The 55,872-nt window shown below is 72.1% G+C and carries 52 protein-coding genes and 1 riboswitch (1 of these 53 only partly in view); of the genes, 18 read left to right on the forward strand and 34 right to left on the reverse strand.

Annotated elements, in window-relative coordinates; genetic code table 11:
* On the forward strand, positions 1 to 692 hold a 692-nt coding region (locus FNX44_RS00315), incomplete at its 5' end, for a molybdopterin oxidoreductase family protein (RefSeq protein ID WP_228449494.1).
* 22 nt (positions 693 to 714) lie between these two features.
* Here the strand turns inward: FNX44_RS00315 and FNX44_RS00320 are convergent.
* The gene (locus FNX44_RS00320; RefSeq protein ID WP_143645754.1) at positions 715 to 1,317 is read right to left on the reverse strand and encodes a hypothetical protein; all 603 of its coding nucleotides are present in this window, start codon (positions 1,315 to 1,317) and stop codon (positions 715 to 717) included.
* A gap of 269 nt (positions 1,318 to 1,586) precedes the next feature.
* On the opposite strand from FNX44_RS00320, the gene FNX44_RS00325 reads away from it, so the two are divergent.
* On the forward strand, positions 1,587 to 2,558 hold the full coding sequence (locus FNX44_RS00325; RefSeq protein ID WP_143645756.1) for an acyl-ACP desaturase: 972 nt from the start codon (positions 1,587 to 1,589) through the stop codon (positions 2,556 to 2,558).
* A gap of 54 nt (positions 2,559 to 2,612) precedes the next feature.
* Here FNX44_RS00325 and FNX44_RS00330 read toward each other — a convergent pair whose 3' ends face one another.
* Entirely contained in the window at positions 2,613 to 3,815 is a 1,203-nt protein-coding gene (locus tag FNX44_RS00330) for a DUF5954 family protein (protein ID WP_143645759.1), read from the reverse strand.
* Between the two features lie 120 nt (positions 3,816 to 3,935).
* Here FNX44_RS00330 and FNX44_RS00335 point away from each other — a divergent pair, with 120 nt between their 5' ends.
* Positions 3,936 to 5,087: a winged helix DNA-binding domain-containing protein gene (locus tag FNX44_RS00335; protein WP_323368980.1), complete on the forward strand. Its 1,152-nt coding sequence runs from the start codon at positions 3,936 to 3,938 to the stop codon at positions 5,085 to 5,087.
* A 6-nt stretch (positions 5,088 to 5,093) separates the two neighbouring features.
* Here the strand turns inward: FNX44_RS00335 and FNX44_RS00340 are convergent, their stop codons facing one another.
* Entirely contained in the window at positions 5,094 to 6,362 is a 1,269-nt protein-coding gene (locus tag FNX44_RS00340) for a nucleotidyl transferase AbiEii/AbiGii toxin family protein (RefSeq protein WP_143645762.1), read from the reverse strand.
* Entirely contained in the window at positions 6,359 to 7,030 is a 672-nt protein-coding gene (locus FNX44_RS00345) for a hypothetical protein (protein WP_143645764.1), read from the reverse strand. Before FNX44_RS00345 ends, FNX44_RS00340 begins: the two co-directional genes overlap by 4 nt.
* A gap of 94 nt (positions 7,031 to 7,124) precedes the next feature.
* On the opposite strand from FNX44_RS00345, the gene FNX44_RS00350 reads away from it, so the two are divergent.
* The gene (locus FNX44_RS00350) at positions 7,125 to 7,541 is read left to right on the forward strand and encodes a VOC family protein (protein WP_228449495.1); all 417 of its coding nucleotides are present in this window, start codon (positions 7,125 to 7,127) and stop codon (positions 7,539 to 7,541) included.
* A gap of 23 nt (positions 7,542 to 7,564) precedes the next feature.
* Here the strand turns inward: FNX44_RS00350 and FNX44_RS00355 are convergent, their stop codons facing one another.
* Positions 7,565 to 8,317, reverse strand: coding sequence for a helix-turn-helix transcriptional regulator (locus FNX44_RS00355; protein WP_143645766.1), 753 nt, complete (start codon positions 8,315 to 8,317; stop codon positions 7,565 to 7,567).
* On the reverse strand, positions 8,310 to 9,299 hold the full coding sequence (locus FNX44_RS00360) for an AraC family transcriptional regulator (RefSeq protein ID WP_143645767.1): 990 nt from the start codon (positions 9,297 to 9,299) through the stop codon (positions 8,310 to 8,312). Before FNX44_RS00360 ends, FNX44_RS00355 begins: the two co-directional genes overlap by 8 nt.
* A gap of 82 nt (positions 9,300 to 9,381) precedes the next feature.
* Here FNX44_RS00360 and FNX44_RS00365 point away from each other — a divergent pair, with 82 nt between their 5' ends.
* Complete coding sequence (locus tag FNX44_RS00365; RefSeq protein ID WP_143645769.1) at positions 9,382 to 10,254, forward strand: Rossmann-fold NAD(P)-binding domain-containing protein; 873 nt, start codon at positions 9,382 to 9,384, stop codon at positions 10,252 to 10,254.
* 16 nt (positions 10,255 to 10,270) lie between these two features.
* Here FNX44_RS00365 and FNX44_RS00370 read toward each other — a convergent pair whose 3' ends face one another.
* Entirely contained in the window at positions 10,271 to 10,879 is a 609-nt protein-coding gene (locus FNX44_RS00370; RefSeq protein WP_143645851.1) for a SanA/YdcF family protein, read from the reverse strand.
* Between the two features lie 173 nt (positions 10,880 to 11,052).
* Between FNX44_RS00370 and FNX44_RS00375 the strand changes: the two genes are divergently transcribed.
* A complete protein-coding gene (locus FNX44_RS00375; protein ID WP_143645771.1) occupies positions 11,053 to 11,478 on the forward strand; it encodes a gamma-glutamylcyclotransferase family protein in 426 nt (141 codons plus the stop codon).
* A 52-nt stretch (positions 11,479 to 11,530) separates the two neighbouring features.
* On the opposite strand, the gene FNX44_RS00380 is transcribed toward FNX44_RS00375, so the two are convergent.
* Positions 11,531 to 11,965: a nitroreductase/quinone reductase family protein gene (locus FNX44_RS00380; protein WP_143645772.1), complete on the reverse strand. Its 435-nt coding sequence runs from the start codon at positions 11,963 to 11,965 to the stop codon at positions 11,531 to 11,533.
* A 273-nt stretch (positions 11,966 to 12,238) separates the two neighbouring features.
* Between FNX44_RS00380 and FNX44_RS00385 the strand changes: the two genes are divergently transcribed.
* The 3 genes from FNX44_RS00385 to nirD are packed head-to-tail and all read left to right on the forward strand — an operon-like array spanning position 12,239 to position 16,577.
* Positions 12,239 to 13,558, forward strand: a complete 1,320-nt coding sequence (locus tag FNX44_RS00385) for an NAD(P)/FAD-dependent oxidoreductase (protein ID WP_143645774.1) — start codon at positions 12,239 to 12,241, stop codon at positions 13,556 to 13,558.
* Positions 13,558 to 16,185 (forward strand): nitrite reductase large subunit NirB, encoded by a 2,628-nt coding sequence (nirB, locus tag FNX44_RS00390; RefSeq protein ID WP_143645776.1) that lies wholly within the window; start codon positions 13,558 to 13,560, stop codon positions 16,183 to 16,185. Before FNX44_RS00385 ends, nirB begins: the two co-directional genes overlap by 1 nt.
* Positions 16,182 to 16,577, forward strand: a complete 396-nt coding sequence (gene nirD, locus FNX44_RS00395; RefSeq protein ID WP_143645778.1) for a nitrite reductase small subunit NirD — start codon at positions 16,182 to 16,184, stop codon at positions 16,575 to 16,577. Before nirB ends, nirD begins: the two co-directional genes overlap by 4 nt.
* 154 nt (positions 16,578 to 16,731) lie before the next feature.
* Here the strand turns inward: nirD and FNX44_RS27845 are convergent, their stop codons facing one another.
* Entirely contained in the window at positions 16,732 to 16,878 is a 147-nt protein-coding gene (locus tag FNX44_RS27845) for a hypothetical protein (RefSeq protein WP_173019078.1), read from the reverse strand.
* 576 nt (positions 16,879 to 17,454) lie between these two features.
* A riboswitch (cyclic di-AMP (ydaO/yuaA leader) is annotated at positions 17,455 to 17,631 on the forward strand.
* Between the two features lie 5 nt (positions 17,632 to 17,636).
* Here FNX44_RS27845 and FNX44_RS00400 point away from each other — a divergent pair.
* Entirely contained in the window at positions 17,637 to 19,010 is a 1,374-nt protein-coding gene (locus FNX44_RS00400) for a transglycosylase family protein (protein WP_143645780.1), read from the forward strand.
* Positions 19,011 to 19,182: 172 nt separating this feature from the next.
* On the forward strand, positions 19,183 to 20,343 hold the full coding sequence (locus FNX44_RS00405) for an alkaline phosphatase PhoX (protein ID WP_143645781.1): 1,161 nt from the start codon (positions 19,183 to 19,185) through the stop codon (positions 20,341 to 20,343).
* Between the two features lie 178 nt (positions 20,344 to 20,521).
* Here FNX44_RS00405 and ppdK read toward each other — a convergent pair whose 3' ends face one another.
* The 6 genes from ppdK to FNX44_RS00435 form a co-directional block, all read right to left on the reverse strand.
* Positions 20,522 to 23,269 carry a pyruvate, phosphate dikinase gene (ppdK, locus tag FNX44_RS00410; RefSeq protein ID WP_143645783.1) on the reverse strand — a complete coding sequence of 916 codons (2,748 nt, stop codon included), beginning with the start codon at positions 23,267 to 23,269 and terminating at the stop codon, positions 20,522 to 20,524.
* A gap of 557 nt (positions 23,270 to 23,826) precedes the next feature.
* Complete coding sequence (dusB, locus tag FNX44_RS00415; RefSeq protein ID WP_143645785.1) at positions 23,827 to 24,960, reverse strand: tRNA dihydrouridine synthase DusB; 1,134 nt, start codon at positions 24,958 to 24,960, stop codon at positions 23,827 to 23,829.
* A gap of 107 nt (positions 24,961 to 25,067) precedes the next feature.
* On the reverse strand, positions 25,068 to 25,484 hold the full coding sequence (locus FNX44_RS00420; protein ID WP_143645787.1) for a Fur family transcriptional regulator: 417 nt from the start codon (positions 25,482 to 25,484) through the stop codon (positions 25,068 to 25,070).
* A gap of 88 nt (positions 25,485 to 25,572) precedes the next feature.
* Positions 25,573 to 26,463 (reverse strand): metal ABC transporter permease, encoded by an 891-nt coding sequence (locus FNX44_RS00425; protein WP_143645789.1) that lies wholly within the window; start codon positions 26,461 to 26,463, stop codon positions 25,573 to 25,575.
* Positions 26,460 to 27,233: a metal ABC transporter ATP-binding protein gene (locus FNX44_RS00430; RefSeq protein WP_323368981.1), complete on the reverse strand. Its 774-nt coding sequence runs from the start codon at positions 27,231 to 27,233 to the stop codon at positions 26,460 to 26,462. The genes FNX44_RS00425 and FNX44_RS00430 overlap by 4 nt, the downstream gene beginning before the upstream one ends.
* A 50-nt stretch (positions 27,234 to 27,283) precedes the next feature.
* Positions 27,284 to 28,414 carry a metal ABC transporter substrate-binding protein gene (locus tag FNX44_RS00435; RefSeq protein ID WP_407699107.1) on the reverse strand — a complete coding sequence of 377 codons (1,131 nt, stop codon included), beginning with the start codon at positions 28,412 to 28,414 and terminating at the stop codon, positions 27,284 to 27,286.
* A gap of 161 nt (positions 28,415 to 28,575) precedes the next feature.
* Here FNX44_RS00435 and FNX44_RS00440 point away from each other — a divergent pair, with 161 nt between their 5' ends.
* Positions 28,576 to 29,958: a glycine--tRNA ligase gene (locus FNX44_RS00440; RefSeq protein ID WP_143645793.1), complete on the forward strand. Its 1,383-nt coding sequence runs from the start codon at positions 28,576 to 28,578 to the stop codon at positions 29,956 to 29,958.
* 110 nt (positions 29,959 to 30,068) lie between these two features.
* Here FNX44_RS00440 and FNX44_RS00445 read toward each other — a convergent pair whose 3' ends face one another.
* The 3 genes from FNX44_RS00445 to FNX44_RS00455 all read right to left on the reverse strand — a co-directional run bounded on the left by FNX44_RS00445 (position 30,069) and on the right by FNX44_RS00455 (position 32,101).
* Complete coding sequence (locus FNX44_RS00445; RefSeq protein WP_143645795.1) at positions 30,069 to 30,905, reverse strand: isoprenyl transferase; 837 nt, start codon at positions 30,903 to 30,905, stop codon at positions 30,069 to 30,071.
* Positions 30,906 to 30,991: 86 nt separating this feature from the next.
* Positions 30,992 to 31,741: a DNA repair protein RecO gene (recO, locus tag FNX44_RS00450; RefSeq protein WP_143645797.1), complete on the reverse strand. Its 750-nt coding sequence runs from the start codon at positions 31,739 to 31,741 to the stop codon at positions 30,992 to 30,994.
* Positions 31,742 to 31,837: 96 nt separating this feature from the next.
* The gene (locus FNX44_RS00455) at positions 31,838 to 32,101 is read right to left on the reverse strand and encodes a protealysin inhibitor emfourin (protein ID WP_143645798.1); all 264 of its coding nucleotides are present in this window, start codon (positions 32,099 to 32,101) and stop codon (positions 31,838 to 31,840) included.
* A gap of 288 nt (positions 32,102 to 32,389) precedes the next feature.
* Here FNX44_RS00455 and leuA point away from each other — a divergent pair, with 288 nt between their 5' ends.
* Both leuA and FNX44_RS00465 read left to right on the forward strand, forming a co-directional pair.
* Positions 32,390 to 34,162 (forward strand): 2-isopropylmalate synthase, encoded by a 1,773-nt coding sequence (gene leuA / locus FNX44_RS00460; protein ID WP_143645800.1) that lies wholly within the window; start codon positions 32,390 to 32,392, stop codon positions 34,160 to 34,162.
* Between the two features lie 191 nt (positions 34,163 to 34,353).
* Entirely contained in the window at positions 34,354 to 35,007 is a 654-nt protein-coding gene (locus tag FNX44_RS00465) for a TerB family tellurite resistance protein (protein ID WP_323368982.1), read from the forward strand.
* A gap of 70 nt (positions 35,008 to 35,077) precedes the next feature.
* Here FNX44_RS00465 and era read toward each other — a convergent pair whose 3' ends face one another.
* From era to FNX44_RS00505, 8 genes are all read right to left on the reverse strand, one after another.
* Positions 35,078 to 36,016, reverse strand: coding sequence for a GTPase Era (era, locus tag FNX44_RS00470; protein ID WP_143645802.1), 939 nt, complete (start codon positions 36,014 to 36,016; stop codon positions 35,078 to 35,080).
* Positions 36,013 to 36,453, reverse strand: coding sequence for a hypothetical protein (locus FNX44_RS00475; protein ID WP_143645804.1), 441 nt, complete (start codon positions 36,451 to 36,453; stop codon positions 36,013 to 36,015). Before FNX44_RS00475 ends, era begins: the two co-directional genes overlap by 4 nt.
* A 55-nt stretch (positions 36,454 to 36,508) precedes the next feature.
* Positions 36,509 to 36,874 (reverse strand): cytidine deaminase-like protein, encoded by a 366-nt coding sequence (locus tag FNX44_RS00480; protein ID WP_143645806.1) that lies wholly within the window; start codon positions 36,872 to 36,874, stop codon positions 36,509 to 36,511.
* On the reverse strand, positions 36,855 to 37,763 hold the full coding sequence (locus FNX44_RS00485) for a hypothetical protein (protein WP_143645808.1): 909 nt from the start codon (positions 37,761 to 37,763) through the stop codon (positions 36,855 to 36,857). Before FNX44_RS00485 ends, FNX44_RS00480 begins: the two co-directional genes overlap by 20 nt.
* 160 nt (positions 37,764 to 37,923) lie before the next feature.
* Positions 37,924 to 39,240 (reverse strand): hemolysin family protein, encoded by a 1,317-nt coding sequence (locus FNX44_RS00490; RefSeq protein ID WP_143645810.1) that lies wholly within the window; start codon positions 39,238 to 39,240, stop codon positions 37,924 to 37,926.
* Positions 39,237 to 39,734: an rRNA maturation RNase YbeY gene (gene ybeY / locus FNX44_RS00495; RefSeq protein ID WP_143645812.1), complete on the reverse strand. Its 498-nt coding sequence runs from the start codon at positions 39,732 to 39,734 to the stop codon at positions 39,237 to 39,239. Before ybeY ends, FNX44_RS00490 begins: the two co-directional genes overlap by 4 nt.
* Positions 39,735 to 39,746: 12 nt before the next feature.
* Positions 39,747 to 40,805, reverse strand: coding sequence for a PhoH family protein (locus tag FNX44_RS00500; RefSeq protein ID WP_143645814.1), 1,059 nt, complete (start codon positions 40,803 to 40,805; stop codon positions 39,747 to 39,749).
* Positions 40,806 to 40,919: 114 nt separating this feature from the next.
* Positions 40,920 to 42,011, reverse strand: coding sequence for a carbohydrate kinase family protein (locus tag FNX44_RS00505; RefSeq protein ID WP_143645816.1), 1,092 nt, complete (start codon positions 42,009 to 42,011; stop codon positions 40,920 to 40,922).
* 36 nt (positions 42,012 to 42,047) lie between these two features.
* On the opposite strand from FNX44_RS00505, the gene FNX44_RS00510 reads away from it, so the two are divergent.
* Positions 42,048 to 43,400: a 6-phospho-beta-glucosidase gene (locus FNX44_RS00510; RefSeq protein WP_143645818.1), complete on the forward strand. Its 1,353-nt coding sequence runs from the start codon at positions 42,048 to 42,050 to the stop codon at positions 43,398 to 43,400.
* 45 nt (positions 43,401 to 43,445) lie between these two features.
* On the opposite strand, the gene FNX44_RS00515 is transcribed toward FNX44_RS00510, so the two are convergent.
* From FNX44_RS00515 to hrcA, 6 genes are all read right to left on the reverse strand, one after another.
* Entirely contained in the window at positions 43,446 to 44,348 is a 903-nt protein-coding gene (locus tag FNX44_RS00515) for a ribonuclease Z (protein WP_143645820.1), read from the reverse strand.
* Between the two features lie 52 nt (positions 44,349 to 44,400).
* The gene (locus FNX44_RS00520; protein ID WP_143645823.1) at positions 44,401 to 44,754 is read right to left on the reverse strand and encodes an HIT domain-containing protein; all 354 of its coding nucleotides are present in this window, start codon (positions 44,752 to 44,754) and stop codon (positions 44,401 to 44,403) included.
* Between the two features lie 91 nt (positions 44,755 to 44,845).
* Positions 44,846 to 45,583, reverse strand: a complete 738-nt coding sequence (locus tag FNX44_RS00525) for a 16S rRNA (uracil(1498)-N(3))-methyltransferase (RefSeq protein ID WP_143645825.1) — start codon at positions 45,581 to 45,583, stop codon at positions 44,846 to 44,848.
* The gene (locus FNX44_RS00530) at positions 45,580 to 46,740 is read right to left on the reverse strand and encodes a nitronate monooxygenase (protein ID WP_143645827.1); all 1,161 of its coding nucleotides are present in this window, start codon (positions 46,738 to 46,740) and stop codon (positions 45,580 to 45,582) included. Before FNX44_RS00530 ends, FNX44_RS00525 begins: the two co-directional genes overlap by 4 nt.
* A 107-nt stretch (positions 46,741 to 46,847) precedes the next feature.
* Positions 46,848 to 47,978 (reverse strand): molecular chaperone DnaJ, encoded by a 1,131-nt coding sequence (gene dnaJ, locus FNX44_RS00535; protein ID WP_143645829.1) that lies wholly within the window; start codon positions 47,976 to 47,978, stop codon positions 46,848 to 46,850.
* Complete coding sequence (hrcA, locus tag FNX44_RS00540) at positions 47,979 to 48,995, reverse strand: heat-inducible transcriptional repressor HrcA (RefSeq protein ID WP_143645831.1); 1,017 nt, start codon at positions 48,993 to 48,995, stop codon at positions 47,979 to 47,981.
* Between the two features lie 222 nt (positions 48,996 to 49,217).
* On the opposite strand from hrcA, the gene FNX44_RS00545 reads away from it, so the two are divergent.
* The 3 genes from FNX44_RS00545 (at position 49,218) to hemW (ending at position 52,197) form a co-directional block, all read left to right on the forward strand.
* A complete protein-coding gene (locus FNX44_RS00545; RefSeq protein ID WP_143645833.1) occupies positions 49,218 to 49,949 on the forward strand; it encodes an MBL fold metallo-hydrolase in 732 nt (243 codons plus the stop codon).
* Positions 49,950 to 49,999: 50 nt separating this feature from the next.
* A complete protein-coding gene (locus FNX44_RS00550) occupies positions 50,000 to 50,875 on the forward strand; it encodes a DUF3097 domain-containing protein (protein WP_143645835.1) in 876 nt (291 codons plus the stop codon).
* An 89-nt stretch (positions 50,876 to 50,964) separates the two neighbouring features.
* Positions 50,965 to 52,197 carry a radical SAM family heme chaperone HemW gene (gene hemW, locus FNX44_RS00555; RefSeq protein ID WP_143645837.1) on the forward strand — a complete coding sequence of 411 codons (1,233 nt, stop codon included), beginning with the start codon at positions 50,965 to 50,967 and terminating at the stop codon, positions 52,195 to 52,197.
* 61 nt (positions 52,198 to 52,258) lie between these two features.
* Here hemW and FNX44_RS00560 read toward each other — a convergent pair whose 3' ends face one another.
* Together FNX44_RS00560 and lepA are read right to left on the reverse strand one after the other, a co-directional pair.
* Positions 52,259 to 54,151 (reverse strand): AMP-dependent synthetase/ligase, encoded by a 1,893-nt coding sequence (locus FNX44_RS00560; RefSeq protein WP_143645839.1) that lies wholly within the window; start codon positions 54,149 to 54,151, stop codon positions 52,259 to 52,261.
* Between the two features lie 285 nt (positions 54,152 to 54,436).
* On the reverse strand, positions 54,437 to 55,872 hold the 3' portion of the coding sequence (lepA, locus tag FNX44_RS00565) for a translation elongation factor 4 (protein ID WP_143645841.1). 445 nt of this gene lie beyond the right edge of the window; the window shows 1,436 of its 1,881 coding nt (coding positions 446-1,881); its start codon lies beyond the right edge, outside the window; its stop codon occupies positions 54,437 to 54,439.

A 55,872-nucleotide genomic window follows, 5' to 3' on the forward strand; every position in this document is an offset into this window, starting at 1 on the left:
CGCCGCCCGGCGTCCGCAGCGACCTTCAGGTGCTGAACTCGCTTGCGTCGCGCCTCGGTTGGGAGAAGGGCTTCCCGGTGGACGCCGAGGAGGCGTTCGCCGAGCTGCGCCGCGCCTCGGCCGGCGGCAAGGCCGACTACTCGGGCATCACCTACCGGCGGATCGCCGAGGAGGACGGCGTCTTCTGGCCGTGCCCCGACTCCGCCGACGGGCCGCGCCACCCCGGCACGCCACGCCTCTTCCTCGACCGCTTCGCCACCCCGGACGGGCGCGCGCGGTTCGCGGACGTCACCCACCGGGCGTCGGCGGAGGAGCCCGACGAGGAGTACCCGCTGCTGCTGACCACCGGACGGGTGCTCGCCCAGTACCAGTCGGGCGCGCAGACCCGCCGGGTGCCGACGCTCAACTCGGCTGCCCCGGAGGCCTTCGTCCAACTGCATCCGCTGCTCGCCGAGCGCGTCGGCGTCGCCGACGGCGAGCCGGTGGCGGTGACGTCCCGGCGCGGCCGGGCCGTCGCCCCGGCGAAGGTGAGCCGCGACATCCGCCCCGACACGGTGTTCATGCCGTTCCACTGGGCCGGGGAGGGCCGTGCGAACACGCTCACCAACCCCGCTCTCGACCCGACCTCCCGCATGCCGGAGTTCAAGGTCTGCGCCGTCCGCGTGGAACGCGCGGAACGCGCGGCCGGCTGAACCGCCGCCACGGGCGCAGCCCTCAGCGGATGGCGCCAGTCCACTTCGGCGGCTCCGCGAAGACGTTCACGTCGCCGTCGAACCGCGACGCCTGGACGACGACCTCGCGGCCGTCGCTCCTGTCGATGGAGAACTCCTCGGTGAAGTCGGCGCTGCGACCAGGCGCCAACCGGCCGGCCATCTCCTTGGAGCCTTCGGTCACGTAGAGGAAACGAGTGTCGCCGCCGGTTGTGGCGCCCACGGCGGAGAAGTGGAAGCCGTCGAGGTCAACTGGCGTGTCGCCGTCGTTGGCAACCCGAAGGTGGACCCGGAAGGCGAGTCGGTCGGCCTCGGGGCGGGTGTCGAACTCGCCGAAGGACGTGATCTCGGTGAGTCGCGTGACAGTGAGCTTGAGCCCGTCGACGTAGCGGAACGTGTCACCGACCCGGAGTTCGGTGTCCGGCGCCTCCTCGGCCTCCTTCTGACCTTCCTCCGACGCCGGCGACTCTGTCGACTCGTCCGTCACCTCCTCCTCGGAGGTGGAACGCTCGGCGGTGCCCTGCTCGGGCGAGGTACAGGCGCTGCCACCGAGGACCAGCGCGAGTGAGGCCACGGCCGCCACCACGGCGGCGCGAATGCGGGACATGGCTTCAGCCCCTGTCGAAGAGAACGCCCAGTCTGCGGGCGGCGGTTTTCCGGTGGGAGCGAGATCTGATTCCGATCCGGCCACGGAGTGGCGTAGATCACATCGGCGGGCAACAGCCGCGCGAGAAAGGGCCGGTGATGGGGGATGGCGACACTGCGTGAGCTCGCGACTCCACCGATGGGCTTGGCGGGGGCGCTCGGCGGCGCTTAACCTACGGTTTCGTAACCTACGACCCCGTAGGTATGTCGTCGTGTTTTTCTGGAGCCCCCGTGACGCTGACCTCTCCCTACCTCGCCGGCTCGAAGGAGTGGACGGACGCCCAGCTGCTGTACGCGCTGGAGGAGGTCGTGGAGAAGGAACTCAACCGGCATCTGAAGGTCGCCAAGGACTGGATGCCGCACGAGTACGTGCCCTGGTCGGATGGGCGCAACTTCCCCGGACAGTTCGAGGACGGCGAGCCCTGGGACCCGCGCGAGTCGAAGGTCACCGACATCGGCCGCATCGCGCTTGTGGTCAACCTGCTCACCGAGGACAACCTGCCCAGCTACCACCACGAGATCGCCTCGCTCTTCGGGCGTGACGGCGCCTGGGGCACCTGGGTGCACCGCTGGACGGCCGAGGAGGGCCGCCACGGCATCGTCATGCGCGACTACCTGCTCGCGTCCCGGGCAGTCGACCCGGACGAGCTGGAGCGCTTCCGGATGGCGCACATGTCGGAGGGCTTCGAGTCAGACAACCGGCACTCGATGCTGCACTCCGTCGCCTACGTGGCGTTCCAGGAGCTGGCCACGCGTATCTCGCACCGCAACACCGGACACCAGTCCGGTGACCCGGTCTGCGACCGGATGCTCGCGCGGATCGCCACCGACGAGAACCTGCACATGGTCTTCTACCGCAACCTCCTGCGCGCCGCCTTCGAGCTGGCACCGGACCTGACGATGCAGGCCGTGCGCGACGTGGTGGTCGACTTCCGGATGCCCGGCCACGGCATGCCCGGCTTCGAGCGGTCCGCCGCGCGCATGGCCATCGGCGGTATCTACAACCTGCGCATCCACCACGACGACGTGCTCCAGCCGGTGCTGCGCTTCCTGAAGATCATGGAGATCGACGGGCTCGGCCCCGAGGGCGCCCGGGCTCAGGAGGAGCTGGGTCTCTACCTGGCCGGGCTGGAGAGCGAGGCCGTGAAGCTCGACGAGAAGCTCGCCGCCCGCCAGGCGCGGATCAACGCACGCAAGGGCTGAGCCCGCACGGGGTGGTGCCGCCGGTTCGGGGCGGCACCACCCCGGCGGGGCGGCTCAGGGGCGGGGGCGCCGGGCCTTCCGGCGTGCGACGTCCTGCTGGTAGAGCTCGATCAGCCGGCGGGCCTGCTCCTCGACCCGAGCCCGCTCGGGGTCGGGGGCGGCGCCGCCGCCCTCGGGGTACTCGTCGGCGTTCTCGGCGTTCTCGGCGTTCTCGGCGTTCTCGGCGTTCTCGGTGTCCTCGTCGTCCTCGTCGTCGAGCTCTCCGGCCTCGCGCAGCTGCTGCTCCTGGAGCTTGACCGGCGGTTGCGGGTCGTGGTCGGAGGGCCGGGAGGGCTCGGGGCCGTCCGGGCCGACGCGGACGAGCCGTTCGACCCGGACGATCCGGTAGCGGCGCCCGCACACCTGAAGCTCGTCGGCGCGGGCGTCCTCCATCTCGTCCGCCGCCGTGACGTACGGCGCGCTCTCCTCCGGGCTCAGGCGCAGTTCCCAGGGCACCATCACCCGCAGCCGGGTGGCGAGGCCGCTTCTGGCCTCCCGCGGGGTCGGGCTGTCGTGGGCCGTGTCCGGGCGCCAGCGCCCGCCCTCGCACGTGGCGACCAGGAAGGCCGGCGGCAGCAGCACGCCGCCCGGATACTCCCGGGAGGCCCGTACCGAGTCCCGGCGCACGTCCTCGGGGACCGTGCCCGCCCTCGCCACCAGGGCGAGCAGTTCCAGTCGCAGGATGCTCTCGGACATGCCGGTCGGCAGCGCCGGGTCGATGACAAATCCGTCCAGCGGGTCGGAGGCGGTACCGCCCGGCTCCGGGCCGCGCGGATCGGCGTCGGTGGGCCGGGGCGGCTCCGGACCGTCGGGTCCGTGCCGGACGAACCGCTCGGCGCGCGCCACCCGGTAGCGCACGCCGCGCACGGTCTGCTCGTCGACGGCCTCCCAGTCCATGCGCTCGGCCGCCCGCTGGAACTCCGCGCGGGCCGCCTCGTCACCGGACTCCTCGGCCTCCTTCGCCCGGACGCGGAAGTGGTGGCCCATGCTGTCGCGCGCGTCCTGCGGTGCGAGCCCGGAGAACGACGAGACGACGTCCCAGCCGCCCGCCTCCCGCTCCCGGACGACGCCGAAGGCGGGCACGCCGGCCGACAGCAGATCCGGGTAGCCGTCCCTGGCCTGCCAGGCCGCGACGTCCGTGACGGCCGCCACGGGTCCGTCCGGGCCCGACACCCGGATCGTTCGGTAGGAGGGCACGTTGTCAGTGGGGTCGGTCATGCTGGGCAGCATGACCGTCGACCACGCCCGCTCGGGGGCGAACCGGTGGAGATTCACGCCCACAGGTGGTTCACGCGCCACCGGCGACGCCGGCGGGCCGCGTTGAGCGCCCGCCCGCGCGTGAGCGACGCGCAGCGACGCGCGCTGCTGGGCGTCAGGCACCGGCTGGCAGGTCCCGGCGCCCGTACGGTCGCCGAGGCCGCCGGGGCGGTCGTCGGCCTGCACGCCACGGACCCGGCCACGGTGTTCCTGTCGGCCGCCGCGCGGCTCGCCGAGCCGACGGTGGCCGAGGTGGAGCGGTCGCTGTACGAGGAGCACACGGTCACCAGACTGCTGTGCATGCGGCGCACGATGTTCGTCGTGCCGACCCCGCTCGTGCCCGTCGTCGACGTCTCCACGGCGCGGGCGGTCGCCGCGCGGGAGCGGCGCGGCTTTGTCGCCGAGGTCCACAAGGCGGGCTGGTCGGACGCGCGGCTGGCGGCCGCCGAGCGGCTGTTGCTGGCCGCGCTCGCGGAGCGGGGCGAGGCGACGGCGGTGCGGCTGACGGCCGACGTGCCCGAGCTGCGGGAGCAGTTGGTCCTGGCGCCCGGCAAGTCCTACGAGTCGCGGATCAGCGTCGGCTCACGGCTGCTGCGGGTGCTGGCCGCCGAGGGCGCCGTCCGCCGGGCCCGGCCGAGCGGGGCCTGGACGAGCGCCCGTTTCCGCTGGACGCTCGCCGAGCCGCACGCCACGGACCTGGCACCGGCGGAGGCCAGGAGCCGGCTGGCCCGGGAGTACCTGGCCGCGTTCGGTCCGGTGACGGTCGAGGACGTGAAGTGGTGGACGGGCTGGACGCTGACCGACACCCGGCGGGCGCTGGCGGCGGTGGAGACCGTGGAGGTCGACCTGGACGACGGGTCGGTGGGGCTGCTGCTGCCCGAGGACCACGCGCGGGCGCCCTCCCCGGAGCCGTGGGTGGCGCTGCTGCCGTCCCTCGACCCGAGCTCGATGGGCTGGCGGCGGCGGGGCTTCTACCTCGATCCGGAGCTGGTCCCGGCGCTGTTCGACCGCAACGGGAACATCGGCCCCACGGTGTGGGCGGACGGACGGGTGATCGGCGGCTGGGCGCAGCGGGCGGACGGTCGGGTGGCCCACCGGCTGCTCGTCGACCCGGGCGCCGAGGCCCGCGCGCGGGTGGCCGCGACCGTCGGGGAACTCACCGCCTGGCTCGGCCCCGCCCGCGTCACGCCCACCTTCCGCACCCCGCTGGAGCGGGAGTTGGCGGCGGACTGAGAGTTGTCAGCCGCTCGGCGGGACAGGCGGCAGGTCGGCCTGTGCCGTCGCCTTGTCGACGTCCAGTGCGCGGAAATCGGCCACCACGCGGACGGCGTCTGTCAGGAAACTGTCACCGCCCAGCAGTTCGCTCGTGACGGCCACCGCGTCCGCGACACCGAGCTGTGCCGCCGTCAGCGCGCGTTGGACGGCCGCCATGCCCTCGCGCGCGAGGACACCGCGGTACCGGGGGAGGTCGTGGTGGGAGAACCACGTCACCCGCATGCGGTGGCGGTCGGCGGAGAAGGTGGGGGCGAGCGCGGTGCGCAGCCGCTCGGCGTGGGCGTCGGCGGTGTCCGGGAGGTTCGGGGCGTCCTTGCGGAACTCGTCCCACTCGGTGGCATGGGCGAGGTCCGACAGCAACTCGGGGAGCGGTGGGCGCCGCCACTCGTCCCCCATGCCGTGCAGTACCTCGCACAGCAGCTCGTACCGCAGCGGCACCGCTTCGGCCAGCAGCACCGCGTCGTAGAGGTCCTTGCCCTCGGGATAGCTGTGGGTCAGCAGCCACTGGACCTTCCAGGCGAGGGACAGTTCGGGCCCGGCGGAGGTGAGTGTCAGCGGCGGGCCGCCGCCGGGGCGGGGCACCCGGGTCCGCTCGGGCTCGAGGGGGAGCCGTTCGCCGAAGACGAAGTCGAGCTGTACGGTGCCGCCCGGCTCGTCGGGGTCCGCCTGCCGCCAGGGCAGGACCAGGCGGCGGCCCGGTACGCGGTCGTAGGTCCAGATCTCGTCGCTGACGGCGCCGGCCGCCTCCAGCCGTGCCGGACCGTCCGCCGACAGTTCTTCGGCGGCCCGGGCGAGGCCGGTGAGCATCCGGTCGGTGCGCGGGTCGTCCAGGTTCCAGGAGCGGGGCACCACGACGAAGTCGAGGTCGCCGGGTTCGCGTGCCTCGTCGCCGAACCACGCGGTCATCAGGACGCTCCCCCGCAGCACGAGGTGTTCTGCCCAGGGCGAGTCGGCGACGGCCGCGAGTGCCGCGTCCAGCGCGTACCGCCGGGCGACGCGCCAGCGTTCGCCCCTTTCGGCGTCCCCGAAGCGTGGCTCGCCCAGTCGCATGGCGTTCGCGTAGTGCAGGCTCGCCGGGTCGAACACCATCGGCTGGTCGACCCCGTCGAAGTCGATCGGCCGCAGTGTGGCGGGCAGTGAGCACGCCACGCGTTCCGCCTCGTCGGGCGCCTTGCGTGGCGCCGGGGTGTCGGGCCACGGCCCGTACCGCACCTGGGACCAGTTTGTGCTCATCGCGCCGCCTCCGCTTCCCTGATCCAGCCGGCGTCCAACGCCTGCGCACTGTCGTACACCACGAACTCCCGCTCGGACGAGATGATTTCCCAGCCCGCGGCGGTCAGTTCGGCGGTGAGGTCGGAAAGGCGGCAGCTTGCTGTCGTGTCACCGACGCCGCGGCAGCGCTGCGTGACAAAGCGTTCGGCCGGGCCGTCGTCGCGCCTGCGGCGAGCGTTCCGGGACACGTGAGCCCCGTGTCTCTCGGCCAGCCGGGCCAACGCGGCCAGCTCGGCGTCGGCCGGCAGGAGCAGTTTGACGTGGTGCTCGAAGTACTGGTCGCCGGGCAGGGAGCGGGCGGCGCTGTCGTCCCGGGGCACCCCGTCCGACCACGGCGTCGCCTCCACCTTCGTCCGTACGACCCGGAATCCGGCCGCCGACAGACCGGCCGCGGTGGCCTCGGCGCTGTCGGCGGCCTCGGCGAGGGTGCCCTGGGCGCGCTGCGTGATCATCGGCTGCCATGGCGTGCGTCCTCGATCGAGGACGATGAACGCGCACTTCAGGCCGTGGGCGCGGGCGAAGTCCTCCAGCCCGGACAGTTCGTCCCCGGTGCCGTCCACGGTCAGGTGGATCTCGAAGTCTCCGGCGAACAGCCGGCCTTGCACGGCGAGTCGTACGGATGTGCGCATCAGGCCATCCTCTCGTACCGCCCGTGCCGTCCCGGTCGGGGCACGTCCGATTCGTTCAAGACCGGCGGGCGGCGGTGGCCGTAGCGTGCCTGGCATGGAACAGCACAGCAAGGACCGTCCCGCTCCCCGCTTCGACATGATCGGCATGGTGACAGCCGACATGGCCGCCACGCTCGCGTTCTACCGACGGCTCGGGTTGGACATCCCGGCCGAGGCCGACGGGGAGCAGCATGTCGAGGTGGCCGGTCCCGGCGGGGTCCGGCTCGGTTGGGACACCGTGGAGGTCATCCGCACGATGTATCCGGACTACCGGATGCCGACCGGCGAGGGCCGTGTCTCGCTGGCGTTCCGCTGTGCGGACGCGGCCGATGTGGACCGGGTGTACCGGGAGCTGACGGAGGCCGGTCACCACGGCGAGAAGGCACCGTGGGACGCGTTCTGGGGGCAGCGGTACGCGGTGGTGCTCGATCCGGAGGGGAACGGGATCGACCTCTTCGCCCCGCTGGGCTGACCTCCGGCCCGGGCCCTGGAGGCTCATGCCGCAGTGCCGGCGGGGTGGCTTCGCAGCCGGCCGGGTGGCAGTCCGGTGAGGGCTCGCACCTCCCTGGTGAGGTGGGCCTGGTCGGCGTAGCCGGTGGCGGCGGCTACCTCGGCGAGCGGTCGGCCCGACGTGATGAGCGGCAGCGCCGCGCGGAGCCGTAGGACCCGGGCGAGCGTCTTGGGCCCGTAGCCGAACGCCGCGAGCGCGCGGCGGTGCAACTGGCGTGGGCTCAGGGCGACTTCGTCGGCGAGTTCGGCCACGGGACGGCCGCGGCGGAGTCCGGCCGCCACGGCTTGGCACAGCGGGTCGGGAGGCTCACCTGCCAGTTCGAGGGCGATCCGCTCAAGCATCGCGCCCCGGTCCGTCGCGCGGTCCACGCGTGCGGTGAGGCGACGGGCCCGGGTGAGCGGCAGGACTTCCGCCAACGGCACCCGGCGATCGCGGAGTTCGTGCGCGGGCACGCCGAGCAGGGCGGGCGCGACGCCCGGCGGGAGCCGCAGTCCGGCCCATCCGGCGTCCGGCGTCGACCTGCTGGTGTGCGCCCGGGTGTCGGGGCCGGCCACCAGCAGGCCGTCGGCGGCCTCGTGCCAGATGAGATCCATGCAGCCGTCGGGCAGGACACGGGTGTCCTCCTCCGGGCCGCCGCCTGCCGGGCGGGTCCAGATCTGCGCGCCGGGCAGCCGCGACGCGGGCCGCTCCCGGTAGCCGGCCGGGGCGCCTTCGCCGGACGCGCTCCGGTCAGACATCCCGGGTCGCCGCCGGGGCGGGTTCGGGGGACGACTGGTCGGTCGGGGTGGTCAGGGCGGCCCGGTACTCGCGGGGGCTGACGCCGCGCAGGCGTTTGAACGCGGAGCTGAGCGCGAACGCGTTGGCGTAGCCGACCCGGCGCGCCACCGACGCCACGGTGTGACCGGGGGTGCGCAGCAGGTCCGCCGCGATGTCCATCCGCCAGTCGGCGAGGTAGGCCATCGGCGTCTCCCCGACCAGTTCGGCGAACCGGCGGGCCAGGGCGGCTCGGGAGACACCGACGGCGGAGGCGAGCGAGGCCACCGTCCAGGGCCGGGCCGGGTCTGCGTGCAGGAGTCGCAGCGCGGGGCCGACGACGGGGTCGCCCTGGGCCCGGTACCAGGCGGGGGCCGCCGCCTCCGGCCGGTCGAACCAGGCACGCAGCGTCGCGATCAGCACCAGGTCGAGCAGCCGGTCGAGCACGGCCTGCTGGCCGGGGGCGTCCCGGCCGATCTCCTCGGCGAGCAGCGGAAGCAGCGTGCGGCAGTTGGGGTCGTCACGGACGACCACCACCGGCGGCAGGGCGGCCAGCAGTCGTGCGCTGACGTCGCCCTCCGGCCGGTAGGTGCCGTTGACCACGACCACCGAGCCGTCGCCGTCCGCGCCCCAGGTCCGTACGCCCAGGGCCAGTTCGTCGCAGACGCTGACGCCGTCGGCGGTGGTGCAGACGTCGCCCGGTTCGGCCACCAGGCTCGGCGGGGTGGCCGGGTCGTCGGCCACCAGGTAGCCGGTCGGGCCGCGGACGACGGCCACGTCTCCGGGTTCGACGCGGACGGGGTCGACCTCCGGGTGCACGATCCAGGCGGGCGCGTCCAACACGGTGTAGAGCGACAGCGGGGCCTCGTCGCGTACGAGCAGACCCCAGGGCGGTTCGACCACCAGCCGGTGGAAGCAGCCGCCCCGCGCCCGGGCGCCGTCGAGCAGTTCGGCGAGCACGTCCATGCCACCAAGCGTAGACGGACACGTATGTCTCCGCGCCTGTCGGCCATGTTCCGTCTCACCGGCGGCGGCTTGACTGGACCGCATGACACACACGGAGACACCCACCAACACCGCCGCGCCCACGCTTGTCCTGGGTTCCAGCGGCAAGATCGGCAGCCGGGTGGCGCGGGCGCTCGACGAGCGCGGCGTGCCCGTCCGGCTCGGCGGGCGGCGCGGCGAGCCGCCCTTCGACTGGCAGGACCGCGCCACCTGGCCGGCAGCGCTCGACGGCGTCCGCTCGGTCTTCCTGCTCTACGCCCCGGACCTGGGCACCACCGACTCGGTGGCGGACATCGCCGCCTTCACCGAGCGGGCAGCGGCGGCGGGCGTGGAGCGGATCGTGCAGTTGTCCGCGCGCCTCCCCGACGAGGGCCGCACCGCGACCGAGGGGCTGATGGCCGACGCCGAGGCGGCCGTCCGGAAGGCGGGCCCGGACTGGACCATCCTGCGTGCCGGCTGGTTCTTCCAGAACTTCGACGAGGGCTTCCTCTCCGCGTACGTGCGCGCGGGCACGCTCGCCCTTCCCACGGCCGAGGGCCGGGAGTTCTTCGTGGACGCCGGCGACATCGCCGAGGTCGCCGCCGTCGCCCTCACCGAGGGCGGGCACGCGGGCCGGACCTACGAGTTGACCGGTGCGCGCGGGTTGACCTTCGGGGAGGCGGTGGCGGAGATCGCCTCGGCCGCGGACCGCAGGATGGACTACCTCCCTTTGGCGGAGGAGGAGTTCGGCGCCGCGCTGACCGCCGAGGGCTTCCCCGCCGAGACCGTCGCCCTGGTCGGCGACCTGCTCCGGCGGATCCGGCTGGGCGGCCTCGACCACGGGACGGACGACGTGCGGACGGTACTCGGCCGCGCCCCGCGCGACTTCGCGGACTTCGTCAAGGACGCCTCCGCTAACGGGAGTTGGCGGGCCTGAACGGACGACCGCGTGGTCAGTCCGCGGACAGTGCGCGGGCGATGCCCGGCTCCTGCGGTCCGAGGAACCGCGGGTCGGGGGTGAAGGTGGCCTCCAGGCCCGCCTTCACCCCCGCCGCCAGTTCGCGCAGGTGTCCTGCGTACCAGACGGCGTTGCGCGCTTCGGCGACGGCGACGCCGTGCGCCCGGACGCCCGCCGCGTCGCAGAGCGCGACCGCGCGCGGCACGTGGAATGCCTGGCTGACCAGCAGCGCCTCGTCCACGCCGAAGACCCGCTTGGCGCGGGAGCAGGACGCCCAGGTGTCAAAGCCGGCGTAGTCGAGGACGACCCTGTCGGCGGGCACACCGCGCCGGAGCAGATGGTCGCGCATGGCGGTCGGCTCGTCGTAGTCGGCGCGGCTGTTGTCGCCGGTGAGCAGCAGGGCGCGCACCTTGCCGCCGTGGTAGAGGTCCGCCGCGGTGTCCAGTCGGCTCGCCAGATAGCGGGAGGGCTCGCCGTCCCGCAGGCCGGCGCCGAACACCATCGCGACCGGGGCGTGCGGCGCCGCGGCCGCCGGGCCGACCCGGCCGTCCGTGCTGAGCCTGATCCAGGTCGTCGGCAGCAGCGCCAGGACGCACAGCAGCATCAGCACCTGGGCGAACCGCCGTCTGCCCACGGTACGTCGCGCCGCGCCCGGGCCCCCGTCCGGCTTCTCGGGTCCTGCTGCCTCGGTCGTCGTCACGGTGCTGCCTCGGTCGTCGTCACGATGATCATGACGCGAGAGGGAGCGGACCGGTTTCGTCCGGTTACCGTGACGGCATGAGCGAGTCCGCTGAGAGGTTGCCGTTCTTCGTCTACGGCACACTGCGCCCGGGCGGGCGGCACCACGCCTGGGCGCTGCGCGGCCGGACGGTCCGCGAGGACCCGGCCCGGATGGCCGGTCTGCTGCTCTACCGGGGCCCCGGCTACCCGTACGCGGTCGCCGGGGAGGGCGAGGTGCGCGGCGAGCTGGTCATGCCCCGCTCGACCGAGTACGACGAGGTGCTGCGGGTGCTGGACGAGTTGGAGGAGTACCGGCCCGGCGATCCGGCGAACGTCTACGAGCGCATCGCGGCGGAGGCGTTTTTGCTGGTCGGCGGGGTGGAGCGGGCCTGGGTGTATCTGGCGGCGGCGCCGCTCACCGCGCGGCTGCGGGCAGAGGGCGTGCTGATACCCGGCGGCGACTGGGCGAAGGCCGACCGCTGAGGCCCGCTACTCGACTGTCCGTCCGGCGACCGTCCGCCGGACCGGCCTCCGGCTACCGGCGGCGGAGTTCGACCAGGGGGATCCGTCGGCCGGCGCGGCGCTGGTGGTCCTCGAGGAACGGCCACCAGGACAGCGCCTCGGCGTACAGCCGCGGGTGCTCCTCGGCGGCGGCCTCCGACGCCAGTGCCGGGAAGTGCTCGCCGCCCAGCTCCACCTCGACCTCGGGATGGGCGAGGACGTTGTGGTACCAGTCCGGGTGCCGGGGCGCACCCATGAAGGAGGCGACGACGAAGAGTCGCCCGCCGTCCAGTTCCAGGTGGCCCAGCGGGTTGGTGCGGCGGGTGCCGGTGCGCGCGCCCGTGTGTGTGAGCAGCAGCAGGCCGTCCGCGTTGAAGGGCAGATCGTCGCCGAGCGGACCGCTGCCGCGTCGGGCACGGAAGCGCTCGACCACCTTGCTGTTGAATGCGATTGCCGCCTGCCGGTTCATGGGCGGGAGCCTAGACGCCGGTCGCCGGACGGGGAACGCGCACACCGGACGCTTGACGGGTCAGGCGGGGGCGCGGGGGCGCTGGCCACGGCGTTCGGGGCGCCCGGCGGGATGGACGCGCCTCGCCCGCCCGGCGTGTCGCGCCGCGCCCGGTGCGGTGAGCGGAGTGGCTTCGCCGCTCACAGTGGGGCACGGGCGGTGCTGAGGTCACCGTTGCTCCCGGGAAACAACGGTGATGCCGCCGGGTAACAGCCGGCCCGCACGCTGAACGGCATGACCTTGAAGCGACGTGTGGTGGTGATCGGCGGCGGGATGGCCGGTGCCCGGCTGGTCCGACGCCTGGGCGCGGTGCCCCACCTGTCCGTCACGTTGCTCGGCGAGGAGCCGCATCCGGCGTACAACCGGGTTCTGCTCGCCGAGGTGCTGGCCGGCCGGTACCGGCCGGAGGTGGTCGCGCTGCCCGGCCCGGGCGACGGCGTCGAGGCCCGCCGAGGCGTGCGTGCGGTGCGGATCGACCGCGCCGAGCACGGCGGGCTTGTGGTGTGCGACGACGGCTCCGAGGTGCCGTACGACACCCTGGTGCTGGCGACCGGTTCCAATCCGGTGCTGCCGCCGGTGCGCGGGCTGTTCGAGGAGCGGCGCTCGGAGGGGCGCGAGCTTCCGGAGGGCGTGTACGCGTTCCGCACGATGGACGACTGCCTGGCGCTGGCCGCCGCCGCCGAGGACGTGGCGACTCCGCGTGCGGTGGTGATCGGCGGCGGTCTGCTGGGCGTCTCGGCGGCCCGGGCGCTCGCGGCGAGGGGTGTGCGGACGGTGCTGGCGCACCAGGGCGAGCACCTCATGGAACGCCAGCTCGACCAGGCCGCCGGCAAGCTGCTGCGCCGGCATCTGGCGGGCCTGGGTGTCGAGGTGCACACCAAGTGCCGGGTGCGGGGCCTGACCACCGAGACCGGGGCCGACGGGCGCCGCGCGGTGCGGGCCGTCACCATGGCCGACGGCTACCGCCTCGACTGCGACCTGGTCGTGCTGGCCTGCGGGGTGCGTCCCCGGGTGGGGCTGGCGCGCGCGGCCGGGCTGACGGTCGCCGGCGGTGTGGTCGTCGACGACCGGCTGCGCACCAGCGACCCGAACATCCACGCCGTCGGCGACTGCGCCGAGCACGCCGGTGTGCTCTACGGGCTGGCCGGTCCCGCACAGGACCAGGCGGACGTACTCGCCGGCGTGCTCTCCGCCGAGAGCGCCGAGAGCGCCGAAGGCTCCGAGAGCGCCGAGAGCGCTGTGCCGCGCTACACGGGCACCAGGGCGCTGACGCGGTTGACCCTCGCCGGCCCCGGCCCCTTCGACCTCGCCGCGTTCGGCGAGACCGAGCCCGGCCCCGCCGACGAGGTCGTGCAGCTCGCGGACCACACCGTGGGCGCCTACCGGAAGGTCGTCGTCCGGGGCGACCGGCTTGTCGGCGGAATCCTGGTGGGCGATCTCAGTGCCGTCGGCGCGGTCGCCCGCAGCTGGGCGGACGACGAGTCGCTGCCCGTTCCCGAGGCGGCGGCCGACGCCCCGCTGCTCCACCTGCTCACCCACGATGGAGGCTCCTGATGTCCACCACGGCACCCCACCCGTCCACCGAACCGTCCGCGGACGTGCCGACGATCGTGCTGGTCGGGCACGGCATGGTGGGCCACCGCTTCCTTCAGGCGCTGGCCGACCGCGGACTGACCGAACGGACGCGGATCGTCGTGCTCTGCGAGGAGCCGCGCCCCGCCTACGACCGGGTGCAGCTGACCTCCTACTTCTCCGGGAGGACGCCCGACGAGCTGTCGATGGTCGAGGACGGCTTCCTGGAGAGGCACGGCATCGAGCTGCACCTGGGCGATCCGGCGGAGTCGATCGACCGGCAGGCCCGTACGGTGACCGCCCGGTCGGGTCGGGTCGTCCGCTACGACACGCTGGTGCTGGCGACGGGCTCGTACCCGTTTGTCCCGCCGGTGCCCGGCAGTGACAGCACGGGCTGCTTCGTCTACCGGACCATCGAGGACCTGCTGGCCATCGAGGAGTACGCGAAGGGCGCCACGAGCGGTGTGGTGGTCGGCGGCGGGCTGCTCGGCCTGGAGGCGGCGGGCGCGCTGAACGGTCTGGGCGTGCGGACGCACGTCGTGGAGTTCAACGACCGGCTGATGGCGATCCAGGTCGACTCGGGCGGTGGCGCCGCATTGCGCCGCACGATCGAGGACATGGGCCTGCTGGTGCACACCGGTGTCGCCGGTCAGGAGATCACCACCGGTGAGGCGGGCGCGGTCGACGGCATGGTGCTGTCGGACGGCGGGCGGCTGGACACCGACATGGTGGTGTTCTCCGCCGGAGTCCGTCCGCGCGACCAGCTGGCCCGGGACTGCGGTCTCGACGTGGGCGAGCGCGGCGGCGTGGTGGTCGACGAGCTGTGCCGGACGACGGACCCGGCGATCTACGCGATCGGCGAGTGCGCGAAGGCCGTGGACGGCATGGTCTACGGCCTGGTCGCGCCGGGCTACGAGATGGCCGAGGTCGCCGCCGACGCGATCGGCGGCGCGGGCGCGCTGTCCTTCACCGGCTCCGACACCTCGACGAAGCTGAAGCTGCTCGGCGTGGACGTGGCGTCCTTCGGCGACGCGCACGGCCGGGCCGAGGACAGCCTGGACGTCGTGTACTCCGACTCCCGGGCGGGCGTCTACAAGAAGCTGGTGGTCGGCGAGGACGGCACCCTGCTGGGCGGCGTGCTGGTCGGCGACGCGGAGGCGTACGGGACGCTGCGTCCGCTGGTGGGCACGGTGCCGCCGGTCGCGCCGGAGTCGCTGGTGCTGCCCGCCGGCAGCGGCGGCGCCCCGGCGCTGGGCCCCTCGGCGCTGCCGGACGAGGCGGTGGTGTGCAGCTGCCACAACGTCACCAAGGGCACGATCCGGTCGGCGGTCACCGAGCACAGCTGCACCACCGTGCCGGAGGTCAAGAAGTGCACCAAGGCCGGTACGGGCTGCGGCAGTTGTGTGAAGGTGCTCGGCCGGCTGGTCGAGGACGAGCTGGAGTCGCAGGGCGTCACGGTCGACAAGGGACTGTGCGGCTGCTTCGGGCAGACCCGGCAGGAGCTGTACGAGATCGTGCACACCCTGCGCATCACCTCCTACCAGCGGCTGCTGGACGAGTACGGCCGTCCTGAGGCGCGGGGCGGGGAGGGCTGCGAGGTCTGCAAACCGACCGTGGCCTCGGTGATCGCCTCGCTGGCGCCCGCGATCGGCGCCGACGGATACGTGCTCGCGGACGGGCAGGCGGCGCTCCAGGACACCAACGACCACTTCCTGGCCAACCTCCAGCGCAACGGCTCGTACTCGGTGGTGCCGCGCATCCCCGGCGGCGAGATCACCCCGGAGAAGCTGATCGTGATCGGCGAGGTGGCCAGGGACTTCGGTCTCTACACGAAGATCACCGGCGGGCAGCGGATCGACCTGTTCGGGGCCCGGGTGGACCAGCTGCCGATGATCTGGGCCCGGCTGGTGGAGGCGGGCTTCGAGTCGGGGCACGCCTACGGCAAGTCGCTGCGGACGGTGAAGTCCTGCGTCGGGCAGACCTGGTGCCGCTACGGCGTGCAGGACTCGGTGCGGATGGCGATCGACCTCGAGCTGCGCTACCGGGGGCTGCGGGCGCCGCACAAGCTGAAGTCGGCGGTGTCCGGCTGCCAGCGGGAGTGCGCGGAGGCGCAGAGCAAGGACTTCGGCGTGATCGCCACGGCCGGCGGCTGGAACCTCTACGTCGGCGGCAACGGCGGCGCCACTCCCCGCCACGCGGACCTGCTCGCGCAGGATCTCAGCGACGCCGAACTGATCAGGCTCATCGACCGGTTCCTGATGTTCTACATCCGCACCGCCGACCGGCTGGAGCGCACGGCGGCGTGGTTGGACCGCATCGAGGGCGGCCTCGACCACGTCCGGGACGTGGTCGTGCACGACTCGCTCGGCCTGTGCGCGGAGCTGGAGGCGCTGATGGCCGAGCACGTGGCGCACTACCGCGACGAGTGGGCCGCGACGCTGGAGGACCCGGAGAAGCTGGGCCGCTTCGTGTCCTTCGTCAACGCGCCCGGAGTGCCCGACCCGACCGTCGCCTTCGTTCCGGAGCGCGAGCAGATCAAGCCGGACCTCACGCTGCTCTCCGGCCCCGACATCCCCGTCCGCACGCTTGAAGGGACCACCGCGCGATGACCGCTCTCACCGCAGCCACCCTGCCGACGTCGTCCGAGACGACGGACACCGTGATCGAGGTCCGCTTCGAGGACGCCTGGACGCCGGTCTGCGAGCTGGCCGCACTGCTGCCGGGCCGCGGCGTTGCGGCCCTGCTGCCGGACGGCACCCAGATCGCCGTCTTCCTCGACCGCGAGGGCCGTCCGTACGCGATCGGCAACCGGGACCCGTTCACCGGCGCCTACGTGCTCTCCCGGGGGCTTCTGGGTTCGACGGGCGGGGTGCCGTTCGTGGCGTCGCCGCTGCTCAAGCAGCGGTTCGAGCTGACCACCGGCCGCTGTCTGGACGACGCGGACGGCGAGGAGAACCGGGTTCCGGTCTTCCCCGCCCGGACCGGCCCCGCGGCCGACTGAGGCCCGCGCCGACCGAAGCCCTGGCCGACCGAAGCCCTGGCGGACCGAGGCCCGTCCGAGCGCACGTCCCACGACTCACACCCGGCATGCCGCGTCCCATTGCCCTGTCCGGCGCGGCCTGCCGGGTGTGTTCCACGTCGCCCCGCCGGAACGCTCAGCCGGCGGGGCGGTCGCAGTCGTCCGCCGACACCGGTACGTCGCTCCGCGGTGGTTCGCCCTCCACGGCCCGCGCGGGGCCGACCAGCGCCAGTCCGGTGATCGCCGCCGCGGCGGCGATCACACCGGCCACAAACCTCCTCATTCGTCCCCCCAAAGGTGTTCGCACGGTTCGGGCTGGTCCGGCCCGAACGGGATCCGATACGGACGTTAGCGACGCCGGGGGCGCCTCGTCCGAGGAACGGATGATCCGGCACAAGTGGAATCCCACGCTCGACCTCGGGGCCGACGCCGGGCCCGACGTGACAAAAGGGGCATAAGTGCATCAAACCCAAGGCGGAAACCGGGCAACCCGCTGACACCCCGTCAGCGGGGACGTGACGGGAATCGGGTGATGTAAAGACCCGCGGAAGCCCTTCGGTGACCGGAGTCACAGAATTTTCGAGGACGTGCAATTGCACCGCCGACCGGCATTCCCCACATTCCGTCAATTCGGCTGCTCAGCGCATTTCTTCACAGGGCGGACATGATCGCCCATCTCACCCAGGGAGAGGGCGCCGGTGCGGACAGTCGCCAAATCGCGCCGGTCCTGCCCGATTTGTCTCCTCCCGGGCGACCCGCTGCTTGTCTGCGCCAAATCGTTGTGTTTACCGTTCCTCCGCTGTCGCATCACGTGCGCCGGCCCCAGAGTCGGGACGCCGAGTCCTGCCGCCCGACGACGGGAAACAGATCACCGCACGGCAGGAGCGGGGGAACCAGGTAAGTGCCGAGTCGTGGCGCACACGACCGGCTTGGGGTGAAGCCACCGCCCGGGGCGCACAGCGCGAACCGGAGAGGTGGCCGGGCATCTCCAGCCCGAATCCGACAGCTCACCTCGTAGGCGTAGGAGAGGACAACACCCCTATGTCTCGTGGCCGCCATCGCCGCTCGAAATACTCCCAGATCGCCCGTAGTGTCTCCCGGGTCTCCCTCGCCCTCACCGCCGGCGGTGCCGGCATAGCCCTCCCGCTCGTCGGCGCCGGCACCGCCAACGCCGCCCCGGTCTCCGTCTGGGACAAGGTCGCCCAGTGCGAGAGCAACGGCAACTGGTCCATCAACACCGGCAACGGCTTCTACGGCGGACTCCAGTTCCAGCAGTCCAGCTGGGCCGCCGCCGGGGGCACGCAGTACGCCCCGCGCGCCGACCTGGCCACCAAGGACCAGCAGATCGCCGCCGCCGAGAAGCTGCTCGCCATGCAGGGCCCCGGCGCCTGGCCTGTGTGCGGCGCGCGTGCCGGACTGAGCCAGAACAGCGGCTCGCCCGACATCAACCCGGCCGGCACGACCGCCGAGTCCAAGCCCGCCGCCCAGCAGGCCCCGAAGGCGCCCGCGCCCAAGGCCGAGGCTCCGAAGGCCGCCGCGCCGAAGGCCGAGGCCCCCAAGGCCGCGCCGAAGCCCGCCGCGCCCAAGCAGGCCGCGCCGAAGCAGGCCCCCAAGGCCGGTGCCGCCTCGCACACCGTCGTCTCCGGCGACACCCTGCACGGCATCGCCGTCGCGGAGGACGTCGAGGGCGGCTGGCAGGCGCTGTACGCCAAGAACAAGAGCACGGTCGGCGGCAACCCCGACCTGATCTTCCCGGGCCAGCGGCTCACGCTGGACGGTACGGCCGCCGCCGCGCAGGACGCCCCGAAGCAGGCGCCCAAGCAGCAGGCCCCGAAGCCGGCGCCCAAGCAGCAGGCCCCCAAGCAGGAAGCGCCCAAGCAGGAGAGCAAGCCGGCCCCCAAGGCCGAGGCACCCAAGCAGGAGAGCAAGCCGGCTCCGAAGGCGCAGGCCCCCAAGGCCGAGCAGCCGAAGCCGGCCGCCAAGGCCCCGCAGCAGGTCAGCGCCCCGGCCTCCGGCTACGCCGCCCCGGTCGCCGCCGCCCCGTCGACCGCGTACCGCGCCTCCGGCGCCATGTGGTCCAGCGGCTACCACACCGGTGTGGACTTCTCCGTGCCGACCGGTACGCGTATCAACAGCGTCTCCAACGGCACCGTCGTCTCCGCCGGTTGGGCCGGCGCGTACGGCAACCAGGTCGTCATCCGGCACAACGACGGCCGGTACAGCCAGTACGCCCACCTGTCCTCCCTCTCGGTGAGCGCCGGCCAGTCGGTGACCGCCGGGCAGCAGATCGGCCTGGCCGGCTCCACCGGCAACAGCACCGGCCCGCACCTCCACTTCGAGGTCCGCACCGGCGCCGGCTACGGCACCGACATCGACCCGCTGGCCTACCTCCGGTCCAACGGCGTCACCATCTGATCGGTCGGCCCCTCCGCCAACCGATGCCGTGAACCGGCCGTGCCCGCTTATGGGCACGGCCGGTTCACGTGCTGTTGCGGACAGGTCCACCACGGGCTCCTATCCTCCGAGCGTTTGGCTCCGCGGCCCGCCGGGTCGTGGAGCGTCCACGACGACATCCGGTGAGGTAACCGTGGAACGTCGCACCTTCCTGCGTGGCGCCGCCATAGGCGGCTCGGCGATCGCCTTCGGCGGCACGTTGACGCACGGCGCGGCCTACGCCGCCCCCGCGCAGAACGGCCCCAGCCCCTACGGTCCGCTCGGCTCCCCCGACAGCAACGGCATCCGGCTCCCCAGCGGCTTCACCAGCCGCGTCGTCGCCCGCTCCAACCAGCAGGTGCCGGGCACGTCCCACACCTGGCACCGCGCACCCGACGGCGGCGCCTGCTTCGCGAACGGGTCCGGCTGGATCTACGTCTCCAACTCCGAGATCAACCCCGGCGGCGGGGCGAGCGCCCTGCGCTTCAACTCCTCGGGCAACGTCACCGGCGCCTACCCCATCCTCAGCGGCACCCGGCAGAACTGCGCCGGCGGCGCCACCCCCTGGAACACCTGGCTCTCCTGCGAGGAGGTCGACCGCGGGTACGTGTACGAGACCGACCCGTTCGGCGTCAACTCCGCCGTGCGGCGCGACGCGATGGGCCGCTTCAAGCACGAGGCCGCCGCGGCCGACCCGGTGCGCCAGGTCGTCTACATGACCGAGGACGTCGGCAACGGCTGCTTCTACCGGTTCATCCCCGGCACCTGGGGCAATCTCGCGTCCGGCACGCTCCAGGTCCTGGTCGCCGGCTCCGGCACCTCCGGCTCCTACACCTGGGCCACCGTGCCCAACCCGTCCGGCTCCGGCACGGCCACCCGGGACCAGGTCTCCGGCGCCAAGCGCTTCAACGGCGGCGAGGGCTGCCACTGGGCCGGCGACCACGTCTGGTTCACCACCAAGGGCGACAACCGCGTCTGGCGGCTGAACCTGACGAGCAGCACCTACGAGCTGACCTACGACGACAACCTCGTCGTCGGCGGCAACGCGCCGCTGACCGGCGTCGACAACATCACCGGCAGTTCCTCCGGCGACCTGTACGTGGCGGAGGACGGCGGCAACATGGAGATCTGCCTCATCACGCCGGACGAGATCGTCGCGCCGTTCCTGCGCATCGACGGCCAGTCGTCGTCGGAGATCTGCGGCCCGGCGTTCTCGCCGAACGGCAGCCGGCTGTACTTCTCCAGCCAGCGCGGCACCAGCGGCAGTTCGAGCGGCGGCATCACCTACGAGGTGACGGGCCCCTTCCGCTCCTGACGCGCCGCCCCCGACGGGCTGCCCCCGACGGGCTGCCTCTGACGGGCTGCCCCTCCCCCGTCGGAAGAAGGAAGAAGGGGGCGGTGGGTCACTCCGCACAGGACCCACCGCCCCCTTCCCGATCCCGGGCCGCCGCCGACGATGAGGGTCGTTGTCGCGGCGGCCCGGGAGACCCGGGTCAGCGGCTGTCGCTGCCGGAGCTCTCCGCGGCGGCCCGGCCCGCCTCGAGACGGGCGACCGGGATGCGGAAGGGCGAGCAGGACACGTAGTCCAGTCCGACCTCGTGGAAGAAGTGCACCGACTCCGGGTCGCCGCCGTGCTCGCCGCAGACGCCGAGCTTGAGGTCCGGGCGGGTGGCCCGGCCGTCGCGTACGGCGTCCTTCACCAGCTTGCCGACGCCGTCCTTGTCGATCGTCTCGAACGGCGAGACACCGAAGATGCCCTTCTCCAGGTACGCGGTGAAGAAGCTCGCCTCGACGTCGTCGCGACTGAAGCCCCAGACCGTCTGGGTCAGGTCGTTGGTGCCGAAGGAGAAGAAGTCGGCGGACTCGGCGATCTGGCCGGCGGTCAGGGCCGCCCTGGGCAGCTCGATCATCGTGCCGAGGGTCAGCCCGAGGTCGACGCCGTAGGTCTCCTCGACCTCCCGGATGACCTTCTCCGCGTCCTCCCGGACGATCTCCAGCTCCTGGACCGTGCCGACCAGCGGGATCATGATCTCCGCGCGCGGGTCGCCGTTCGCGGCCAGCCGCTCGGCCGCCGCCTCGGCGATCGCCCGCACCTGCATGGTGAACAGTCCGGGGATCACCAGGCCGAGCCGGACGCCGCGCAGACCCAGCATCGGGTTCTGCTCGTGCAGCCGGTGGACGGCCTGGAGAAGCCGCAGGTCGTTCTCGTTGTGGTCCTTGCGGGCCTCGGCGAGCGCGACCCGCACGGACAACTCGGTGATGTCCGGCAGGAACTCGTGCAGCGGCGGGTCCAGCAGCCGGACGGTGACCGGCAGCCCGTCCATCGCCTCGAAGAGCTCCTTGAAGTCGCCCTTCTGGAGCGGCAGCAGGGCCGCGAGCGACTGCTCGCGCTCGTCCTCGGCGTCCGCCAGGATCAGCCGCTCGACCAGCTCGCGCCGCTCACCGAGGAACATGTGCTCGGTACGGCACAGGCCGATGCCCTGCGCGCCGAACCGGCGGGCCCGCGCCGCGTCCTCGGCGTTGTCCGCGTTGGCCCGCACCCGCAGCCGGCGCACCCGGTCGGCGTACGCCATCACCCGGTGCACGGCCTTGACCAGCTCGTCGGCGTCCTCGGCGCCGGCGTGCATCCGGCCCTCGAAGTACTCCACGACCGGCGAGGGCACCACCGGGACCTCGCCCCGGTAGACCTTGCCTGTGGAGCCGTCGATGGAGATGACGTCGCCCTCGTCGATGACGATGCTGCCCTTGCCGTCCGGGCTGGGCGCGGTCAGCTGGCGCCGCTTGGTGTCGACCTCCAGCTCCTCGGCGCCGCAGACGCAGGTCTTGCCCATGCCGCGGGCGACGACGGCCGCGTGGGAGGTCTTGCCGCCGCGCGAGGTGAGGATGCCCTCGGCGGCGATCATGCCGTCCAGGTCGTCGGGATTGGTCTCCCGGCGGATCAGGATGACCTTCTCACCCGAGCGCGACCACTTGATGGCCGTGTACGAGTCGAAGACCGCCTTGCCGACCGCGGCGCCCGGCGAGGCCGCGATGCCCCGACCCAGCTGCTCTATGGCGGCGTCGGAGTCGAAGCGCGGGAACATCAGCTGCGCGAGCTGCGCGCCGTTGACCCGCTGCAGCGCCTCGGCCTCGTCGATCAGACCCTGGTCGACGAGCTGGGTGGCGATGCGGAACGCGGCGGCCGCGGTGCGCTTGCCGACGCGGGTCTGCAGCATCCACAGCTTGCCGCGCTCGATGGTGAACTCGATGTCGCACAGGTCCTTGTAGTGCGTCTCGAGCGTCTCCATGATCTGCATCAGCTGGTCGTAGGACGCCTTGTCCAGCTGCTCCAGGTCCGCCAGCGGCACCGTGTTGCGGATACCGGCGACGACGTCCTCGCCCTGGGCGTTCTGGAGGTAGTCGCCGTACACGCCCTGCTGGCCGCTGGCCGGGTCGCGGGTGAAGGCGACGCCGGTGCCGGAGTCCGGGCCGAGGTTGCCGAACACCATCGAGCAGACGTTGACCGCCGTGCCCAGGTCGTGCGGGATGCGCTCCTGGCGCCGGTACAGCTTGGCCCGGTCGCCGTTCCACGAGTCGAAGACCGCGCGGATCGCCAGGTCCATCTGCTCGCGCGGGTCCTGCGGGAAGTCCCGCCCGGTCTCCTTGCCGACGATGTCCTTGAACTGCTCGACCAGCGTCCGCAGGTCGGCGGCGTCCAGCTCGACGTCGGTGGAGACGCCCTTGGCCTTCTTGGCCTCCTCCAGCGCCTCCTCGAACAGCTCGCCGTCGACGCCGAGCACGGTCCTGCCGAACATCTGGATCAGTCGGCGGTAGGAGTCCCAGGCGAACCGCTCGTCACCGGCCTGCTCGGCGAGCCCGTCCACGGACTCGTCGGAGAGCCCGATGTTGAGCACCGTGTCCATCATGCCGGGCATGGAGAACTTGGCGCCGGAGCGGACGGACACCAACAGCGGGTCGTCGGCCTGGCCGAGCTTCTTGCCCATCTGGCGCTCGAGGGCGTCCAGGTGGGCGCTGACCTCCTCGCGCAGCGCGGAAGGCTCGGTGCCGGAGTCCAGGTAGACCTTGCAGGCCTCGGTGGTGATGGTGAACCCGGGGGGCACGGGAAGACCAAGGTTGGTCATCTCGGCGAGGTTGGCTCCCTTGCCACCGAGAAGATCCTTGAGCTCCTTGTTGCCCTCCGTGAAGGCGTACACGAACTTGGGAGAGTTCGCTGATACGTGTGGATCTTTGTTTTCCGACACGGGACTCGACTCCTCGTGGACGGCTGCCCTGACGGCGGGGAGCGTACCCAGATCGAAGGCCGATCAGCACGGGTAGCAGCACGTCACACGGCTGTAACCACCCATCCGCCAGTACATCGAAAGTAAAGCGCCGCCCAAGTGCCGGAACGAGAACCATTGGAAGAGTGAACGCATAGTGACGGCTGGCATCCACCTCAACACACACCGTCGAAAAGACGAGCATTTTGAGTTCGGGTGACGAACACAAACCGACTGGCACTCAGTGCCGCTCGTTGGAGAACTGCATTACACAGGTGAGCGCTCATATGAGCGCAACCCCTATCACTCGTGGCGAGAATCACGCGCTTGCCCGGCTCGAATCCCACGATCCGGACCGCACTTCCCGTGGGGTTCACCGGAACGCAATCCTCCGGTGATGGCACTGAGTGCAGGTGACCCACGCCACTACCGCCACGCAGAGTCACCGGAAACGTCAACGGCGGGACGTGACGTCACCTTTTCAGGTGGTGTCGCGTCCCGCCGGACGGGGAATCGGGGTGCTGTCGCGTCGGACGGGGTCAGCCGCCGGAGGTCTCCAGCTCCGCGTCGGCGGTCACCGACGCGCAGTCGTAGGGGTCTTTCAGCCAACCGTCGGGAAGCACGACCCGGTTGCGGCCGTGCGTGCGCCCGCGCGGTCCGTCGGCGCCCGCCGGCCACGGCTGCTCCAGGTCCAACTGGTCCAGCAGCTCCCGCAGCTCGGCGAGCGACGCGGCCACGGACAGTCGCTGCCGGAGCTGCGAACCGACCGAGAAGCCCTTGGTGTACCAGGCCACGTGCTTGCGGAAGTCGATCACGCCGCGCGCCTCGTCGCCCAGCCACTCACCGAGCAGCCCGGCGTGCCGCACCATGACGTCGGCCACCTCGCGCAGCGTCGGCCGGGCGTAGCCGCTCTCCCCCCGGCCGTCGAACGCCGCCACCAGGTCCCCGAACAGCCAAGGCCGTCCCAGGCAGCCGCGCCCGACGACCACGCCGTCGCAGCCCGTCCGCCGCATCATCCGCACGGCGTCCTCCGCCGACCAGATGTCGCCGTTGCCGAGCACGGGTATCTCCGGCACCGCGTCCTTCAGCCGCGCGATCGCGTCCCAGTCGGCGGTGCCCGCGTAGTGCTGCGCGGCGGTGCGGCCGTGCAGCGCGACGGCCGTGACGCCCTCCTCGACGGCGATGCGGCCGGCGTCGAGATAGGTCAGGTGGTCGTCGTCGATGCCCTTGCGCATCTTCATCGTCACCGGCAGGTCGCCGGCGCCGGCGACCGCCTCACGCAGGATCGAGCGCAGCAGGTTCCGCTTGTAGGGCAGCGCGGAGCCGCCGCCCTTGCGGGTCACCTTCGGCACCGGGCAGCCGAAGTTCAGGTCGATGTGGTCGGCCAGGTCCTCCTCGGCGATCATCCGCACCGCCTTGCCGACGGTCGCCGGGTCGACTCCGTAGAGCTGGATCGAGCGCGGCTTCTCACTGGCGTCGAAGTGCACCAGCTGCATGGTCTTCTCGTTGCGTTCGACCAGCGCCCTGGTGGTGATCATCTCGCTGACGAACAGGCCGCGGCCGCCGCTGAACTCCCGGCACAGGGTTCGGAAGGGCGCGTTGGTGATCCCCGCCATGGGGGCCAGCACGACAGGCGGCTGGACGGTGTGCGGTCCGATAGCGAGCTGCGACATGGGTTCCTGCGTCCTCGGGGGCTACGACCGTCCATTGTCCCCCATCGCGCGACGACCGGGTGGCGGGACCGTCGCCGGCCCGCCACCCGGTCGTCTCTCGCGCGTGCTCAGGCCCGCTTGGCCGCGCAGTCGCCGCAGGTGCCGAAGATCTCGACGGTGTGCGCGACGTCCACGTAACCGTGCTCGGTGGCGATCTGGTCGGCCCACTTCTCCACCGCCGGACCCTCCACCTCCACGGCCCGCCCGCAGTGCCGGCAGACCAGGTGGTGGTGATGGTCGTCGCTGCTGCACCGGCGGTAGACGGCCTCGCCCTCGTCGGTGCGCAGCACGTCGACCTCGCCGGCGTCGGCCAGCGACTGGAGCGTGCGGTAGACGGTCGTCAGCCCGACCGAGTCGCCCCGGTGCTTGAGCATGTCGTGCAGCTCCTGCGCGCTGCGGAACTCGTCCACCTCGCTGAGCGCCGCCGCCACCGCGGCCCGCTGCTTGGTCGCCCGTCCTCGGACGGGGGGACCTGCGGTCGCCACCATTGCCTCCTTCGGACATGTGTCCTGTGCGCTGCTCCGCCTGGGCGGCCATTGTGCCAGGTATGGACCGCCGGGCGACGAGTCGCCGTCAGGACGGGACCGAGGCGTTCTCCTGGCGCGCCCGCGCGCCCGGATCGTCGCCGGTACGCCGCTCGGCGCGCGCGGCACGGCGTCTGGCCAGCGGCAGGGACAGCGCGGTCACCACGCCGAAGACGCCGATGGCCAGCAGCACGATGGTCGCGCCGGGCGGCACGTCGGCGTGGTAGGAGACGGTCGTACCGGCCAGTCCGACCCCGACGCCGATGCCGACGGCCAGCGCCAGAGTCGTCGCGAAGCCCTTGGCGACCTGCTGTGCCGCCGCGACGGGGATCACCATCAGCGCGCTGATCAGCAGCAGGCCCACGACGCGCATGGCGACGGTGACGGTGACCGCGGCCGTGACGGCGAGCAGCAGGTTCAGCAGCCGCACCGGCAGCCCGGTGACGCGTGCGAACTCCTCGTCCTGGCAGACGGCGAACAACTGCCGCCGCAGACCCAGGCAGACCGCGAGCACGAAGGCCGAGAGCAGCACGATCGCGGTGACGTCGGAGGGGCTGACAGTGGTCAGCGAGCCGAACAGGAAGGGCAGCAGCTTGGCCGTCGACCCGCCGGGCGCAAGGTTGATCAGCATGACGCCGCCGGCCATGCCTCCGTAGAAGAGCAGGGCGAGCGCGATGTCGCCCCTGGTCTTGCCGTACCAGCGGACGAGTTCCATCGCGACGGCGCCGGCGGCGGCGACCAGGACGGCGGACCACACGGGGTTGCCGTTCATCAGGAAGCCGACGGCGACACCCGTCATGGCGACGTGGCCGATTCCGTCGCCCATGATCGCCTGCCGGCGCTGCACCAGGTAGATGCCCACGGCCGGGGCCGCGATGCCCACCAGCAGCGCCGCCAGCAGCGCTCGCTGCATGAACGCGTAGTCCAGCATCTCGATCATGTCAGCAGCCCTGTCTCGATCTTGGGGGCCTGCGGCGCGGCGGGCTCCTGCCCGCCGACGTCCTGCGGGTGGCAGGCCAGGTCGTGCAGCCGCTCGGGGTCGTCCACGGTCTCCACTCGACCGCCGCGCAGGACGACCGTGCGGTTGATCACGGGGGCGAGCGGACCGAGTTCGTGCAGGACGAGCAGCGCGGAGCCGCCGGCGGCGGTGTGCGCGCGCAGCACGTCGGCGAGGACGCGCTGGCTGCCGACGTCCACACCGGCCAACGGCTCGTCCATGATCAGCAGATCCGGTTCGCCGGCGAGCGCGCGGGCGATCAGCACCCGCTGGTGCTGGCCGCCGGACAGCTCGTCGACGGAGTCGCCGGTCCGGTCGGCGAGGCCGACCTGCTCCAGCGCGCGCGCCACGGCGGCACGGTCGGCGCGGCCCAGCGGGCGCAGTCCGCGGCGGGCCAGTCGGCCCGAGGAGACGACCTCGGCCACCGTCGCCGGCACTCCGCCGGTGGCGGTGGAGCGCTGCGGCACGTACCCGACGCGCCGCCAGTGGCGGAACCGGCGCAGCGGGCTGCCGAACAGTTCGAGCGAGCCGGCGGTCAACGCGACCTGGCCGATCACCGCACGTACCGTGGTCGACTTGCCGGAGCCGTTCTCGCCGAGCAGCGCCACCGTCTCGCCGGGCCCGACGGTGAGGTCGACGCCGCGCAGCACGGGCCGGGCACCGAGCGAGGCGGTGGCCCCGCGCAGGGCTATGACGGGGTCCTGGACCTTCACGCCTGCCTCCTGACCGGACCGCTGTGCCGCGATCCCGTTGCCGCGCCGACTCACTTCGCGCCGAGCGCCTTCTTCAGTGCCTCGAGGTTGGAGCGCATGACCTCCAGGTAGTCCTCACCCTTGGTCTTGTCCGTGATGCCCTCGACCGGGTCGAGCACGTCCGTCCGCAGCTTCAGGTCGCCGGCGAGCGCCTTGGCGGTGCGGTCGCTGGCCAGGGTCTCGAAGAAGACCGTGTTCACCTTCTCCTTCTTAACCACCGCGGTGAGCTGGCGCATCCTGGCCGGGGTCGGCTCGGACTCGGGGTCCAGCGCGATGGCCTCCTCGTCCAGGTCGTAGCGGGCGGCGAGATAGCCGAAGGCGGCGTGGGTGGTGATGAAGGTGCGGGTCTCGGTGTTCTTCAGGCCGTCCTCGAACTCGCCGTCGAGCTGCTTGAGTTCCTTGACGAGGTCGGCGGCGTTCTTGCGGTAGTCGGCGGCGTTGTCCGGGTCGGCCTTGGCCATCGCGCCGGCGACGCCCTCGGTGATCTCGGCGTACTTGACCGGGTCGAGCCACACGTGCGGGTCAGGCCCGTCGTGGTCGTGGTCGTGGCCGTCGTCCTTGCCGCCGTCGTCGTGCTTGTCCTTGCCGCCGTCCTCGTCGTGGCCGTGGTCGTCGTCGTGGCCGTGGTCGTCGTCGGCGTGGTCGTCGTGCTTCTCGTCGGCGTGGTCGTCGTGCTTCTCGTCGGCGTGGTCGTCGTGCTTCTCGTCGGCGTGGTCGTCGTGCTTCTCGTCGCCGTGGTCGTGGGTCTCGTGGCCGCCGTGGCTGTTCGCGGCGCTCAGCTTGGTGAAGGAGGCGGCGTCGGCGACGTGCTCGACGCCCGACTGCTCGACGGCCTCGTCCACGGCCGGCTGGAAGCCCTTGAGGTAGACGACCAGGCCGGCCTCGCCGAGCCGGGCGGTCTGCTTGGCACCCAGTTCCAGGTCGTGGGGCTCCGCTCCGGGCGCGGTCAGCGTCTCGACGGCGACGTGGTCCCCGCCGACGCGCTCGGCGACGAACTGCATGGGGTAGAAGGAGGCGACGACCTTGAGCTTGCCGTCGCTGTTCGTACCGGCGCCGTTGTCACCGCAGGCGGAGAGGGAGAGGACACAGGCCGCGGTGGCGGCGGCCGCTGCGGGTATGAGAGGGCGGCGTCGAGCGTTCATGACACTCATTTTCGGCCTAGTTGGAAACGATTGTCAATCTTACCGACTGTCTACCCCGTCACGCTCCCGATCGGCCGGAAAGAGGGCGCCCACCGATTTGGTCAAGGGCCCTCGGACGCCGCTAACCTGAGGTATTCCGTCGTCGTACTGAAGAGAGCACCGTGGCCGCCGACAAGATCGACACCATCGTCAGCCTCAGCAAGCGCCGTGGCTTCGTCTACCCGTGCAGCGAGATCTACGGCGGCCAGCGCGCCGCCTGGGACTACGGCCCGCTGGGCGTGGAGCTCAAGGAGAACATCAAGCGTCAGTGGTGGCGCTCGATGGTCACCTCGCGTGAGGACGTGGTCGGTATCGACTCGTCGGTGATCCTGGCGTCCGAGGTCTGGCAGGCATCCGGCCACGTCGCCACGTTCACCGACCCGCTCACCGAGTGCACCTCCTGCCACAAGCGCTACCGCGCGGACCACCTGGAGGAGGCGTACGAGGCCAAGCACGGCCGGCTGCCGGCCGCCGGGCTGGCGGACGTCAACTGCCCGCACTGCGGCAACAAGGGCGGCTTCACCGAGCCCAAGCAGTTCTCCGGCCTGCTGTCCACGCACCTCGGCCCGACCCAGGACTCCGGTTCGGTCGCCTACCTGCGCCCCGAGACGGCCCAGGGCATCTTCACCAACTTCGCCGCCGTGCAGCAGACTTCGCGCAAGAAGCCGCCGTTCGGCATCGCGCAGATGGGCAAGTCCTTCCGGAACGAGATCACTCCGGGCAACTTCATCTTCCGGACCCGTGAGTTCGAGCAGATGGAGATGGAGTTCTTCGTCAAGCCCGGCGAGGACGAGCAGTGGCACGAGTACTGGATGGAGCAGCGCTGGAACTGGTACCGCGACCTCGGCATCCAGGAGTCGAACATCCGCTGGTACGAGCACCCCAAGGAGAAGCTCTCCCACTACTCCAAGCGCACCGCCGACATCGAGTACCGCTTCTCCTTCGGCGGCAGCGAGTGGGGTGAGCTGGAGGGCGTCGCGAACCGGACGGACTACGACCTCTCCTCGCACTCCAAGGCCTCGGGCCACGACCTGTCGTACTTCGACCAGGAGGCCGGCGAGCGCTGGACGCCGTACGTCATCGAGCCGGCGGCGGGTGTCGGCCGCGCGATGCTCGCCTTCCTGCTGGACGCCTACGTCGAGGACGAGGCGCCCAACGCCAAGGGCAAGATGGAGAAGCGCACCGTGATGCGGCTCGACCCGCGTCTGTCGCCGGTCAAGGTCGCGGTGCTCCCGCTGTCCCGCAACGAGAAGCTGTCGCCGAAGGCCCGGGGCCTGGCCCAGGCGCTGCGCCAGCACTGGAACATCGAGTTCGACGACGCCGGCGCGATCGGCCGCCGATACCGGCGCCAGGACGAGATCGGCACGCCGTTCTGCGTCACCGTCGACTTCGACACCCTCGACGACAACGCGGTGACCGTGCGTGAGCGCGACACCATGAAGCAGGAGCGCGTCTCGCTCGACCAGATCGAGTCCTACCTGGCCGGCCGCCTGATCGGCTGCTGAGCCGGGGCACCCGCGCAAAAGGGCCGGTTTCCGCTTCCTCCGAAGCGGAAACCGGCCCGCTTTTTCCCGTGTTTCCCGTGTTTCCCGTGTTTCCCGTGTCTCCGCGTGCGTCAGCCGCGCGCGGTGGGCATGGAGACCTCGTTGGGGATCGCGCCACCGAAGCGGCGGTCCCGGGAGGCGTACTCGACGCAGGCCCGCCACAGGTCGCGGCGGTCGAAGTCCGGCCACAGCACCTCCTGGAAGACCATCTCCGCGTAGGCGCTCTGCCACAGCAGGTAGTTGGAGGTGCGCTGCTCGCCGGAGGGCCGGACGAAGAGGTCGACGTCCGGCATGTCCCGGTAGTAGAGGTAGCGGGCGAAGGTCTTCTCGTTGACCTTGCCCGGGTCCAGCCGTCCGGCGCGGACGTCCTCGGCGAGCGCGGCCGCCGCGTCCGCGATCTCCGCGCGGCCGCCGTAGTTGACGCAGAAGTACAGCGTCATGGCCGTGTTGTCCTTGGTGAGTTCCTGCGCGACCTGGAGTTCCTTCACCACCGACTTCCACAGCCGGGGCATCCGGCCCACCCAGCGGATGCGGATGCCCATCGCGTGCATCTGGTCGCGGCGGCGCCGGATGACGTCCCGGTTGAAGTTCATCAGGAAGCGGACCTCGTCCGGGGAGCGCTTCCAGTTCTCCGTGGAGAAAGCGTAGAGGCTGAGGTTTCTCACCCCCAGCTCGAGGCAGCCCTGGAGCACGTCGAGAACCACGGCCTCGCCCATCTTGTGGCCTTCGGTGCGCGGCAGACCGCGTTCCTTCGCCCAGCGCCCGTTGCCGTCCATCACGATCGCCACGTGGTCCGGCACCAGCTCGGCGGGGAGCTGCGGCGGACGGGCGCCCGAGGGGTGCGGTTCGGGGGCGCGGTAACCGGCGGACGCACCGTGCCGCTGCTGCGGCGTTCCGCGACGGGCCATGCGGTTCATCAACTCCAGGCGTAACGAGGGGGAACGAGGGACCCCCACGGAGGAACGGGTGAGGCCAGAGAGCCGAGACTAACCGGTCAGTCCTTCTCGACGTACCGCAGGGAGCGCAGGCCCCGCTCCAGGTGCCAGTGCAGATAGGCCGACACCAGTCCGCTGCCCTCCCGGGTGTGCCGTGGTTCGGCGGCGTCGGCCGTCGTCCAGTCGCCGGTCAGCAGCGCGGCGAGCAGCCGCAATGCCTCAGGGGAGGGCACCACGCTGCCCGGCACCCGGCAGTCGCCGCAGACGCAGCCGCCGGCGGCGACGGAGAAGAACCGGTTGGGGCCGGGCAGGCCGCAGCGGGCGCAGTCGTCGAAGCTGGGGGCGTAACCGCCGACCGAGAGCGACCGCAGCAGGAAGGCGTCCAGGACGAGCCCCGGCGCGTGCGCCCCGGAGGCCAGCGTCCGCAGCGCGCCCACCAGCAGCAGGTACTGCTGCACGTTGGGTTCGCCCTCGTGGTCGGTGAAGCGTTCCGCGGTCTCCAGCATGGCGGTGCCGGCGGTGTACCGCGCGTAGTCGCCGACGATGCCCCGGCCGTAGGGGTTGATCGTCTCGGTCTGCGTGCACAGCGGCAGACTCCGTCCCACCAGCTCGCTGCCCCGGGCGAAGAACTGCACGTCGACGTGGGAGAACGGTTCCAGCCTGGCGCCGAACTTGGACTTCGTGCGTCGCACGCCCCGCGCCACCGCGCGCACCCGGCCGTGCCCGCGGGTGAGGAGGGTGATGATGCGGTCCGCCTCACCCAGCTTCTGGGTGCGCAGCACGATGCCGTCGTCGCGGAACAGGCTCATGGAGCCATTCTCGCAGCGGAGGATGCGGGGCCGGCACTCCGGGCTTCGCCGTCCTCCCGGGTCCGGCCCCGACGTCCGTGGCGCCGCGAAAGCGGGTCAGGCCTCCTCCCGGCCCTCCTTGAGCACCCGGGTGATGACCGTGCTCTGCGCGTCGGTCAGGCGGGGGTCAGCGCAGTACACGGCCTTCCCGTCGACGGTGATCTCGTAGTTGAACCCGTCGGGGACACCGACGGGAGGCACCTCCCTGCCCTCGTCGACCGCCTCACGGACGAGCGCGATCAGCTTGTCGTCGTCTGTCTCCAGCGTGGCCCGCTTGGGAGCCCCGCCGAAGCCACCGGTACGGATGACTGAAATGCGCATAATGTAGGTGTTCCCCCATCTCGGATGTCCATCCCCCGGACGCCCGAACAGCGGGGAGGAAAACGCCGGGAAGAACCGTCGGATGGTCGTACCGTTTCTCGCATACTGATACGGGGCGTTCATCCCTCGGCCGGCTCGGCTAGGCTGCCGGCATCATGCGTTACGGGCTGCTTCTTCTTAGCTGCCGCGGCGAGGGCCTGTAGTCGAGGCCGACCCCCTCCCCGCGGAGTTCGGTGCTGCCACCGTCGGCCGTCCGTCACAGCCTCCGCGACAGGAGCCACAGCGCCCATGACCGCCGCACCTTCCCACGGCCCCGTCGGCCGCCGCACCCCCATCACGGCCGCCACCGTCACGCAGCGCCCGTCCGGGATGCCGATCCACCGCTACGGCCGCTACGAGACCGTCGACATCCCGGACCGGACCTGGCCCGAGAAGCGCATCACCAAGGCCCCCCGTTGGCTCTCCACCGACCTGCGGGACGGCAACCAGGCCCTGATCGACCCCATGTCGCCCGCGCGCAAGCGCAGGATGTTCGACCTGCTGGTCGGCATGGGCTACAAGGAGATCGAGGTCGGCTTCCCCTCCTCCGGCCAGACCGACTTCGACTTCGTACGGTCGATCATCGAAGAGGACGCCATCCCCGAGGACGTGACGATCTCGGTGCTGACGCAGGCCCGCGAGGAGCTGATCGCCCGCACCGTGGAGTCGCTGGTCGGCGCCCACCGCGCGACCGTCCACCTGTACAACGCGACCGCGCCCACCTTCCGCCGGGTGGTCTTCCGGGGCAGCCGGGACGAGGTCCGCCAGATCGCCGTGGACGGCACCCGCATGGTCGTCGACTACGCCGAGAAGCTGCTCGACGACCGCACCACCTTCGGCTACCAGTACAGCCCGGAGATCTTCACCGACACCGAGCTGGACTTCGCGCTGGAGGTCTGCGAGAGCGTCATGGACGTCTGGCAGCCGGAGGACGGCCGCGAGATCATCCTGAACCTGCCGGCCACCGTGGAGCGGTCCACACCCTCCACCCACGCCGACCGCTTCGAGTGGATGTCCCGCAACCTGAGCCGCCGCGAGCACATCTGCCTCTCCGCCCACCCGCACAACGACCGGGGTACCGCCGTCGCCGCCGCCGAACTGGCCGTGATGGCCGGCGCGGACCGCGTCGAGGGCTGCCTGTTCGGCCAGGGCGAGCGCACCGGCAACGTCGACCTGGTGACGCTGGGCATGAACCTGTTCTCCCAGGGCGTCGACCCGCAGATCGACTTCTCGCGGATCGACGAAGTGCGCCGCACCGCCGAGTACTGCAACCAGATGGAGATCCACCCCCGGCACCCCTACGCCGGCGACCTGGTCTACACCGCCTTCTCAGGCTCCCACCAGGACGCCATCAAGAAGGGCTTCGAGGCGCTGGAGGCCGAGGCCGCCGCCCAGGGCCGCCCGGTGGAGGACGTCACCTGGGCCGTGCCGTACCTGCCCATCGACCCCAAGGACGTCGGCCGCTCCTACGAGGCCGTCATCCGCGTCAACTCGCAGTCCGGCAAGGGCGGAGTCGCCTACGTGCTCAAGAGCGAGCACAAGCTGGACCTGCCGCGCCGGATGCAGATCGAGTTCTCCCGGATCATCCAGGAGAAGACCGACAGCGAGGGCGGCGAGGTCACCCCGGCGCAGATCTGGTCGGTCTTCCGGGACGAGTACCTGCCCAACCCGGAGAACCCCTGGGGCCGTATCGCCCTGCGCTCCGCCCAGGCGGAGACCACCAGCGAGGGCCACGACAACCTGACCGTCGAGGCCGTCGTGGACGGCGAGGAGACCGTGCTCAGCGGCAGCGGCAACGGTCCGATCTCCGCCTTCTTCGACGCCCTGGCCGGCAACGGCATCGACGTACGGCTGCTGGACTACGTCGAGCACACGCTGAGCGAGGGCGCCAGCGCCCAGGCCGCCTCCTACATCGAGTGCGCCATCGACGGCAAGGTGCTGTGGGGCGTGGGCATCGACGCGAACACCACCCGCGCCTCCATCAAGGCCGTGGTCTCCGCCGTCAACCGCGCGACCAGGTAGCACCCCGCCGACCGCGCGTACGGGTCCGGCGCGCAGTCGGCGTACACCGGTTCGACAGCACCGGTCAAGGGGCCGGTCCCGGCCATCCGCCGGGACCGGCCCGGTATTTGTCCGGTACGAGGTGCTGACGAGGACTCACACATGTGGCTAACATCACGTGGGCAGCGTTGCCGGGGTTTCGGAGGTGTGGCGTGGGCTGGGTGCGCTTGGCGGGTGTCCGTACGGCGTGGACCACGGTCGAGGACGGCGACTTCTTCTGCCCCGGATGCGGTGGCGACCGCAACTACGAACGCCGCGTCGGACGCCGTCGGCTGACCGTACTCGGCCTGCCGGTGGCGACCCGCGGCGAGGTCGAAGCGGTGGTGGTGTGCAGCTCGTGCGACCGCCACCACGGCCCGGAGGTGCTGGACCAACCGACGACCACCCGGCTCGCCTCGATGCTCAGGGACGCCGTGCACACCGTCGCGCTCGCCGTGCTCGCCGCGGGCGGCGCACGCTCCCGCACCGCCCGGCTGGCCGCCGTCGGCAGCATGCGCGCCGCCGGCTTCACCGCCTGCGACGAGGAGCAGCTGCTGACCCTGCTGGTCGCGCTCAGCGCCGACCAGGCCACCACCGGCGCCGACCTCACCGACGAACCGGAGCTGCGCCAGGCCCTGGAACCGCTCAGCGCCCACCTCGCCCCCGCCGGGCGGGAGGCCCTGCTCCTCCAGGGCGCGCGGATCGCGCTCGCCGACGGGCCCTACGAGGAGGAGGAGCTGGCGGCACTCAGCACGCTCGGCCGGGCCCTGCGCATCCCCGTGGCGGACGTCGACCAACTGCTGGCCGCCGCCCCCGAACGCAGCTGAGCGCGCGGCCTGACCGAGCGCGGGAGCGGCTGAAGCGCCGGGCTGCCTGAGCGCGCGGCCTGGCGCTCCCTCAGAAGCCGAGCTTGCGGAGCTGCTTCGGGTCGCGCTGCCAGTCCTTGGCCACCTTCACGTGCAGGTCGAGGAAGACCGGCGTGCCCAGCAGCGCCTCGATGTGCTTGCGCGAGCGGGTACCGACCTCCTTCAGCCGCCGGCCCTTGGGGCCGATGATGATGCCCTTCTGGCTGGGCCGCTCGATGTAGAGGTTGGCGTGCACGTCCAACAGCGGACGGTCCGCCGGCCGCCCCTCGCGCGGCAGCATCTCCTCGACCACCACGGCGATCGAGTGCGGCAGCTCGTCCCGCACGCCCTCCAGCGCCGCCTCCCTGATCAGCTCCGCGACCATGACCTGCTCGGGCTCGTCGGTCAGGTCACCGTCCGGGTACAGCGGCGGCGACTCCGGCAGGTACGGCACCAGCAGGTCGGCGAGCAGGCCCACCTGCTGCCCGCTGACCGCCGACACCGGCACGATCTCGGCCCACTCGATGCCCGCCTCACGGCCGAGCCGGTCGACGGCGAGCAGCTGCTCGGCGAGCGTCTTGGAGTCCACCAGGTCCGTCTTGGTGACCACGGCCACCTTCGGCGTCCGCTTCTTCACCTTGGCCAGCTCGGTGGCGATGAAGCGGTCGCCGGGGCCGGTCTTCTGGTCGGCGGGCAGACAGAAGCCGATGACGTCGACCTCCGCCCAGGTGGTGCGGACCACGTCGTTCAGCCGCTCCCCCAGCAGGGTGCGCGGCTTGTGGAGGCCCGGGGTGTCCACCAGGACCAACTGCGCGTCCGGCCGGTGCACGATGCCGCGCACCGTGTGCCGGGTGGTCTGCGGCCGGTTCGAGGTGATGGCGACCTTCGTGCCCACGAGTGCGTTGGTGAGGGTGGACTTTCCGGCGTTCGGCCGGCCGACGAAGCAGGCGAAGCCGGCGCGATGCGGGGCGGCGGGGGAAGGAGCGCTCATGCGCTCATTCTCTCCGATGTTCGGGGCCGCTTTCCCTCCGGTGTTCCGGACCGCTCCGACTGCCGGCCCGCGACCAGGCCCGCGGCGGCGAGCGCGGCCGCCGCCGCGAACACCACACCGGCGGTCAGCAGCAGCCAGTCGGTGCCCCGCCCCTGGACCCAGTCCAGAACCAGCCGGGACCACACCACGACGCCCGCCAGCAGCATGCCGACCCGGGTGGCCGTGCCCAGGCGGTCCGCCGTGCGGGGCCGCCGCCGGCCCTCCGCGAGCTTCCGCAGGCCCTCCGGCAGCACGATGAGGGCAAACGCGGCGGAGGCCGTGGCGAACCCCTCCCCCCGCAGCAGGTCGACCACCACGGTGAACAGCAGGAACACACCGGCGGCGGTCATCGCCCAGCCCAGCCGCTCCGGCGTGAGCAGGTCCTTGGACCTCGACACGGGAATCTCCCCCTCTTCCGCTCTTTCCGGTCTTCCGGTCTTCCGGTCTTCCGGTTCAGCCCGCGGTGACGGTCTCGCGCAGTCGGCCGTCCGGGCCGGCCAGCAGCACGGGCGTCGCGGGGCCGCCGAGGTCGCGCACCGCGGACAGGTCCTCCGCCGGTACCGCCACCACATCGGAGACCACCGCGGCGGCCTCCAGCGACGTCGCCCCGGACGCGACGGCCATGGCCACCGCCGTCTGGAGCGCGCTGAGCCGCAGGGACGGCAGCGCCACCGTGCCCGCCACGTACGTCCGACCCGTCTCGTCGCGGACGGCCGCGCCCTCGGGCACCGCGTTGCGGGCCCGGGCGCTGCGCGCCAGCGTGACGATCTTCTGGTCTTCCGGATCCATGACCTGCGCTTCACTCATGGGTGCGAGCATACGGGTCGATCTTCAGCTGGGTGACGTCCGGGAAGCTGCCGGTGGGCCGGGGCGTACGGTTGTCCACGACCGCCCGCAGCTTCTCCACCGCGCGGTGCGCCAGCGGCAGCAGGGCGCTGCGCTCCGCGGCGCCGTCCCCGTCCCGCACCTCCTCCTCGTCGGGGCCCACGCCGCCGTCCTCGGGGCCCTCGCGCTCGTCCCGCTCCTCTCCGTCTCGCTCCTCCTGGTCCGCGGTGCCGTCGACGCCGGCCTGGGCCAGGTGCACCGCGGCGCCACCGACGCGGACGAAGACCACGTCGGCGAGGACGGTGACCTGGTCGTCCCCCGGTCCGCCGCGTACGAAGCGCAGCGCGACGCTGCCGTCGCCGAGTTTCGGCAGCGGCAGGTCCTCGGCGGTGTAGGAGACGTCGGCGCGGTCCTCCTCCGGGCCCTCGACGATCTTGAAGACCCCGCAGCCGGCGGCGGCCTTCCGGAAGTTCTCCAGCGCCCGCCTGGCCTCGCCGGCCGACCGGTAGCCGACGGTGCGGGTGGTGACAAACGGGCCGGCCTCCGTGCGGGCGAAGCGGCCGTCGGCCCGCACCTTGGCGGGTGGGTCGAACAGCGCGCGGCACGGCTGCTCGTCGGGGTTCGGCACGCCGATGCCGCGTTCCTCGGCCGCGCGCTTGCTGTCCGCCGCCCAGCCCGTGGGCAGGTCGTTCAGGTCGAGCAGCGCGAGCTTGAGCCGATCCTCGGCGAGCCGGCCGGTGTGGGTCGGCGAGTCGACGACGTGGCGCGGCTCCGTCCCGGCGGTCGGCGGGCCGACCCGGGTGCCGCACGCCGAGGCCGTCAGGCCGAGAACGCCGAGAACGAGTCCGGTGGCGAGGAGCGCGGACCTCGGGGTGGTGTCCATGCGTCCATGGCGCCACCGGGGCGGCCCGACGGCGACCGCCGCTCGGCCGCTCGGGTGAACGCACCGGCCGATACCACCGGTGGCGTCACCGGACACTGACCGACCGTGACCGACCGCCGGTCGCAGCCACGGCCGACTACTCCACGGGCCTGCTCGGCCGCTACTCGACGGGCTCGGCGGGCGGGCCGACGCGCTCGACGAGCACCCGGTCGATGCGCCGTCGGCGGCCGGCGGTGCTCTCCGCGGTGAGGCGTAGCTCGACGGTGAGCCGGTCGTCGCGGGAGCCGTCCTGCCGCTCGGTCAGCGGGACGACCACCGACGTGCCGGCGATGGGCACCCGGCCCAGGTGCTTGGCGAGCAGCCCGCCGACGGTCTCCACGTCCTCGTCGTCGTAGTCGTCGAGGCCGTAGAGCTGGCCGAGGTCGCCGAGGTCGAGCCGGGCGGTGACGCGGTAGCGGTCCTCGTCGAGCTGTTCGACGGGAGGCAGTTCGCGGTCGTACTCGTCGGTGATCTCGCCGACGATCTCCTCCAGGATGTCCTCGATGGTGACGATGCCGGCCGTGCCGCCGTACTCGTCGACCGCGACCGCCACGTGGATGTGGTCGCGCTGCATCTCCCGCAGCAGGTCTCCGGCGTTCTTGGTGTCGGGGACGAAGGTGGCCGGGCGCATCGCGGACGTCACCGGCTCGTTCTCCGCCTCCCGGTTGACGTGGACCTTGCGGGCCAGGTCCTTGAGGTAGACGACGCCCACCACGTCGTCCTCGTTCTCGCCGGTCACCGGGATGCGGGAGAAGCCGGAGCGCAGTGCGAGGGTGAGCGCGTGGCGGACCGTGCGGTAGCGCTCGATGGTGACGACGTCCGTGCGCGGCACCATGACCTCCCGCACGAGCGTGTCACCCAGCTCGAAGACGGAGTGCACCATGCGGCGCTCCTCGTCCTCGATGAGGGACTGCGACTCGGCCATGTCCACCATCGCGCGCAGGTCCCGTTCGGAGGCGAACGGCCCCCTGGCGAAGCCACGCCCGGGGGTGAGGGCGTTGCCCAGCAGGATGAGCAGCTGGGGCAGCGGACCGAGCACCCGGGCGAGCGGTACCAGTACGGCTGCGGCCGCCCTGGCCGTGCCCTCCGAGTGCTGGATGCCGATCGTGCGCGGGGAGACGCCGACCGCGACGAAGGACACCAGGACCATCACGGCCACCGCGACCGCCAACGCCTGCCAGGGCTCGTCGAACGCCCGCAGACAGGCGTAGGTGACCAGCACCCCGGCCGCCATCTCGGCGGCGATGCGCAGCAGCAGCGCCAGGTTGAGGTAGCGGACCGGGTCGGCGGCCACCACGGCGAACCTGTCGGCGCGGTGGCCGACGGCCGCCTCCTCGGTGCGGAAGCTGGTGGCCCGGGCGAGCCCGGCCTCCGCGCACGCCGCCAGCCAGGCCACCACGGTCAGCAGCAGCGCGAAGGCCAGCAGCTGTGCCGTCATGTCGTGGTGGGGGCCGGGGAGGGGCCGGTCAGCCCGCGCTCGGCGCGCCAGCCGTCCACGATCTCCTTCTGGAGACCGAACATCTCCTTGCGCTCGGCCACCTCCTCGTGGTCGTAGCCGAGGAGGTGGAGGACGCCGTGCACGGTGAGCAGCTGCAGTTCCTCGTCCATGCTGTGCGCGGTGGGCGCCTGCTCGCCCTGCCGCCTGGCCACCTCCGGGCACAGCACGATGTCACCGAGCAGGCCCGGGGGCGGTTCCTCGTCGTCCTTCGCGGGCGGCCGCAGCTCGTCCATCGGGAACGACATGACGTCGGTCGGGCCCGGCAGGTCCATCCACTGGAGGTGCAGCTGTTCCATGGCGGCGGCGTCGACGACGATCACCGAGAGTTCGGAGAGCGGGTGGATGCGCATCCTGGTCAGGGCGTAGCGCGCGACGTCCAGGATGGCCTGCTCGTCCACTTCCTGGCCGGACTCGTTGTTGACGTCGATCGACATGGTGCGCTGTGGTTACTTTCCGTTGCGTTCGGAGCGGCCGTGCGGGCGACGGTCGCCGCGGCCGTCCTCGTGGCCGTTGACGCCGTTCCGCACGTCATAGCGCTCGTAGGCGTCGACGATGCGGCCGACCAGCTTGTGCCGGACGACGTCGGTGCTGGTCAGGCGGGCGAAATGGACGTCCTCGACCCCGTCGAGGATCTCCTGGACCTGTCGCAGCCCGCTGCGCGTGCCGCCGGGCAGGTCGACCTGGGTGACGTCACCGGTGATGACGACCTTGGACTCGAAGCCGAGGCGGGTGAGGAACATCTTCATCTGCTCGGGATTCGTGTTCTGCGCCTCGTCGAGGATGATGAACGCGTCGTTCAGCGTCCGACCGCGCATGTACGCCAGCGGCGCGACCTCGATCGTGCCCGCGGCCATCAACCGGGGGATGGAGTCGGGGTCGAGCATGTCGTGCAGCGCGTCGTAGAGCGGGCGCAGGTACGGGTCGATCTTCTCGTAGAGCGTGCCGGGGAGGAAGCCCAGCCGCTCCCCCGCCTCGACGGCCGGCCGCGTCAGGATGATGCGGTTGACCTGCTTGGACTGAAGCGCCTGCACGGCCTTGGCCATGGCGAGGTACGTCTTGCCGGTACCGGCGGGGCCGATACCGAAGACGACCGTGTGCTTGTCTATCGCGTCGACGTAGCGCTTCTGGTTGAGCGTCTTGGGCCGGATCGTACGGCCGCGGTTGGAGAGGATGTTCTGGGTGAGGACCTCGGCGGGGGTCTCCTGCTCGTCCCCCGGTGCCGCGCTCCTGAGCATCGCGATGGAACGCTCGACGGCGTCCTCCGTCATCGGCTGGCCGGTGCGGAGGACGAGCATCATCTCGTCGAACAGCCGCTGCACCAGGGCGACCTCGGCGGAGTCGCCGACGGCGCTGATCTCGTTCCCCCGGACGTGGATGTCCGTCTTCGGGAACGCCTGCTCGATGACTCGCAGCAGGGAGTCGCCCGAGCCGAGCACCGTGACCATCGGGTGCTTTGCCGGAACGGTGAAGCGGGCGCTTGCCTGGTCTGTGGATGTCTGCGTCATGGGCCGGCTCTGTGGCCTGCTGATCCCTCTCTTCAGCTGCTGTCGCCTGGTGTTACCAGAGTACGTCCTGGCCCGGACGACCCCGAGCGGTTTTCCACAGCGACCGATGCGCGGTCATACGATCGGCCCGGATGGCTGGCGGAAGCCCACCGTGGGCACCGCGCGGCGCAGCGGCGCCGGCCGCTCACCGCCGGACAGCAGCCGCCACAGGAAGCCGTAGCGGCACCGCTGGGCGTCCGCCACCGGGTCCTGGACCGGGCAGCCGTGCACCTGGCGGCACCAGTGCCCGATCTCCGCCCAGCCCGGCGCTGACAGCGAGCCGCCGAACTCCTGCACGGACAACGCCGAGGTCAGCGAGGCGAAGGCGAGCCGTTCGGCGAGCGGCCAGTCGGCCAGCGTGGCCATCAGGAAGCCCGCGGTGAAGACGTCTCCGGCGCCGGTCGGGTCGAGCGCCTCCACCAGCACTCCGGGCACCTCGGCGAACTCGCCGGTACGGCCGTCGGCCGCGCAGACGCCGTGCGGGCCCATCGTGACCACGGCCAGCGGCACGTGCCGGGTCAGCGCCCGCGCCGCCTCCCTGGGATCACGGGTGCGGGTGTACCGCATCGCCTCCTCCGCGTTGGGCAGGAACGCCTCGCAGTCGGCCAGCTCGGCGAGGTCGGCAAGCCGCCAGCGCCCGGAGTCGTCCCAGCCGACGTCCGCGAAGACCCGGGTGCCACGGGCGGCCACCCGGTTCACCCACTCCTGCGTCCGCCCCGGGACCAGAGAGGCCACGGCGGCCAGGGAACGCGGCGGATCGGCGGCGGCGGCGTCCTCGGGCGGGGCGTCGTGACCGTGGGTGACCATGGTGCGCTCGCCGTCGTACGCCATCGAGACGGTGACCGGGGAGTGCCAGCCGGGCACCTTCCGCGAGTGGGTGAGGTCCACGCCCTCGCCCTCCGCCAGCGCCTCCCAGCAGTAGGCGCCGTAGACGTCGTCCCCGAAGGCGGCGGCAAGGCTGGTGCGCAGGCCGAGGCGGGCCAGGGCCGTCGCCATGTTCGCGACCCCGCCCGGGCTCGAGCCCATGCCCCGGGCCCAGGTCTCGGTTCCCCGCCGGGGCGCCGAGTCGAGACCGGTGAAGACGATGTCGAGGAAGACCGTGCCGGTCAGGTACACATCGCAGTCCGGATCCCCGGTGGCGCGGACCGCGGCGAGCGGATCGTACATGCCCCTCAGTGTGCCGGAAGCGGTAGCGTCCGGGGCATGCGACTTGCGATCCTCGGCGGCGGCGGCTTCCGTGTGCCGCTCGTCTACGCGGCGCTGGCCGACGGCGGTCCCTTCGCGGGGCTGATCCGGGAGGTCACGCTGTACGACACCGACAAGCGGCGGCTGGACGTGATCGGGTCGGTGCTGGCAGCCATGCCGCCCGGCCCCCGGCTGGTGCCCACCACCGACCTCGACGAGGCGCTGACCGGCGCGGACTTCGTGTTCTCCGCGATACGGGTGGGCGGCACCGCGGGCCGGGTGGCCGACGAGCGGGTGCCGCTGCGCGAGGGAGTGCTCGGCCAGGAGACGGTGGGCGCGGGCGGCGTCCTGTACGCGCTCCGGACGCTGCCGGTGATGACGCAGATCGCCCGGCGGGTCCGCGAGGTCGCGCCGGACGCCCGCGTCGTCAACTTCACCAACCCCGCGGGCATGGTGACCGAGGCGATGGCGGCCGTACTCGGCGACCGGGTGGTGGGCATCTGCGACTCGCCGCTCGGCGTGGTGCGTCGGGCGGCCCGCGCCGCCGGCGTCGACCCGGACGCCGTCGACTACGACTACCTTGGGCTGAACCACCTCGGCTGGCTGCGGTCGTTGCGGATCGGCGACCGGGAGCTGCTGCCCGGACTGCTGGCCTCGCCCCGGGCGTTGGCGTCCTTCGAGGAGGGCCGGCTCTTCGGCCCCCGGCTGCTCGGCGCGCTCGGCATGCTGCCCAACGAGTACCTGCACTACTACTACTTCCGCCGGGAGACGCTGGCGGCGGCCAGGGAGGCCGAGGAGACCAGGGGCGAGTTCCTCGACCGCCAGCAGACGGAGTTCTACTCCCTGGCGGAGGAGCGTCCCGCAGAGGCGTACCGGTTGTGGCGTCAGGCACGACTGCGCCGGGAGGAGACCTACCTCGCCGAGGCCCGTTCCGCCGGCGGCGGGTGGCAGCGGGACAGCTGTGACCTCGACGGCGGCGGCTACGAGCGGGTGGCGCTGGCCCTGATGGCCGCGCTGAGCGGCGCGACCGGCCGGCAGCGGTTCGTCCTGAACGTCCGCAACAACGGCACGCTGCCCGCGCTGCCGGCCGACGCCGTGGTCGAGACGGTGTGCGAGGTGGACGGCGACGGGGTGCGGTCGGTGCCCGTCACACCGCTCGACGGGGCCGAGTTGGGGCTGGTGCTCCAGGTGAAGGCGGTGGAGCGGGCGACGATCGAGGCGGCGGCGACCGGCTCGCACAGGGCAGCGCTGCGGGCGCTCCTCCTGCATCCGCTGGTGGACTCGCCGGAGGTGGCGGCCCGGGTACTCGACGCGGCCCGCCCGGCCGTCCTCGAAGGCGCCCCGGGCACCGCCTCGGCGCGGGGCGGCTGACCGCCGCCGGACAGAACACGGCGGCGGGGCGTCACCGGCCGTCGGTCACGGGCGGCGGCGCGGCATCGGCACCCGCATGAGGTCGGCCGCGACGGTCAGTTCCCCCTCGAAGCCGGCCGCCCTGGCCTGTTCGGCGAAGACCGCGGGATCGCCGTAGCGCTGCGAGAAGTGGGTGAGCACCAGGTGCCGCACGCCGGACTCCACCGCGACCTTCGCGGCCTGCCCGGCCGTGAGGTGTCCGTGTTCCTCGGCGAGCCGCACGTCCTCGTCGAGGAACGTCGACTCGATCACCAGCATGTCGCAGCCGTCGGCGAGCGCGTAGACGCCGTCACACAGCCTGGTGTCCATGACAAAGGCGAAGCGCTGCCCCGGCCGGTGCGCGCTGACGTCCGCCAGTCGCACCCCGCGCAGTTCACCGTCCTTCAGCAGCCGGCCCACGTCCGGTCCCTTGATGCCGTGGGCGGCCAGCCGGTCGGGCAGCATCCGGCGGCTGTCCGGTTCCTGCAATCGGTAGCCGAACGCCTCCACGGGATGGGAGAGGCGGCGCGCGGTGAGCGTGAAGGCGTCGGGCCCGGGCAGTTCGCCGTCCTGGTGCACGGGCACCTCGCGCAGCGCAACCGTCTCGCGGTAGGCCGTGGCGTACCGCAGCCGGTGGAAGAAGCGGCCGCCGCTGGCCGGGTAGTAGGCGGTGACCGGGTGCGGCACCCGGTCGAGGTTGATCCGCTGGACCACTCCGGCGACGCCGAGCGAGTGGTCGCCGTGGAAGTGGGTGACGCAGATCCGGGTGAGGTCGTGCGCGGCGACTCCGGCCCGCAGCATCTGCCGCTGCGTCCCCTCGCCGGGGTCGAAGAGGACGCCCTCCCCGTCCCAGCGCAGCAGGTAGCCGTTGTGGTTCCGGTGCCGGGTGGGCACCTGGCTCGCGGTGCCGAGCACGATCAGTTCACGCATACGTCCACGTCGTTCGGGCGGTTCCGGGTGGTGGTCGGCGGTCGGCGGCCGGTCAGCCCGGGGGCCACTCCAGGCCGCGCCCGGCGAGGATGTGGGCGTGGACGTGGAACACCGTCTGGCCCGCGCCCGAGCCGGTGTTGAGCACGATCCGGTACGCCTCGGCCTTCTCCTGCGCGGCTACCTCGCCCGCCTCCCGCAGCAGGTCGGCGGCGAGCAGCGGTTCGGCGGCGGCCAGCGAGGCGGCGTTGGGGTAGTGCGCCTTGGGGATCACGAGCACGTGGGTGGGCGCCTGCGGATTGATGTCCCGGAAGGCGACGGTCGTCTCCGTCCGCCGGACGACGGTCGCCGGAACCTCACCCGCGACGATCTTGCAGAACAGGCAGTCGGCCTGCGGTTCTCCAGCCATGTGCGGATGCTACCCGCAAGATCCGACAGTTGGCCCGCCCCCGGACCGGGCGGCGGCGGCCGGTCCGGACGGCGCCTCCCGGCCCGCCGTCTCAGCCCCAGCGACCGGTGCGGCCGAGCAGCAGCGCGGTGGCCGCCGTGCCCGCGGTGGAGGTGCGCAGCACGCTCTGCCCGAGTTGGTACGGGCGCGCGCCCGCCTCGGCGAACGCGTCCAACTCGGCCGGTGCGACGCCCCCTTCCGGCCCGACGACCAGCATGATCTCGCCCTCGGTGGGGAGTTCGGCGCGGGCGAGCGGGCTGGCGCCCTCCTCGTGCAGCACCCCGGCGAAGGCCGCTTTCGCCAGCAGCGGCACCAACTGGGCCGTGGTGACCGGGTCGTGGACCTCGGGGAAACGCAGCCGACGCGACTGCTTGCCGGCCTCGCGTGCCGTGTTCCGCCACTTCGCCAGCGACTTCTCGCCGCGCGGGCCGCGCCACTGGGTGATGCAGCGGGAGGCGGCCCAGGGGATGATCGCGTCCACCCCGGTCTCGGTCATCGTCTCCACGGCCAGCTCTCCCCGGTCGCCCTTGGGCAGCGCCTGGACGACGGTGATCCGCGGGCTGGGCGGCGGCTCGTCGACCAGCTCGTCGAGGTGGACGGTGAGCCGGTCCTTGCCCTCGGTCGCCGTGACGGTGCCGGTTCCGCCGTGCCCGGCGCCGTCGGTGAGCGTGACCGCCTCGCCGACCCGCAGCCTGCGGACCGACACCGCGTGCCGACCCTCGGCGCCGTCGACCAGCACCGGGCCGGGCGCCAGCCGGTCGGGGTCGACGACGAACAGCGGCGCGGTCATGACGCTCTCCTGGCCAGCAGATCGGTACGGGCCGACTCCAACTCGTCGGCGAGCAGTGCCACCAGCTCCCCGGCAGGCATCTCCCGGGCCAGCCGGTGGCCCTGGCCGGCCCACAGCGCCATGCCCTGCGCGTCCCCGGCCTTCGCCGCCGCCTTGCGCAGACCGGCGGTCAGATGGTGCACCTGCGGATAGGCCGACGGCGCGTAGGGGCCGTGCTCCCGCATGAAGCGGTTCACCAGGCCGCGGGCGGGCCGCCCGGTGAACGCGCGGGTGAGCTCGGTGCGGGTGAACATCGGGTCGGTGAGCGCCCGTTTGTGCAGGGGGTGGGCGCCGGACTCGGGGCACGGCAGGAAGGCCGTGCCGAGTTGGGCGGCGGTCGCGCCGGCGGTGAGGGCGGCCGCGATCTGGCCGCCGCGCATCAGCCCGCCGGCGGCTATCAGCGGCACCAGCACGGCCTCCCTGACCTGGGCGATGAGCGCGAGCAGCCCGACACCGGCGCCGTCCGCGTGCGGGTCGTCGCGGTGGGTGCTCTGGTGGCCGCCGGCCTCTACGCCCTGGACGCACAGCGCGGCGGCACCGGCCCACTGCGCGGCCTGCGCCTCGGCCACCGAGGTGACCGTGACCACCGTGAACGTGCCCGCCGCGGCGAGCCGTTCGAGGACCCGGCGGGAGGGGCAGCCGAAGGCGAACGAGACGACCGGGACCGGGTCCTGGTAGAGCACGGCCAGTTTCGCCTCGTAGGCGTCGTCGATGCCCTGGTCCGGGTCGCCGAGCTCGGTGTCGTACCAGGTGGCCTCGCCGGCGAGTTGGGCCCGGTAGACGTCCACCGCCGCCGAGACGTCGCAGCCGGCCGCGGCGGGGCCGCCGTTGCCGTCCGGCTCGTGCAGCCGGGAGACGCTGTGCTGGGGGACGAAGAGGTTGACGCCGAAGGGCCGGCCGGTCAGCCCGCGCAGCCGTTTGATCTCGCCGTACATGGCCTCCGGCGTCTTGTAGCCGGCGGCCAGGAAGCCCAGTCCGCCGGCCTCGGCGACGGCGGCCGCCAGCTCCGGGGTGGAGGCGCCGCCGGCCATGGGCGCCTGGACGACGGGGTGCTCGTACAGCGCGGAGAGCGCACGGGGTCCCGGGGTCGCGGCAGGCGCCGAGGAAGCAGCGGACATGACCACATCCTGTCACGGCTTGTGCACGAATCCACCGGCGGTACCAGACCTTCCGGTCGTTACCCCGGGTAACTTGACGGCGCCCCCGAGTGACCTCGGGAGTGACCTCAGCGACCGTTGAAAGCGTCCTTCAGCCGGGAGAACAGACCCTGCTGACCGGGCTGGAACTGGCCCAGCGGCCGCTCCTCGCCCCGCAGCTTCGCCAGCCGCCGCAGCAGCTCCTCCTGCTCGGCGTCGAGCTTCGCCGGCGTCTGCACCTCCACGTGCACGATGAGGTCGCCGCGCCCGTTGCCGCGCAGATGCGTCACGCCCCGACCGTGCAGCGGAATCGACTGACCGGACTGGGTACCGGGCCGGATGTCGACCTCCTCCAGCCCGTCCAGCGTCTCCAGCGGACACTTGGTGCCGAGCGCGGCGGCCGTCATCGGGATCGTCACCGTGCAGTGCAGATCGTCGCCGCGGCGCTGGAACACCGAGTGCGGCTTCTCGTGGATCTCCACGTAGAGGTCGCCCGCGGGGCCGCCTCCGGGGCCGACCTCGCCCTCACCGGCCAGCTGGATGCGCGTGCCGTTGTCCACACCCGCCGGGATCTTCACCGTCAGCGTACGGCGCGAGCGGACCCGCCCGTCACCGGCGCACTCCGGGCACGGCGTCGGCACGACCGTGCCGAAGCCCTGGCACTGCGGGCACGGCCGGGAGGTCATGACCTGGCCGAGGAAGGAACGCGTGACCTGCGAGACCTCACCGCGGCCCCGGCACATGTCACACGTCTGGGCGGAGGTGCCGGGCGCGGCGCCCTCACCGGTGCACGTGGTGCAGACGGTGGCGGTGTCGACCTGGATCTCCTTCGTGGTGCCGAACGCGGCCTCCTCCAGCTCGATGTCGAGCCGGATCATCGCGTCCTGCCCGCGCCGGGTGCGCGAACGCGGACCGCGCTGGGCGGCGGTGCCGAAGAACGCGTCCATGATGTCGGAGAAGTTGCCGAAGCCCGCTCCGGCGCCGAACCCGGCTCCGGCGGCGCCGCCGGCCGGATCGCCGCCCAGGTCGTAGACCTGCTTCTTCTGCGGGTCGGAGAGCACCTCGTAGGCGGTGTTGATCTCCTTGAACCGCTCCTGCGTCTTCGGGTCCGGGTTGACGTCCGGGTGCAGCTCGCGCGCCAGTCGGCGGAAGGCCTTCTTGATCTCGGCCTGCGAGGCGTCCCGCTGAAGTCCCAGGATCGCGTAGTAGTCCGTCGCCACTTATGACTCCGCGAGGATCTGTCCGACGTAACGTGCCACTGCGCGTACCGCTCCCATCGTTCCCGGATAGTCCATGCGGGTCGGTCCGACCACGCCCAACTTGGCGACTGCCTCGCCGCCGGAACCGTAACCGACCGAGACCACGGAGGTGGAATTCAGACCTTCGTGAGCATTCTCATGACCGATGCGGACCGTCATGCCCGAGTCGGTCGCCTCGCCGAGGAGCTTGAGCAGGACCACCTGCTCCTCCAGCGCCTCCAGTACCGGACGGATGGTCAACGGGAAGTCGTGTCCGAAGCGGGTCAGATTGGCGGTACCGCCGATCATCAGCCGCTCCTCGGTGTCCTCGACCAGCGTCTCCAGCAGCGTCGCCAGCACGGCGGAAACCGCGCCCCGGTCGTCCAGGTCGAACGCCTCGGGCAGGTCCTGCACCAGCTGCGGCACCTCGGCGAAGCGCTGACCGACCACACGGCTGTTCAGCCGGGCGCGCAGATCGGCCACCGACGTCTCACCGATCGGCCCGGGGCAGTCGACCATTCGCTGCTCCACCCGACCGGTGTCGGTGATCAGGACGAGCATCAGCCTGGCCGGGGCCAGCGCCAGCAGCTCCACGTGCCGCACGGTCGACCGGGTCAGCGACGGGTACTGCACCACCGCCACCTGCCGGGTCAGCTGCGCCAGCAGCCGCACCGTCCGCCCCACGACGTCGTCGAGGTCGACCGAGGCCTCCAGGAAGCCCTGGATCGCCCGGCGTTCTGCCGCGCTCAGCGGTTTGACCCCGGCGAGCTTGTCGACGAACAGCCGGTAGCCCTTGTCCGTCGGTACCCGACCGGCGCTGGTGTGGGGCTGTGCGATGTAGCCCTCCTCCTCCAGCGCGGCCATGTCGTTGCGCACCGTCGCCGGGGAGACCCGCAGATTGTGCCGCTCGGTGAGCGCCTTGGACCCCACCGGCTCCTCCGTGCCGACGTAGTCCTGGACGATGGCGCGCAGTACCTCCAGCCTGCGTTCACTGAGCATTCCTGCGCACCTCCGTCCGGCCTGCGTTCAAGCCTCACGATTCTGGCACTCACCACCGCTGAGTGCCAGCCTTCCCCCAGCAAGTGTACGGCCGGGTACCACACGCCCGGCAAGGCGCCCGGCCTGTCGGAAGCGCGCGCGTGCTCGCCGGGCCGGCCTTCCACGGCGGTGTGCCGGCCGGGCCGCCGGGCGGGGGTTCGACAGGCGCGCTAGCGTCGCGTCATGGACAGCGGCAGGAACAGTGGCGGGGAAGAGAGCGGCTGGGAAGTGCTCGCACCGGGAGTGGTGCGCCGACGGATGCCCGGCTGGGACGAGACCGTCGGGGCCGTGGCCGGCACCGAGGGCCTGCTGGTCGTCGACACCGGCGCCTGCCTGCGGGAGGGCGCGGGGCTGCGGCGCGACCTGGAACGGAGGTTCGGGCGGCGCCCCACGCACGTCGCGCTCACCCACCCGCACTTCGACCACGTACTGGGCACGGCCGCCTTCGCCGGGGTGGAGGTGTACGCGGCCGTCGGCTCCGACCGGCTGCTCCGGAAGGGCGCCGAGGAACTGCGCGCCGACGCCGTCCGGCACGGCCTGACGCCCGAGGAGGCCACCGAGGCCGTGGACGTCCTCGTGGTGCCGCACCACCAGGTGAGCGGCGAGATCACCCTGCGGCTGGGCGACCGGGAGGTCCTGCTGGCGAACGTCGGCCCCGGACACACCGGCCACGACCTGGTCGTCCTCGTCCCCGGCCGCCCCCACGTGGTGTTCTGCGGCGACCTCGTCGAGGAGTCCGGCGAACCGCAGGCCGGCTCCGACGCCCACCCCGCCCGCTGGCCGGAGGCGCTGGACCGGCTGCTCGCGCTCGGCGGCCCGGACGCCCGCTACGTGCCGGGACACGGCGCGGTGGTGGACGCCGACTTCGTCCGGGCCCAACGCGAGGACCTGGCACGCCGGTTCACCACCGGCTGAGCGCCGACCGGTACCGGCCGCACAGCCGGGGCTGGCGCAGAATGTCGGGCATGCGCAGCGAACCCTTCCGCCCCTCCCGCGACTACCGACCGGACCTCACCCCGCCGTGGAAACGCGACACCCCGGCCCCCGAGGTGCCGGCCGAGGCCGGGCTGGTCGTCGAGGAGGTCGGCACCGGCTACTGCGGTGCGGTGGTGCGCTGCGAGAAAACCGCCGAGGGGCCTACCGTCACCCTGGAGGACCGCTTCGGCAAGCACCGCGTCTTCCCGCTCACCCCGCGCGGCTTCCTGCTCGAAGGGCGACCAGTCACCCTCGTCCGACCCCGCCCCGACCGGCCGGTGACCGGGCAGCGGACCACCCCCGGCGGCCGACCGCTGACCGCCTCCGGCTCCCTCGCCGTACCCGGGGCACGCGCCCGGGTGGCACGCGCCGGACGGATCTACGTCGAGGGCCGGCACGACGCCGAGCTGGTGGAGAAGGTCTGGGGCGACGACCTGCGCCTCGAGGGTGTGGTCGTGGAGTACCTGGAGGGCGTCGACGACCTTCCGGCGATCGTCCGCGAGTTCGGACCCGCACCCGACGCCCGGCTCGGGGTGCTGGTGGACCACCTCGTCCCCGGCTCCAAGGAGTCGCGGATCGCCGCACAGGTCGGCGGCGAGGACGTGCTGGTCGTCGGCCACCCGTTCGTCGACGTGTGGGAGGCCGTCAAACCGGCCGCGCTGGGCATCCCGGCCTGGCCCACCGTGCCCCGCGGTCAGGACTGGAAGACCGGCGTCTGCCGGGCGCTCGGCTGGGGGGAGAACACCGGCGCGGCCTGGCGGCGGGTGCTGGGGGCGGTCTCCAGCTACCGGGACCTGCGGCCCGAGCTGCTGGGCGCGGTGGAACGACTGATCGACCACGTCACGGTCGGGCCAGGAGCGCCGTGACCCCGCCCGGCGGACGCGCGGACGGGCCCGTCCGGCAGCGGGACGAGCGGGCCGCACCGCCGGCTGTGCCGATACCGGACAATGGGCGTATGCCATCCGCACTGCCCGAGGGCGAACCCGTACCCGACGACGGGTCGCTCCCGCCCGACGCGCTCTCCGGCGCGTCGGGGCGCCCGCTCGCCTTCTACCTGCACGTTCCCTACTGCGCCACACGCTGCGGGTACTGCGACTTCAACACCTACACCGCCGGCGAGCTGCGCGGCAGCGGCGGAGTCCTCGCCTCCCGGGAGAACTACGCCGACACCCTGATCGACGAGATCCGGCTGGCCCGCAAGGTGCTCGGCGAGGACCCCCGCCCGGTGGAGAGCGTCTTTGTCGGCGGCGGCACCCCCACACTGCTGCCCGCCGCCGATCTCGGCCGGATGCTGGCCGCGATCCGTGCCGAGTTCCCGCTGGCCGACGACGCCGAGATCACCACCGAGGCGAACCCCGACTCCGTCGACCCGCGCTACCTGGCCCAGCTGCGCGCCGCCGGCTTCAACCGGGTCTCCTTCGGCATGCAGAGCGCCCGGCAGCACGTTCTGCGGGTCCTGGACCGCACCCACACGCCCGGCCGGCCCGAGGCGTGCGTCGCCGAGGCCCGCGCCGCCGGTTTCGACCACGTCAACCTGGACCTGATCTACGGCACCCCCGGTGAGAGCGACGACGACTGGCGGGCCTCCCTGACCGCCGCCGTCGAGGCCGGACCCGATCACGTCTCGGCGTACGCACTGATCGTCGAGGAGGGCACCCGGCTCGCCCACCGCATCCGCCGGGGCGAGGTCCCCGCGACCGACGACGACGTGCACGCCGACCGCTACCTGATCGCCGAGGAGCTGCTGGCCTCGGCCGGATTCGACTGGTACGAGGTGTCGAACTGGGCCACCTCGGAGGCGGGCCGCTGCCGGCACAACCTGCTGTACTGGACCGGCGCCGACTGGTGGGGGGCCGGGCCCGGCGCGCACAGCCACGTCGGCGGCGTCCGCTGGTGGAACGTCAAGCACCCCGCCGCCTACGCGGCCGCCCTCGCCCGTGGCCACAGCCCCGGCGCCGGGCGCGAGGTACTGCAGGCGGAGGACCGGCGCGTGGAACGCGTCCTGCTCGAACTGCGGCTCGCCGACGGCTGCCCGCTCGACCTGCTGCGGCCGGCCGGCGCCGAGGCCGCCCGCCGGGCCGTGGCCGACGGGCTGCTCGACGCCGACGCACACGCGTCCGGACGCGCCGCCCTGACCCTGCGCGGGCGACTGCTCGCGGACGCGCTCGTCCGCGACCTGGTGGACTGAGGGCCCGCGGCTTGGCGGGCCGAGGGCCGCGGGCCGGCACGCCGGTCCGCGGCCCCGCGCGTCAGTCCTCGCGGGTACCTGCGTAGATCTCGTCCAGCAGGTGCCCGAACTCGCGCTCCACGACCGGGCGCTTGAGCTTCAGGCTCGGCGTCAGCTCGCCGTGCTCCACGTCCAGGTCACGCGGCAGGACGCGGAACTGCTTGATCGTCTGCCACCGCTGGAGGCCGCTGTTCAGCTCCTCCACGTAGCCCTCGACCAGCTTCCTGACCTCGTCGGAGGCCAACACCTCGGAGTAGCTCTTCCCGGCCAGCCCGTGCTCCTTCGCCCACCCCATGATCGACACCTCGTCGAGGGCGATGAGCGCCGAGCAGAAGTTCCGGTCCGCGCCGTGCACCAGGATGGTGGAGACGTAGGGACAGATCGCCTTGAACCGGCCCTCGATCTCGGCCGGCGCCACGTACTTGCCGCCCGAGGTCTTGAACATGTCCTTCTTGCGGTCGGTGATCCGCAGGTAGCCGTCGTCGGACAACTCCCCGATGTCCCCGGTGTGGAGCCAGCCGTCCGACTCCAGCATCTCGGCCGTCTTGTCCGGCAGGTTGTGGTAACCCTCCATGATGCCCGGGCTGCGCAGCAGTACCTCGCCGTCCTCCGCGATACGCACCTCGCAGCCCGGCAACGGCTTGCCGACCGTGCCCGTCCGGTAAGCCTCGCCGGGGTTGACGAAGCTCGCCGCGCTTGACTCGGTGAGGCCGTAGCCCTCCAGGATGTGGATGCCGGCGCCGGAGAAGAAGTAGCCGATGTCCGGCGCGAGCGCCGCCGAACCGGAGACGCAGGCGCGGAGCCTACCGCCGAACGCCGCCCGCAGCTTGCCGTAGACGAGCTTGTCGGCGACGGCGTGCTTCGCCCGCAGCCCGGCGGGCGCGGAGGGCGTGCCGGTACGGCGCTGGTTCTCCTGGGTGACCCGGCCGTACTCCCTGGCGACCTCGGCCGCCCACTTGAAGATCTTGTACTTCGCTCCGCCGGCCGCCTTCGCCTTGTTCGCGACGCCGTTGTAGACCTTCTCGAAGATGCGCGGCACCGCGGCCATGTACGTCGGCTGCACGACCGGCAGATTCTCGATGATCTTGTCGATCCGGCCGTCCACCGCCGTGACGTGCCCGACCTCGATCTGGCCGGAGAGCAGCACCTTGCCGAAGACGTGCGCCAGCGGCAGCCACAGGTACTGCACGTCGTCCGGGCGGGCGAGGCCCGTCTGGGCGATCGCCTTGGCCATGTAGGACCACGAGTCGTGCCGCAGTCGCACACCCTTGGGACGGCCGGTGGTGCCGGACGTGTAGATCAGCGTCGCCAGCTGGTCCGCCCGCAGCGAGGCGATGGTGTCCCGTACCGCGTCCGGGTGCTTCTCCAGATACGCCTTGCCGCGCTCGATCAGCTCGTCGAGGGTGACGACAAAGCCCTCGGGGTCGTCCGTGCCCTCGGCCGACTCGCCGTTCGGATCGATCAGGACGACATGGCGCAGGTCGGACAGCTCCTCCCGGCGCTCGCGCACCTTGGCGAGCTGACCGGCGTCCTCCGCGAACAGCACCCGGCTCTGCGAGTCGGCGAGGATGTAGGCGGTCTCCTCGGCGTTCGTGCTCGGATAGATCGTGGTGGTCGCGGCTCCCGCACAGAGCACACCGAGGTCGCACAGGATCCAGTCGACACGGGTGTTCGACGCGATCGCCACCCGCTCCTCGGGCTCGACGCCCAGGTCCGTCAGACCGGCCGCCACCGCGAACACGCGCTCGGCCGCCTCCGCCCAGGTGTAGGACCGCCACTCGTCCGGCCCGTCGCCCCCGGCCGCCGGCACGGGGTAACGGTAGGCCTCGCCGTCCGGCGTGGCTTCGATCCTCTCCAGGAAGAGAGCCGCCACGGAAGGCGGTCGGTTGTTGATGTTGGACTGAGCGTCGCTCACGACATCCTCCGGGGCCCACTACGTTGCTGGGGGGTGACTCACGAGTAACTCGGTGGCTGATCAGAGTAAGGGCCTCGAGCCCGGGATGTAAGGGGCTGTGGACAAGGCATTTTCTGATCTCTTTACCTACTCAGAGTAGGCGTGACGGCACGTTCGCAGCGTGCAGGCGGGCCGGGCGGACTTCCACGGCGCGGCCGGCGGAGAACAGTGGCGGAAAACGCGCGACGGCCGCGCGAACCGCGCGGCCGTCGTGTTCGACATGCGTGTGCTGCTCCGCCCGACGGGCTACTTCTTGCCCTTCGCCTCGCCGGAGCTGTCGTCGGTGGAGAGCGCGGCGATGAACGCCTCCTGGGGGACCTCCACCCGGCCCACGACCTTCATCCGCTTCTTGCCCTCCTTCTGCTTCTCCAGCAGCTTCCGCTTACGGGAGATGTCACCGCCGTAGCACTTCGCGAGCACGTCCTTGCGGATCGCGCGCACGGTCTCGCGGGCGATGACGCGGGAGCCGATGGCCGCCTGGATCGGCACCTCGAACTGCTGACGCGGGATCAACTCCCGCAGCTTGGAGGCCATGCGCACGCCGTACGCGTACGCCTTGTCCTTGTGGACGATCGCCGAGAAGGCGTCGACCTTGTCGCCGTGCAGCAGGATGTCGACCTTCACCAGCGCCGCCGACTGCTCACCGGTCGGCTCGTAGTCCAGCGAGGCGTAACCGCGCGTCTTGGACTTCAGCGCGTCGAAGAAGTCGAAGACGATCTCCGCGAGCGGCAGCGTGTAACGCAGCTCGACGCGGTCCTCGGAGAGGTAGTCCATGCCCTGCAGGGTGCCGCGGCGGTTCTGGCACAGCTCCATGATCGCGCCGATGAACTCGCTGGGCGCGAGCACCGTCGCGCGCACCACCGGCTCGTGGACTTCCGCGATCTTGCCGGTCGGAAACTCGCTCGGATTGGTGACGATGTGTTCGACGCCGTCCTCCATGACCACCCGGTAGACCACGTTCGGCGCGGTCGCGATGAGATCCAGGTTGAACTCGCGCTCCAGCCGCTCCCGGATCACTTCCAGGTGCAGCAGGCCGAGGAAGCCGACCCGGAAACCGAATCCCAGCGCCGCCGACGTCTCCGGCTCGTAGACCAGCGCGGCGTCGTTGAGCTGGAGCTTGTCGAGCGCGTCCCGCAGCTCCGGGTAGTCCGAACCGTCCAGCGGGTACAGCCCGGAGAACACCATCGGCTTCGGGTCCTTGTACCCGGCCAGCGCCTCGGTGGCCCCCTTGTGCTGCTGGGTGATCGTGTCGCCCACCTTCGACTGGCGCACGTCCTTCACACCGGTGATGAGATAGCCGACCTCGCCGACGGACAGCCCGTCGGCCGGCGTCATCTCCGGCGCGTTCGCCCCGATCTCCAGCAGCTCGTGTGTGGCGCCCGTCGACATCATCTTGATGCGCTCACGCTTGCCCAGCGTGCCGTCGACGACCTTCACGTACGTGACCACGCCGCGGTAGGCGTCGTAGACGGAGTCGAAGATCATCGCGCGGGCGGGCGCGTCCTTCACGCCCTCCGGCGGCGGCACCAGGCGCACCACCTCGTCCAGCAGCGCCTCGACGCCCTCACCCGTCTTCGCCGAGACCTTGAGCACGTCCCCCGGCTCGCAACCGATCAGGTGCGCCAGCTCGGCGGCGAACTTCTCCGGCTGGGCGGCCGGAAGATCGATCTTGTTGAGCACCG

Origin of the sequence: Streptomyces alkaliterrae, from assembly GCF_007097205.2 — a bacterium.
GTDB classification, from domain to species: Bacteria; Actinomycetota; Actinomycetes; order Streptomycetales; family Streptomycetaceae; genus Streptomyces; species Streptomyces alkaliterrae.

Excerpts from the sequence above, each read along its gene's own strand:
- FNX44_RS00375 (WP_143645771.1), top strand. The coding sequence starts at position 11,053 with ATGAGCGAGTCCGCTGAGAGGTTGCCGTTCTTCGTCTACGGCACACTG.
- FNX44_RS00365 (WP_143645769.1), top strand. The coding sequence starts at position 9,382 with ATGACACACACGGAGACACCCACCAACACCGCCGCGCCCACGCTTGTC.
- hrcA (WP_143645831.1), bottom strand. The coding sequence starts at position 48,995 with ATGCTCAGTGAACGCAGGCTGGAGGTACTGCGCGCCATCGTCCAGGAC.
- recO (WP_143645797.1), bottom strand. The coding sequence starts at position 31,741 with ATGAGCCTGTTCCGCGACGACGGCATCGTGCTGCGCACCCAGAAGCTG.
- FNX44_RS00340 (WP_143645762.1), bottom strand. The coding sequence starts at position 6,362 with ATGAGCACAAACTGGTCCCAGGTGCGGTACGGGCCGTGGCCCGACACC.
- nirB (WP_143645776.1), top strand. The coding sequence starts at position 13,558 with ATGTCCACCACGGCACCCCACCCGTCCACCGAACCGTCCGCGGACGTG.
- hemW (WP_143645837.1), top strand. The coding sequence starts at position 50,965 with ATGCCATCCGCACTGCCCGAGGGCGAACCCGTACCCGACGACGGGTCG.
- FNX44_RS00520 (WP_143645823.1), bottom strand. The coding sequence starts at position 44,754 with ATGGCTGGAGAACCGCAGGCCGACTGCCTGTTCTGCAAGATCGTCGCG.
- FNX44_RS00435 (WP_407699107.1), bottom strand. The coding sequence starts at position 28,414 with ATGAACGCTCGACGCCGCCCTCTCATACCCGCAGCGGCCGCCGCCACC.
- FNX44_RS00350 (WP_228449495.1), top strand. The coding sequence starts at position 7,125 with ATGGAACAGCACAGCAAGGACCGTCCCGCTCCCCGCTTCGACATGATC.
- FNX44_RS00500 (WP_143645814.1), bottom strand. The coding sequence starts at position 40,805 with ATGACGCAGACATCCACAGACCAGGCAAGCGCCCGCTTCACCGTTCCG.
- FNX44_RS00545 (WP_143645833.1), top strand. The coding sequence starts at position 49,218 with ATGGACAGCGGCAGGAACAGTGGCGGGGAAGAGAGCGGCTGGGAAGTG.
- FNX44_RS00330 (WP_143645759.1), bottom strand. The coding sequence starts at position 3,815 with ATGACCGACCCCACTGACAACGTGCCCTCCTACCGAACGATCCGGGTG.
- FNX44_RS00525 (WP_143645825.1), bottom strand. The coding sequence starts at position 45,583 with ATGACCGCGCCGCTGTTCGTCGTCGACCCCGACCGGCTGGCGCCCGGC.
- FNX44_RS00355 (WP_143645766.1), bottom strand. The coding sequence starts at position 8,317 with ATGTCTGACCGGAGCGCGTCCGGCGAAGGCGCCCCGGCCGGCTACCGG.
- FNX44_RS00505 (WP_143645816.1), bottom strand. The coding sequence starts at position 42,011 with ATGTACGATCCGCTCGCCGCGGTCCGCGCCACCGGGGATCCGGACTGC.
- FNX44_RS00320 (WP_143645754.1), bottom strand. The coding sequence starts at position 1,317 with ATGTCCCGCATTCGCGCCGCCGTGGTGGCGGCCGTGGCCTCACTCGCG.
- dusB (WP_143645785.1), bottom strand. The coding sequence starts at position 24,960 with ATGTCGCAGCTCGCTATCGGACCGCACACCGTCCAGCCGCCTGTCGTG.
- FNX44_RS00515 (WP_143645820.1), bottom strand. The coding sequence starts at position 44,348 with ATGCGTGAACTGATCGTGCTCGGCACCGCGAGCCAGGTGCCCACCCGG.
- ybeY (WP_143645812.1), bottom strand. The coding sequence starts at position 39,734 with ATGTCGATCGACGTCAACAACGAGTCCGGCCAGGAAGTGGACGAGCAG.
- FNX44_RS00385 (WP_143645774.1), top strand. The coding sequence starts at position 12,239 with ATGACCTTGAAGCGACGTGTGGTGGTGATCGGCGGCGGGATGGCCGGT.
- era (WP_143645802.1), bottom strand. The coding sequence starts at position 36,016 with ATGAGCGCTCCTTCCCCCGCCGCCCCGCATCGCGCCGGCTTCGCCTGC.
- FNX44_RS00550 (WP_143645835.1), top strand. The coding sequence starts at position 50,000 with ATGCGCAGCGAACCCTTCCGCCCCTCCCGCGACTACCGACCGGACCTC.
- FNX44_RS00485 (WP_143645808.1), bottom strand. The coding sequence starts at position 37,763 with ATGGACACCACCCCGAGGTCCGCGCTCCTCGCCACCGGACTCGTTCTC.
- FNX44_RS00455 (WP_143645798.1), bottom strand. The coding sequence starts at position 32,101 with ATGCGCATTTCAGTCATCCGTACCGGTGGCTTCGGCGGGGCTCCCAAG.
- FNX44_RS00360 (WP_143645767.1), bottom strand. The coding sequence starts at position 9,299 with ATGGACGTGCTCGCCGAACTGCTCGACGGCGCCCGGGCGCGGGGCGGC.
- nirD (WP_143645778.1), top strand. The coding sequence starts at position 16,182 with ATGACCGCTCTCACCGCAGCCACCCTGCCGACGTCGTCCGAGACGACG.
- FNX44_RS00530 (WP_143645827.1), bottom strand. The coding sequence starts at position 46,740 with ATGTCCGCTGCTTCCTCGGCGCCTGCCGCGACCCCGGGACCCCGTGCG.
- FNX44_RS00490 (WP_143645810.1), bottom strand. The coding sequence starts at position 39,240 with ATGACGGCACAGCTGCTGGCCTTCGCGCTGCTGCTGACCGTGGTGGCC.
- FNX44_RS00480 (WP_143645806.1), bottom strand. The coding sequence starts at position 36,874 with ATGCTCGCACCCATGAGTGAAGCGCAGGTCATGGATCCGGAAGACCAG.
- FNX44_RS00370 (WP_143645851.1), bottom strand. The coding sequence starts at position 10,879 with ATGCTGCTGTGCGTCCTGGCGCTGCTGCCGACGACCTGGATCAGGCTC.
- FNX44_RS27845 (WP_173019078.1), bottom strand. The coding sequence starts at position 16,878 with ATGAGGAGGTTTGTGGCCGGTGTGATCGCCGCCGCGGCGGCGATCACC.
- FNX44_RS00345 (WP_143645764.1), bottom strand. The coding sequence starts at position 7,030 with ATGCGCACATCCGTACGACTCGCCGTGCAAGGCCGGCTGTTCGCCGGA.
- FNX44_RS00510 (WP_143645818.1), top strand. The coding sequence starts at position 42,048 with ATGCGACTTGCGATCCTCGGCGGCGGCGGCTTCCGTGTGCCGCTCGTC.
- FNX44_RS00380 (WP_143645772.1), bottom strand. The coding sequence starts at position 11,965 with ATGAACCGGCAGGCGGCAATCGCATTCAACAGCAAGGTGGTCGAGCGC.
- leuA (WP_143645800.1), top strand. The coding sequence starts at position 32,390 with ATGACCGCCGCACCTTCCCACGGCCCCGTCGGCCGCCGCACCCCCATC.
- FNX44_RS00425 (WP_143645789.1), bottom strand. The coding sequence starts at position 26,463 with ATGATCGAGATGCTGGACTACGCGTTCATGCAGCGAGCGCTGCTGGCG.
- FNX44_RS00445 (WP_143645795.1), bottom strand. The coding sequence starts at position 30,905 with ATGGCCCGTCGCGGAACGCCGCAGCAGCGGCACGGTGCGTCCGCCGGT.
- FNX44_RS00400 (WP_143645780.1), top strand. The coding sequence starts at position 17,637 with ATGTCTCGTGGCCGCCATCGCCGCTCGAAATACTCCCAGATCGCCCGT.